Raw genomic sequence first — 57,671 nt, 5'->3', positions numbered from 1 at the left:
AGGTAAACTTGTATTTGGTTGGGGCCAACTCTTGTTACTAATAGGCATGTTAACTTTAGGTTATAACTTTGCTTATCCTAATGACCAAAGGTTAAGAGAGGCGCCACGAGTTGGTGATATATTGGTGGTAAACTTATTTGAAATTACTCGTGAACCAAAAGACCAACCGCACCCATATACATTAGCCAAAATTACCAAGGTCGAAGATGATGAAGTGCAACTTCAAGTTGGTCGGTGGCAGTATTTACGAGAGTTCGCTACGTTTAAGGATATGTTGAGTCGTCAGGACTTAATGTCGAGCTATTTTTCTAATCGCAACATTCAAGTGTCCCAATTACTCCTTGGTGAAACCCAAGCAGTGCGTTCTATTCGTCGTCGTCATTCGTTTTTTGATTTAGACGAAATCCACGAAAGCTTGTTTTTTCAGACCAAAGTACAACAAGCACCTTCAATTGATTAGTGGATAAAGATTGTCAGTTAGCTAACCATAGACATATAAAAGTATCGTATTAAAATACCCGCTCTTTTAACCACCTTCAAAGCAGTTATTAATGAAATTAGAGTCTATAGACAAATCCGTTTACCGCTCCCATTTAAACCGAATTTTGTGGGTCAGTATTGTGGCTTTTGCCAGTATGTCGTTGTTGATCTCACAAGTGACAATCTATTTGTTTACTGACCGCGAAGGAACACACTTTTGGCTGAATGTGATGGGGGTTGTTGTTTCCATGATCATCATTGGTTCTGTGTTTAATCGGATCAAATCTCACCCTTATTTTTATGAAGTGTATTACGTATGGCGACTAAAACAGCAGATTAATTACATTATTCGAAAGAATAAAGCACTAGAACAAGCCGTTGAACAGGACGATGTGCAGGCTATTACAATCATGGCATTTTATTATAAAGCCTGTGAGCAACTGTACACCTTGGACGATAATACAATCACCATGAGTGCTCTGAATAAAAAGTCTAATGCGCTACAAGAAAAGATCGATGCGCTCAACCAGTCTATTGATATATCAGATTACAGTGTTGATATGTTAAAAGCGTACTAGATTAATACGCGAGCGCTTTATGATTAGGGTTTTGAGGTTCGTGACGGCGCAATAATCTCATCGATTTTTTGCTGTGCGTTGATCAATGCTTGCTTCGTTGATATTTCGTTGAGCAAGCTTTTGTGTATTTGAAAGCCTACGTGAAAACCGATGGTTGGAAAATAAATCGTATCTGCGTATTGACGGCCAATCGTTGAATCGAACTCTGGCACTTGATATCCATTTATCAATCGGTACTCAATCAATGACTGACTAAATCCTTGTAGTGCTCCGTTGTTTCTATAATCAGAGTGCCTCACACCTGGTGGGGTTAAATACGCATGTTCTACGCCGGACTTTTGTTTTGCCATAAATTGGATAAAAGACTCGGCCAGTTTGGGGTTAGTACTTGAATTAGGAATAGCAAAATTCCATGACCAAAACCACCTCGCACCATCATACTGGTTGACTATAGGTACATCAGCAATAGCAAATTTATCGGATATAACCGAAACATTTGGGTTCAGAAAGTATGAAGACAGGTTAGAGGCATCAATCAAAAAAGCGAGTTTTCCTTCAGCAAATAGTTTCTGGTTGTCTTGCCAACCGAGATCTTTCAGTTCATTAGGGCCGTACTTTTGTAACAAGCGCTTGTACAAATTAACCGCTTCAAGCCACTCTTGAGTAACGACGTTTATTTTTCCTTCGCTGTTTGTCCAACTTCCACCAAACGTATTAACCAAAATAGAGATCAATGCCATATTTTGACCCCAGCCCGGTCGGGTTCGAAGGCCAATTCCAAACTGACCTTTGTCTGGTTGATGTAGCTTTTCCAATAGAGGAAACATAGATTGATAGGTGAGTTTATCTGGCAGCGTTAGACCGTTTTTTTTCATTAGGTCTTTGCGATAAAATAGCACAGTGGTTTCGCCCGTAAATGGCATGGCATATAAGGTATTTTTGATTTTTATGGTCTTTTTGTGGTTGTCGAATAGGTCATCAAAGGCAGTGCGCATGAGGTTGATATTTATTGGTAAAAACCAGCCTTGTTCTAACCAATTAGAAAGCTCAAACGGTCCGATTAACACAATATCGAATTCTTGTTTATTAAGGGCAAAATTACCTAATAATCGGTCTCTTAAAACATTTTCTTCAAAAACTCGCCAAATTACTTCGATATTAGGGTTGGCTTGTTCAAATAGCCGACTGTATTGCTGACCTGCAGAAATGGCATTGATGTCAGGGGCTGCAATGACAATTTGTTGCTTGTTTGGAGTTGTCGGTCTAGGCGTAAAAATACCATAATTCTCTAATATTTTGGTGAGAGTTCCATCGTTTTTGAGCTCATTTAACGCGGCGTTAAATTCTTTGATCAGAGACTCTGCAGATGGGTAATAGGTAGAGATTGCAAAGTGGTGTGGACTATTAAAACTGAAATTAGGATCAAATATTACTTTGCCCACTAACTCTGGATGTTCTTGAACAATCATATCGATAGCACTAAATCGGTCGATAAACACGGCGTCGATACGACCTTTTGCCAATAACCCCATGAGACTGTTGTAGTTGTTAGCAAAAGTGAACTCAAAGTCTTTTTCAACATTTAGGCTATCTGGTATAGATTCTCCTCTTATTAACCCAATCCGAACGTATCGATTGGACAGAGATGGCGCGTTGACCTTTTTTAATAAACCGACTTCACCACTTGGTATGGGTATAGAATACAACAACGTATCATCTTGAAAGTTAGAGCGGCGTACAGGAAAGGCTCCCATAACCTGTTTCGAACTCATTAAATGTAGTGCTCTGGCACCTGGGTAACTGTTTATGGTTGTTGTCCAGTTTAATCGATGCGCCACAACATCTATGACTTCGCGAAAGTACTCTTGTTGGGTGTTGAGAACTAGGGAATCTGTGGGCTTTATCTCTGCAAGACTAATGTGATGATTTTTTGCCGTTTGGCTTGGGAGCTTTGCAATTGATTGTGGGCTATTGAGAATAGTCGCACTAGCTAACAATAGATAGCTTAATAAAAATCCGCCTTTTATCAGTTTCATTAATCTTTGCTTGCCCCCAACTGAACGATATAAAGTGGCTCATTTGTGCCTTTAATGGGTAATACGTGTGGCCAAAAAAGGTATTTAAAACCAGTTATTTAAAGTTATGGTTTAACCATAGTCCAGGTTTTTCAGTTCGCAACTCTCAAATTGTTAAAGACGCACCGCCTAGCATGTCATTGCGTTCAAGAATCGAGACGACTGCTGGGTGTTTAATCTTACGCTCAGTTGAAATCATATAAAAATATTCTTGTATTTCATCCGTTTGTCCTATTAATACAACATCGTAATTCTCCAAAACATGGCGCTCGATATTAGACGGTGTTGTAAAAACCCCATAGCCGGCTTGACCAAACAGCTTACATAGGGCGCTGTCGTCAAATTCTGCATTGATATTGGCGTTGAGTTTGTTTGATTCAAGCCAGGACAAAAGGCTATGTTTGAGTCTGGATTGGTCACCAGGTAACAGTAACATCAAGTCATTGAGGCATTCGGGAAAAGGGCGTTGGACTTTGTCTATTTCGGAACGTGCGATATAAAATGACATACCACATGATGCTATTTTATGGCTGTAAGCTTTTATATTTACATTGTTGGGAATGGGTTGGTCGGCAATGATCAAATCCAGTTTGTTCATCGCCATGTCGGCCAGTAATTGCTCCAAACGTCCCTCATGGCAATTTAGTTTCATATCCAATTCGAAAGCCATAACGGGTTTTAAAAATTCATACGAAAAGACTTTTGGGATCACATCGGTAATGCCAACATCGAAGGTCATTCGTTTGTGTATCGTATTCGGTTCGATACTTTGAATTAACTCATTGCCTAACTTAAATATATCTTCCGCATAGCTAAATACTTTTTTTCCATTATCGCTAAGAATTAGGCGCTTGCCTTTTCGTTCAAAAAGGGCCAATCCAAGTTGCTCTTCAAGAGTGGTGATTTGACCACTTATGGTCTGAGGAGTGAGATGCAGGTGTTTACAAGCTTCAGTGATCGTCCCTTCGCGTGCAACGACATAAAAATAGTATAAGTGGTTATAATTCAACTGCCTCATTGTGACCTCTTGTTTGTCATAAGCCCTAATTTCATCATAAAGAGTGTAATCTATTTCGGTAATTTCGAAAACAAAACCTGTTTTATTCGAATTTTAACCTGGGCACATCATGCGTATAACTCTCACAACAGTGTTCGAGTGAGAGTGTAAAAATGACAAAACGAATATTTCGCCAAATGGCACAACAAGGAATACTCGGTGGTTTTTTGTTAGTGACTGCGGCGTTACTGGCCATGTTGATTGCAAATTCATTTTTGAAAGATGGCTACAACGGTTTTCTTAATTTACCCGTGGTCGTGCAAATCGGGGCCTTTTCAATAGAAAAGCCACTACTGCTTTGGATTAACGATGGGTTGATGGCAATTTTCTTTTTCTTAGTGGGCCTAGAGGTAAAAAGAGAAATATTGGCGGGGCACCTATCGTCGATAGATAAAATTGCATTGCCCGCCATTGGTGCGTTGGCTGGCATTGCTATTCCCGCTTTATTTTATTTAGGTTTTAACCAAGGGGATCCGGTTGCTATGAGTGGCTGGGCGGTACCGAGTGCAACTGACATTGCTTTTGCGTTGGGCGTGTTTGCCTTATTTGCTTCACGAGTTCCAGTAAGCCTAAAGCTATTTTTATTAGCGGTCGCTATTTTTGACGATATAGGCGCGATATTGATCATTGCTCTGTTTTACTCTCAAGACTTATCAGTACTGTCTTTGATAGTTGCGGGCATGGGTTTGACGATTCTATTTGTTTTAAACCGATTGAAGGTTCCTTACCAAGCTGCCTATATCTTGGTGGGCATTATTGTTTGGGCAGCAGTTCTTAAATCAGGTGTGCATGCAACACTGGCCGGTTTTGCACTGGCGATGTTTATCCCGCTTGAAGTCAAAACGGAAGATGGCAACCCAATGCTAAGCAATATGGAGCACGGTGTAGAGCCATGGGTCGCGTATCTTATTTTGCCCTTATTTGCTTTTGCTAATGCCGGAGTGGACTTATCAAACGTTGGACTAAGCGCCTTATTTGACCCAGTGACACTTGGGATCATTGCTGGATTATTCGTTGGTAAACAGTTGGGGATTTTTGGTTGTTGTTGGCTAGCGATAAAAGCGGGCTGGGCCAAGTTACCAGAAGGAGCTAATTGGGCACAGTTTTATGGCGTGTGTGCCTTGTGTGGTATTGGCTTCACCATGAGTTTATTCATCGGCTCGTTAGCATTTGAAACGGCGGAACCAAGTTATTTTGCCAAAGTGAAATTAGGGGTGTTAGTTGCGTCACTCCTATCTGCAGTCGTTGGCGCGTTATTGATCCACTCGTCATCTAAGGCACGAAGATCAGTAATTCACGCAGCTTCTCAGTCTTAACCACCTTTAATTAGAGGCGACAAACGACATGAACAATCAAAATAAAAGAATATCGACAAAAAGCTTGATGCTATTAACCCCGATTTTTTTAGCTGGAAGTTTATTTTCTCAAGCTATTGCAGCAAAAGGAAAAAACGCTTTGAGCGAACAGTGCATGCAGGATGTTAATTCGGCAGTTTGTGAGGCATACCTTACAGGATTAGTCGAAGGCTACGTCAAAAGTAAAAAGAAATACACTTCGTCAGAACCGGCTCCCAACAATGAGTTTTTGAAGCGCGTTTATGCTAGTCGAGTGAGCAACGAACATCTTGATTCGATCAAACCTGAGCCTGCTTGTTTGCCCGAGGTTGTTAACAAACAAGAACTAGTCACGAGTTTAATGAGCAAGGCTAAATTTGCTGAAAAGCCCATTGACCAAGTGCTATACGACGAATTACAGCGTCGATATGGCTGTTAACTGAAGATCACTTCTCCAACCAAAGCTTGCCCGCCTCTCGTCTAAAAACGATTGGCGGGCTTTTTTGTCTCGGTTTATTTATTTTGCCAGGCGTTCATTCCGCCATTGACAGAGTAGACGTTTTCGAAGCCCATTCGTTGTAAGGATTCAGTAGCAAGTGCTGAGCGACCGCCGGCTTGGCATATAAGGTAAATATCATAGTCAGCCAAAGCTTGTAGCGCTTCTTTAGGAGAGTCGTAGTTTTGTACTGCTGGATGCTGGTGGATTTTCATTTCTAATACACCACGAGGCATAGAAACCGCAGAATCAATGTGGCCTTGGCCAAACTCACCTGGCTCGCGTACGTCAATTAATAGCGCATTATCTTGTTCTAATTTGGCTGGTAACTCATCAATTGAAATGGTCTTGATGTTGGGCATAATTTGCTGAACAAGTTCTGGACAGGTTTTCATAAACACCTCTTATTTATTGTTTTCGATAGATTAATAAGTATGCAATATCGAATATGTTATTTGGCAACATTCTAAATTAGTCATTGCTAATATTCTAGGATGAAAATGACAAAAAAGCTGGCCTTATGATAGACCAGCTTTAATGCAGTTGTTGACGATCAACGACCGAGGTTTCAGTTGCTAAACGTCAAAACGATCGGCGTTCATCACCTTGACCCAAGCGGCAATAAAGTCCGTGACAAACTTTTCTTTCGCGTCATCCTGAGCGTAAACTTCTGCAAGTGCACGTAGCTCTGAATTAGAGCCAAAGATCAGATCAACTCGAGTTGCAGTCCACTTCTGTTCGCCCGTCCTACGATCTAACCCCTCAAACGTTTTACTACTTTGGTCAGTTGGCTGCCACTTGATGTCCATATCCATTAAGTTAACAAAAAAGTCATTGCTCAGTTGCCCAGGGTTATCCGTTAATACCCCGTGACGCTCGCCATTGTGATTGAGATCCATGGCACGCATGCCACCGATTAAAACCGTCATCTCTGGAGCGGTAAGGCCCATAAGTTGGGCTTTGTCCACTAATAGCTCTTCAGCAGAAGGGGTGTAGTCTTTCTTGAGGTAGTTACGGAAGCCGTCGGCGTAAGGCTCTAATACGTCAAAAGAGTCACAATCTGTTTGTTCTTCTAGTGCATCTACCCGACCTGGCGTAAAGGGCACGTCAACATTAAAACCCGCTGACTTGGCGGCTTTTTCTATAGCTACAGAGCCACCGAGTACAATAAGGTCGGCCAACGAAACTTGCTTGTTACCTGCAGCACTGTCATTAAATTGTTGCTGTACTTTCGATAATGCAACAAGTACTTTTTCCAACTGTTCCGGTTGGTTTACCGGCCAACTTTTTTGTGGTTCAAATCGAATTCGCGCACCGTTTGCACCTCCGCGAAAATCCGATGCGCGGAAGGTAGCTGCAGATGACCAGGCAGTATATGCGAGCTCTTGTTGACTCAAACCTGTTTCATTAATTGCTTTTTTCAACGTATCTATGTCTGCCGAGTTGATTAAATCAAAGTCACGGACAGGTAACGGATCCTGCCATAATAAATCTTCAGCGGGTACTTCTGGTCCTAAATAACGTGACTTTGGTCCCATGTCACGATGGGTTAATTTGAACCAAGCGCGCGCGAACGCATCAGCAAATTCGTCTGGGTTTGCTAAAAAGTGTTCACAGATCTTGCGATATTCTGGGTCTTCTTTCATCGCAATATCGGCGGTACTCATCATCAGCCCAACTTTGGTGTTTGGGTCTTCAGCATCAGGTGCCATGTGTTCTTCTTTTAGATCTTTAGGCACCCATTGATGCTTTCCGGCAGGACTTTTTGAAAGTTCCCATTCATAGCCAAGTAGGAGTTCTAGATAGGTCATATCCCACTTCGTCGGCGTGTAAGTCCATGCACCTTCTAAACCGCTGGTAATGGTGTCACGACCTTTACCGCTTTTATAATCGCTGGTCCAGCCAAAACCCATTTCTTCTATCGGAGCTGATTCAGGGTCTGGACCCATATGTGACTCTGGGCCCGCTCCGTGAGTTTTACCGAAGGTGTGGCCACCAGCAGTGAGGGCGACCGTTTCGTAATCGTTCATAGCCATACGGCCGAACGTCTCTCTAATGTCACGAGCGGAACCCAAAGGATCTGGATTGGCGTCAGGGCCTTCCGGGTTAACATAAATTAGGCCGTGTTGAACAGCCGCTAACGGTAGCTCCAGCTCGCGGTCATCAAAGTATCGTTCGTTATCAAGCCAAGTTGTTTCGGCGCCCCAATAAATATCTTCTTCTGGCTCCCATATATCTTCGCGACCACCAGCAAATCCAAAAGTTTTAAGCCCCATTGATTCGAGGGCAACGTTCCCGGTAAGAATAAACAAATCGGCCCAACTTAGCTTGTTGCCGTATTTTTGCTTAATCGGCCAAAGTAAACGTCGGGCTTTGTCTAGGTTTCCATTGTCTGGCCAACTATTAATCGGCGCAAATCGTTGATTGCCAGTGTTTGAACCACCACGCCCATCTCCTTCGCGATAGGTACCTGCCGCGTGCCAAGACATTCGGATCATAAACGGCCCATAATGACCATAGTCAGCGGGCCACCAATCTTTAGAGTCGGTCATTAGGTTTTCTAAATCTTTTTTTACCGCTGCTAAATCAAGTTGATTGAATGCGGCTTTGTAATCAAAATCGTCGCCAAGAGGGTTAGATTTTTTGTCATTGAGACGCAGTATTCTTAAATTGAGTTGATTGGGCCACCAGTCGCTATTAGTTGTACCAGGTCCCTTTTTTAAGGTGTTAGAACCGTGCATGACCGGGCATTGGCTCGGGTTGTGTTGTTTATCAGTAGAATTCGACATGACATCTCCAATATCAGGTTGATTACAAATCCGTGCTAAAAAGCATAGACAGTTATTGAAGATTTCGACAATTTGAAATCAAGAAGATATCCTTCGAAAAAACCGAACATGCTACACTTTTAATGTTCGAGCTCAGTGAGTTAATTTGGTTCTAACACTCGTAATATAAAACAGGAGTCTCATTTTAGTGCTACAAAATATCCCTAATCCTTCCTCGGTTTTGTCTAACGTTTTAAATAAGCACAGAGCAAAGTATTTAGAAGGTAAAACGGCAAATTACATTCCAGCCTTAGCGCAGGTCAACCCGAGTTTGGCAGGTGTTGCGATTGCGACTATTGATGGTGATGTGGTGGGAGCTGGAGATAGTCGAGTACCATTTTCAATTCAAAGTGTGTCAAAGATATTTGGCTTGGTAATGGCAATGAACCGACTCGGTGATGATTTGTGGCAGCGAGTGCATATGGAGCCGTCGGGTCAGGCTTTTAACTCGATTATTCAATTAGAATGGGAAAAAGGTATTCCTCGTAACCCGGTCATTAATGCTGGTGCGTTACTGGTCGCAGATGTATTGGTCAGTCATTATTCTGCAAGTAAACTCGCAGTACTTAACTATGTTCGACGGTTAGCCGACGACGAAAGTGTGTTTATAGACAATGCGGTATTCGAATCTGAGTTGAAACACGGCAGCAGAAACGCGGCTTTGACCTATTTGATGAAGAGCTTTGATAATATCGAAGCGTCAGTTCCTGAAGTGCTAGATCACTATTTCACACAATGTGCTATTACCATGTCATGTGAGCAGTTGGCCAAAAGCATGTTGTTTTTGGCCAATAAAGGCAAAAACCCCTGTACGGGTGAGCGAGTATGCAGTAAAAAAGATGCCCATAGGATCAACGCAATTTTATCTACTAGTGGTATGTACGATCAATCTGGCGAGTTTGCGTTTTCAGTTGGCTTGCCAGCCAAAAGTGGGGTCGGTGGTGCCATTGTTGCTATCGTCCCTAATTATGGTGTTATCTGTGCTTGGTCGCCGCCACTGAATGGCTTTGGTAATTCTGTGGTAGGCAAACATATAATTGCCGATTTGGCAGAAGAGCTTGGCTTGTCTATATACTAAAACATTAGATCAAACATAAGTGGTTATGAGTAAATAAGGAGATGGTATGACTCAAGTATTTGTCGAAGACATAATGTCAAAACCTGTCGTAACGGTAGAAATGGACGACACCTTACAGACGGCAAATGATATTTTTAGTCACACTCATTTTCATCACTTGTTGGTGGTAGATAAAGGCGTGCTGGTGGGGGTAATTTCAGACCGTGATGTTCTAAAAGCCTTGAGCCCTAATATAGATACAGCGGCAGAAAAGCCAACAGATCGGGCGACCCTTAACAAGCGAGCTCATCAAATTATGAGTCGTCATCCCATTACACTCAAAGCAAAAGATCGGATAAAACGGGTAGTAGAAATTTTTGACGATAATCGAATTTCTTGTATCCCAATCGTCGATGAAAATCACAAACCCGTCGGCATTGTATCTTGGCGAGACATTATTAAAACGATTCGCGCTCGTTACCAATGACCTGTTACTTAAACAGGCGTTTGTATAACAAACCGATGAGCAAGCCAATTAAAGTCGCATTTAGTCCGATGAATGTAACTCCCGAGAGAGTGATAACAAAAGTGAATAATGCGGCTTCGCGGTCGGCTTCGGTTTGAAACGCCGTTTGTAAACACATCACTAAAGTACCCAATAGCGCAAAGCCAGCTAAAATCACTCCAACATAACTCGGTAACGCCACAAAGATATCAACGACAAGCGGTGCCCAAAGCCCTGCGATGATGTAAAACACGCCCGCCCAGATTGCCGCTAGGTATCGTTTGTCTTTGTTTTTATCGACGTCCTCATTAAGAACAAGGGCCGCTGAAATCGCCGCTAGATTAACTGCAAACACTCCAAACGGTGCAAAACCAGCAGTAGCAGCGCCGGTTGAAGTTAAAATAGGTTTAACGCTAGGCTGATAACCAAAGCTTTTGATCATTGAAATACCCGGCAGATTTTGCGAAAGCATACTGACTAAGTACAGTGGCAGACTGATATTTAAGATGGCCATCAAATCAAACTCAGGAGTAAGCCATTTAGCTGAGCTTATAGATAGATTCAACGAGGTAGAGTCAAATGCACCGGCGATAATTGCACTGCTAATACCAACTACAACCAATGCGAGCATAGTGTACTTTGGAGCAAGGCGTTTAGTTGCAATATATGCAATTAACATAGCGATAAACACGACAGACTCTGTCGCTAGCATTGCAAAAGCATCAACACAAAACGGTAAAACAATCGCACCTAACATTGCCGCAGCCAAGGCTGGAGGAACACGCTCTAACGCCGAAACAATAGGTTTGATGAATCCGGTGGCCATGATCATTAAGCCCGTTACAACAAACGCGCCTAATGCCGTTGTTACCGTGTAGTCACCCAAAATCAGGATGAGCATAGCAGCACCTGGCGTAGACCAAGCGGTTAATACAGGTTGTTTATAAAACCAAGACAGGGCAATCGAGCTTACCCCCATGACTAATCCTAGAGCAAACATCCAGTGAGTAATGAGTTCGGTTGAAGCACCTGCAGCCGAAGCGGCTTGAATAATGATGATCACTGAGCTGGCATAACCTATTAGCACAGCAGTAAAACCAGCTAACAAGTGATTAATAGAAAACAAAGAACGCAGATTTTGCAAAACAAGTACCTCATATAACAAGGTGTAAGAATATCCTACTGTGCTACTTAACAACACGTTAATTGCGAAAAAGTTCCAGGTATGAACGTAAAGAAATGTAAATAATAATACAAATGAGAGTGATTCTCATTTACATGTTTTGTTTTGTGATCCATAATCGCCGCCATTATTCACCCCCTTGCTTTTAAGTAATTGCATTTAAAAGCGGTAAATCAAATGGAACAACGATGGCACACAAAAAAACAAACAAAACAGAAAGGGCAGAAACCAGCAATAAAAACACACTACCTGGCTTGAGCGCACCTGCGTTAATGACCTCAATTGCGTTGGGCTCGACCGCCTTGTTTACGCAAGGTGTATTCGCAGCGGAAACTAATCAAGTTGATTGTCAAAAGTCAGCAACACAGCAGTCGATAACGCAAGAGTGTGAAACAAAAAAAAGCACAAAAGCGGATGAAGAAATCGAACACATTAAAGTACACGGTGTTCGTCATTCTATTTATCACTTTGATAAGTCTGGTGACAAGCGTCGTGTCAACGACTTAATAGAAACGCCACAAGTCATTAATGTATTGACTCAAGACCAAATCAGCGACTCTGGCCGTTCTGATTTAAGCGAGATCTTATCGGCGCAATCAGGTGTGACTCTTGGTACCGGTGAAAATGGTAATGCATTTGGTGACCGCTATATCATTCGTGGTCACGAAGCTCGTAGCGACGTGTTTGTTGATGGTCTTCGCGACCCAGGTATGACGACTCGTGAGAGTTTTGCCACAGAGCGCGTTGAAATTACCAAAGGTCCTAGCTCAACATTTGCCGGCCGTGGTTCTTCAGGTGGTGCGGTAAACAGCGTTACTAAAAAGGCATCAACTTCCTATGACTTTGGTCGTGTCGATGCATCATTTGGTACCGATGACTACACGCGTTTTACGGCTGACTACAACAAGTCTGTGTCAGATCAAACGGCGGTTCGAGTTAACGCGCTTATTGCTGATGAAACAAAGCCGGGTCGTGATAGCATAGAACGCGAACGCCAAGGCCTACAGTTGTCAGCAACACATTTAGCAACGGACAAGCTTTCACTAACGGCAGATTATTACTTCCTAAACGCTGAAGATCGCCCTGATTTAGGTAGCTACTATGACCGTGATGCCCAGTATCCAATTGAAGGTATTCCGGTTTATGCCCAAGACGAAGATTTCCAAAACTCAGAAGTCTCTACCTTTACATTACGTGCCGACTACCAAATTGACGAAGACACACTGTTCTACAATACGACCCGTTTTGGTAAAACAGAAAATGGCTATATCACCACAGGTGTAAGAGGCACAACTCGTGATGTGAGCGATCCAGTTGCACCAGGTGCAGATACATTGTCAATGAGTACTCATCAAGGCTGGCAAGATGTTGAGTATTTTGCGACTCAATTTAACTTTATCAAGTCGGTTAATTTAGCTGGTCTTAATCATAAGTTTGTTGCTGGTGTCGAATATACAGATGAATCAGTCGACAACGGTGTCTATGATATTGAATACGCAAATCCAACCAATTGTTTGGTGGGTGGTCGTCGTGGCGTGTCAGGTGCTTATTGTATTCTAGATGGAGCGGGTAACCAATTAGACAATATTGGTAGCCTCATGGGACGCACATATGAGCGCGGTATTGCAGATGCACAGTTCAGTATTAATACCTTCTCAGCTTACATCATGGATACCATCAAAATTAATGACAAAACCCAAATTTTCTTAGGTTTGCGTCAAGACAGCTTTGATTACACCAATGATGTTGTCAGCCGTGGTAATGAACTGGCGTTTGATTACTCAGACGACATGTACAACGGTCACGCTGGTATTCTTTACGACATCGCTGAAAACGGTAATGTTTACCTAAACTACAGTACCGCTACTAACATCAATGGCGGTGAGTCTGACTTAGGTGCGAACTGTGGTTATGGTGGTTTGTGTGGTGATCCTGACCAAGTTAAACAGTCTGATCCTGAGTTAGTTGAAAACATAGAATTAGGCACCAAATGGCAATTCTTTGACGAAAAACTAATGGCTACGGCGGCACTTTTCCAAATGACCAAAGACGATGTGATGGAAAGTGTAGGTAATGATTACTCATCACTTGGCACCTTGAACACAGGTAAAAACCGCGTTAAAGGTCTCGAGCTTGGCTTAGCGGGTGACATTAACGACACATTAAGCATGCAAGCATCTGCGACGGTAATGGATTCTGAAGTACTCGAGTCTTTTAATGAAGAAAATGAAGGCTTAGCACTATCAAACTTTGCTGAAAAGAGCTGGTACATTCAATTGCGTTATCAACCAAATGAAACGTGGGCGTTTGGTGGTGACTACTCAGGTCAGTCTGAGATGTACGGTGGTCAGCCGGACACAGCAGCTGGTTACAACGCAGAGACGGGTCAATACAGCATCATCGTACCAAGTTATCAAGTCCTTAACCTATTTGCTAACTACAACGCGACAGAAGATTTAACCTTGCGCGTTAATGTGGGCAATGCGCTAGACAAAGAATATTGGACGGCTGCATACCGCTCAGGTTCGTTCATGTACCTAGGTGATGCACGTACGGTACGCTTTACTGTAAACTACCAATTCTAATTTAGACTAGACATATTAAGGGCAAACTATGGTTGTTGTTGAGCAGTTACTGTCAGAATCTGACGTAGCCATTTATCTTGAAAACCTTGCAAAGGCGAGTTGGGATAATGGTACGCAAACCGCGATGGGAATGGCTGCATCTGTAAAGAACAACCATCAAGCAAACCCAGAAGATGATATCGTTCGCCAATTGGCGAACGATGTTCTAGCCCGAATTGGCTCGACGGCTAAGTTTGTATCGTCCGCTTTGCCTCATAAAATTTTCCCTCCGTGTTTTAATCGCTACACCGAGTCCGAACACTACGGGTTTCACGTCGATGCTGCCATTATGCGAATGCCGTCTATAAATGGTATATCGAATAATGAAGTACTTCGAAGTGATGTGTCGATGACGTTATTTTTGTCGAACCCCGATGAGTATGAAGGGGGCGAACTAATAATTAAAACAGAGTTTGGCGAACAAACTGTCAAATTACCCGCCGGATATGCAGTTATGTATCCGTCTAGTAGCCTGCATCGAGTAACACCAGTGACTAAAGGGACTCGAATTGCCGCAATAACTTGGCTGCAAAGTATGGTTAGTGATGTGACGACAAGGCAGTCGTTGTATAACTTAGACCAAACAATTCAAGCCTTGATAGCAGAAGGTAATACTTCAAGAGAACATCTTGATAACTTACACCATGTTTATCACAATTTAGTCAGGCAACACGCACAGGTAGGATAGTGGTTAGGTTGTATTAAAGTCTATTAACATTAAAAAAGGAGTAACTGTGTTACTCCTTTTTGTTTACTTGTTCGTCGACTCTTGTTGAATTAACTAAACAGATACGGCTTAAGGTCATCAATGTTCTGTACTATGACTTGTTGTGCTTTTGGATCTGCGTGTATTGAATGTCCATCAATCCGCAGTTCTTGCAACAAATATCCAAGTAGACAAGCGCGAACTTCGATCTCTAGCTTACCTTTTTTCATACTGTAGTCGTGCTCAATAACAAACTGCTGTTCAGCGCTCAGACGCTGATCTGGTGTAATAACCGCAGTGACTTTAGTGTTCCAAAGTTTGTCGTGCTCACGCTTAAACTGGGCAGTGCCACGCTCTTTTTCTGGCTTACCAAAAAATCTTGTCAGTACAAAATCCCTGAACTCCTGATTTTTCTCGCAGTAAGCTCGTACGTGCCAACGATTCGCTGCATATACAATAGAATGCGGACAGATCACTCGGCCATCAGGCTGTGGATCGTTCACCGAACGATAGTCAACTTCCAGTCGGTGATTGTGCTCACAGGCTTGAATTAGCGCGCGTAAGACCTCAGGCTCAATATGTCGATTAGGCACAGGAGAGCCATAAGTGTGTGTGTCGGCTGAGTTTAGGCGTGACAAAGACGCTTCTAGCATATAGTTGTGAAGCGGAAGTTGTAGATATTCGTCCGCCTGGCCGTACGTCAACATCGGCTTAAACTTGCGGGTAGGAATATACGCCTTTTGGCGATGACAGTATTCTAAGTTATTAGGTGCAACTTCAGTTCGGTATTTGGAAATATCGCGAGAGGCTTGTTGACGCTGAATTCCAAAAGCGTTCATCAAGTGGTGACTGTTGATTTTTCCTTCCCATAGAGCAACAACTTCGATCAAACGAAGTCGCATCAATAAGTCAAATTTATAAGAGTTTCCAGAATTAGGCATGGTTGTCCCTGTTTTTCTATAATCCATCGGTAACAGTGTAAACCGAAAAGTGTACTTTCTAAGATTACACCAATTATTGTCTTGTGAATACGTATTAAAACACGACATGTGATGAACGGTATGAAACGCAAGACGAAGTATTTCATCTATATTATGGCGCAAAAATAGACTATTGGAGTGTCTTTTTTATACGTGTATTTATATCCAGTTATTGATTGATTTAAAAAGGAAAATATACTGATAAAACAGGAACGACGAGTCACATGGATGTGATGGCCGCTCAAATAGTGAGCGGCCTTTTTTTGTACCAAGTTTAATGTTTTAACAGTAGAGATTTTAGAGCGGGGAAGTCATCTTCGCAGTGCTCAAAATGACTTTCTAGCTCCATCGCTAATCGCAACTTTTCAGGCATCTTAACAGGTGTTTTTAACACAGACTCAACGACCTCTTTAAATTTAGCTGGATGAGCGGTCGCCAAAAAGATCGCGTTTTCACTATCGCCTACCAATTGTCGAATTGCATCAAAAGCAACCGCGGCATGAGGCTCCGCCATATATCCATGTTCTGTTAGTGCCAAAAGAGCGGCTTGAGTTTGAGCTTCATTGATAGAGATACCTTTTAATTGATCAAGGGACCAGCCCATTTTTTCAAATATCGCTTCAACACGAGGCCAGTTACTCGGGTCTGAAACGTCCATGGCATTGGACATAGTTGCTACGGTTGGATTGACCTGCCAGTTTTGGCCATTTAGGTATCGAGGTACTGTATCATTGCTGTTGGTCGCGGCAATAAAGTGCTTAATAGGAAGCCCCATAGCCTTTGCAAACAAGCCTGCGGTTAAATTGCCAAAATTACCACTCGGTACTGAAATCACCGGCGCGGTCTCATTTGATAGAACGAACCCTGGCCCTTGTTGCTGAACAAATTGCGCAACGGCCTCAAAGTAATAACAGATTTGGGCTAGTAAACGAGATATATTAATAGAGTTTGCAGAGTTTAAACCAAGTTCATCATTGATATCTGCATCTTCAAAGGCCAATTTCACTAGGCGCTGACAAGCATCAAAATCAGACTTAATAGCTACCGCCGAAATGTTGTCTCCAAGGGTTGTAAATAGTCGTTTTTGCGCCTCAGATATTTTGCCATCAGGGTATAAGACAACCACGTCTATGTTATCGATTTGGTAAAACGCATCGGCCACTGCAGCTCCGGTATCACCTGAAGTTGCGGTTAGGATGGTCATTTTATTGGTGCTTTTGTTTGGATCGTCAGGCGTTCCATCTGCGATATTTTCAGAAGCAATTCGACTTAATACCTGGGCCATAAAACGGGCGCCAAAGTCTTTGAAAGCCAAGGTTGGACCGTGAAACAATTCTAGACTGTGTAAGCCATCTTTGACCTTGACGAGCGGTGCGTCAAATACAAAGGCGCGCTCGACCATTTGGCGAATTATCACGGGCTCAAATTCATCACCAATCCAAGCTGAAACGACTCGTTCGCATCGAGTTAAAAAGTCCAACTGCAAAAGTTCGTCGATTTGGTCTAATTGCGGTATGTGAGTTGGAAAAAACAGTCCTCGGTCTTTACCCAGACCTTTGATCGACGCTTCTTTAAATGAGACCACCTGGTCTGGGTGTTTCAAGTTATAAAGCTGCATCATTACTCCTTTTGATCTGCAGTATCTATTGATCTGCAGCCTTGATTATCTATTTTACAAATGTGTGAAAAACCACTTAGCTGGCTCTCTACGTAATTTTGCTCTAGGTATGTTTGTGCCTCTTCAGCTAGAGCAAGGTTGTCGGTAACGGCAAAGAGAGTTGGGCCACTACCAGAAATTCCAGAGGCTAGGACGCCGATGTTTTGTAATGCTTGTTTGGCATTAACAAAACCAGGAATTGCTTCGGCACGGGCAGGCTCTGCGATAACGTCCACCAATGCTTTGGCGGCCATTTCCGCATTTCCGCTATGGCTTGCATGGACAAATTGAGCGAGGCGTTGCATCGCTTCTAAACTAGTCTGTAAAGCGCACTGTTTTGGCAGCAACGACCGCATGGTTTTGGTCGACAAAGAATGGCCAGAATAAGCAACAATCCAGTACCAATTAGGGATTGCAGGTATAGAAGAGCTGACTTCTTCAAGATCTGTCAACATCAGCTGCAAACCACCTAAAAAGCTCGGGGCAACATTGTCATAGTGAATTTCTCCACTAATTTTACCTTCAAATTCGCCCATCAGTTTGAGCAAGTCTGAGTTGCAAAGTACATCGTCAAATGCAAGATTAAGTGCCTTTAAGGTCGCTACGACTGAACTTGCGCTAGAGCCTAGGCCACTGCCAACTGGCAGGTTCTTGTCCAAGGCAAGCTCAAGTTGGTATGGCTGTTTGGTGACTTGCTCCAAAAAGTATCGAGCGCACATGACAACAATGTTTTGTTCAGCTTCTACTGGTAATTTGTCCGCAAATGGGCCGTTAATTAACAAACTGACTTGGTGAGTTTGAGTGTTATCAACTTGATGACTCGGTAAAGGGTGACATACCTTAACATGAACGACATCACCCAACAGCTCTCCAGTTATGGGTTGAATTGCCGCACCTAACAAATCAAAACCAACACTGACATTACCAATCGACGCTGGGGCATAAACAGAAACCACCATTAATGTACCTCTTTTTGCCAATTCTGAGTTTTTAAAATGTCAGAAAAAATACCCGCCGCCGTAACTTCATTACCTGCACCATAGCCGCGGATGACATAAGGAATAGGTTGATAATACAGAGTCGTAAAGGCTAATGCGTTTTCTCCACCTTTTACGCTATACAGTGGATCATGCGGTCCCACTGCTTTTAGACACACACGAGCGCGTGGACCATCTTCGCTGTTGGTGATTTCGCCGACATAGCGCAATACTTTGCCTTGGTCTCTTGCTTTAGAGACAACCGTCGAAATTGCGTTATCGACCTGCGGGAGATTATTCATAAATGTTTCGATACTGCCACTTGCGTCAAACTGTTCTGGTAATAATGACTCCAGCTCAATGTCTGACATTTCTAGGTCTAGTCCCATTTCTCGAGCCAAAATCAATACTTTGCGTGCGACATCCATACCACTTAAATCATCACGAGGGTCGGGTTCGGTAAAGCATTTTTCTTTGGCTTCTTTGGTCGCTTCAGAAAACGGTTTTCCTTCGTCCAACAGGCCCAAAATAAACGACAAAGACCCAGACAGAATACCGTTAAATGCAATTACCTCATCACCTGCATGTTGCAGCTTTTTGAGATTATCAATTACGGGTAGTCCAGCACCAACCGTTGTCTCGTATAAATATTGACGGTGGTGACTCAATGCCACGTTCTGAAGTTTGTTATAAAACGACAAAGACTGAGTATTGGCTTTTTTATTAGGTGTAACGACATGGCAACCCAACGACAGCGCTTCTAAATAAAGCTTAGGAACTACATCACTGGCCGTACAGTCAACAAAAACGGGATTAACAAACGGCTGTTTTTTGGCCCATGTCACCAACTCGCTTCCTTGGTAGGGCTGAGCGTTGGATTCAAATAAATGTTGCCATTGAGATAAATCAATTCCATCTTTGTTGAGCAGGGCTTTTTGTGAATTAGCGATACCACAAACTGACAGGTTTACACCTTTTTGTTTAAGGCGTTGTTGCTGTTGTTTTATTTGTTGCAACAGGGCGTTACCAACATTACCAGAGCCAACCAAAATAACTTCAATAGGATGTTGTGAAATAAAGAACGCAGCATGGCTAGCACTTAACCCGACACCGGCTTCGGTGGTTTTAATTACTGCAGAAATTGAGCGTTCAGATGATCCTTGAGCAATGGCGATAATATTCACGTTGGCATGAGTTAAGGCCTCAAAAAACTTAGCTGCAATACCACGATTGGTCTTCATACCGTCACCAATCACTGACAAGATACTCAATGATTTCTGCCAGCGAATAGGGGCTAACAATCGGTTACTTAATTCTAATCTAAACTCTTTATCTAATGCTTTTTTAACTTTGTCGGCAACCGCTTCATCAACACAAAAAGACAAACTAAATTCTGAGGAGCTCTGCGTAATTAGTGACATTGAGCTACCTGTTTGGGCTACCGTCGCCATTATGCGGCTCGCCATACCAACCATACCTTTCATTGCCGGACCAGAAATATCAAACATGCATTGGTGATCTAAGTTTGAGATGGCTTTGACCAATACTGGACGAGTTGCCTTAGAGGATTTTTCAGACTCTAAAGTTTGGGCCTTTTGATTATCTTGGTTCGACACTACGGTGCCACTGGCACTCGGGTTGTTGGTGTTTTTGATGATACAAGGAATGTGAAACTGAGCCACAGGTGCGATGGTCTTAGGGTGTAGTACTTTTGCACCAAAATAAGAGAGTTCCATCGCCTCTTCGTAACTTAAATAGGCAAGGACAGATGCCTGTTTAACTAAGCGAGGGTCAGAGTTGTATATCCCATTTACATCAGTCCATATTTCACAGGACTCAGCGTTTAGGCAAGCTGCGAGAGCTGTTGCTGAATAATCAGAGCCATTGCGACCAAAGGCGACGACTTCACCGTTTTCATTGACGCCAGAGTAACCCGGCATGACCCAGATGGACGGCGCAGATGCATTTGTGCGTGCTTGAGCGAGTTTTGACTGCCACTGTGATTTTGCTAGTTTTTGACTGTGAGGAATATGAATTACGGCATTGAGGTAATCATCGCTCTCTGAAATCAAAAACTGGGCGGGGTTTAATCTCCCCACTTGTTTTTGCAAAAACGCTTGTAAATACAATTGCAGTAACTTAGCCATTAGCTGCTCACCACTTGTGTATATTTGCGCTTTGATTTTGTCAGGACAAGCGCCCAACAGGGCAACACCTTGGCAGCGGTCAGACAACCACTTGTGGTATTTTTCTAACTCTGTATTTATCTCATTTAAACGATCACTGAGTTGTGTTTGTTTTTTTATCTCAAAACGTTGTACACATCCGCTATGTAACTCATTAAAAATAGATAAGATTTGCGAAATAGGAGCGGACCACTGTTTATTAGCTACTGCTGTATCTACTGCTTCTACTAAGCGGTTCGTTACACCTGCAGGTGCAGAGCACACAATTGCACTAGGACCCGATTGCTCTGCGATTATTTTTACTACTTTTTCGACCATGCCGTCATTCGCAAGTGACGAGCCGCCAAATTTCATTACTTTCATATCTTCTCCGGTGTTGCTTACCGATCAAATTGCAAAGTCCTGAAACAAAAAAGCCCGCAATTCGATAAGGAAGCGGGCTTAATTGATTGATCTTAGGTACTAAAAATCCGCCGCCATGACCGTGGTGGTCGTGGTGGTGGTAATTCGGTTGATTGTTGCATTTGCAAATTTCATATTTTTACTTTTGCTTTAATCACTTAGTTTGTCAAGCTTAAATTTGGACAATTACTCTAATTAAATTTTTGTGTCCTTTAGACGGTTTTTTAGTTACCAAATAAGTTGCGAAAATCGAAAAATGGTAAACACTAAATGATTGCGTACATCTGTGTTGTTAACACAGTTCAATCAAATAAAAGACCGGTGAGCATCGTAGTTAGGAAGTGTTGCTTGCTGACTCATATTAAGGAAGGTCATTATGAAAGTCTTTAAATTTTCCAGTGTCTTAGCAGCTCTCATCATAGCGGGCTGTGGAGGCAGCGATGACGATCCAGTGGCGGATACGCCAGATCCTCAACCCGAACCCGTTCAAACCTCAGTTTCAGGCAAAGCCGCTAAAGGTACTATCGCCAACGGTGTACTTAAAATCTATAAATACGTTGATGGGGTAGCGACCGAGGTTAGTTCTGATGAAATTGTCGAGTCTCAAGTCACCTCAGATGCTCAAGGTAATTACACTTTTACCCTTATAGACTACGAAGGTCCGGTAAAAGTCGAAGTGGGAGTCTCATCAGACGCTTCAGCTGCAACGACCATGGTATGTGATGCGCCAAGCGGCTGTGGTGATGTTGCCTTTGGTGGGGTTATCGACCTCACTGCAAGCTCACCTAATTTTAGCTTGGCATCGGTTACAAACATTGAGTCTGGTCAAGCCGCCAAAGTTAATGTTACACCTCTGACACACATTGCAACGGCGTTAGTAGAAGCTTCAGGGACTGTGTCTGCTGATATGATTGCTTCGAAAAAGTCAAAAGTAGCAAACACCTTTGGAATTCAGGGAGATATTTCGGCCCTTGACCCCACTCCATTAGAGAGTAATCAAGATGTCGCGAGCGAAGACAACGGCGAGGAGTTGCGATACGGCCTGATTAATTCTGGTTTAGCCCAAGCGTTGTATTCCGGTGGTGGAGACATCAGTGAAAAGTTAGCCGCGGCGACGGAAGACTTGGTTGAAAACGACGGCAATATGCTTGCTGAAGACGACGGTGATGATCAGTTTGAGTTTAACCTATCGGCAGTTTTAAATGGTGCCGCAGATGCGGCAGTGGTCGTTGCCACCAATTTACAAAACGACTCCACTATTACCAACGGCACTGAAGTGGCCGGTGAATTGGAACAAATGGAAACTGAGCTAGAAAATGAAGCTGAATACAGAGTGGTGCTAGCGGGCGAAGATGGTCGGACAAACTCCGAAGAGGAGGAAACGACAGAGGGTGATGCCGTTGAGCTGGCAAAAGCCATGGTCGATGACGTTCGAGTGTTCAAAAATTTGTTTGACGAAGACCATGCATCTAATGCGGCAATAACGGCCCAGGGTGATGAGTTTGTCGCTTTAATAGAAGATGCCGGAGATATGATTGAGCTTGAGGAAGATAACTTTACCTTACTGGCTCAAGTATCAGATGCCATGACCGAGATCACTATGGCAGACAATGGCACGACTACCCAATTTGATTTGGCTAACTACGTCACCGTAGAGGGCGTGACAGGTACCATCCTGTATGATGAAGAAAATTACCTGTTTAGTGTGCAAGCCACCACAACGTCACAGCAATCACTCAACATAGACGCTGCACTTTCATTGGCAGAAGATGGTGAGTCAGTCACATTTAGTCTCGAAGGTACCATGGAGTCAGCGAATGCCAAATTTGCCATCAAAGAGGGCAGTGGCATCGTTGTTAATCTGTCAGAGTCTGTGACTGAAGAGCAATTAGAGTCAGGAGATACAGACGTTGAAATCACGGCTGGTAGCCTAATGTTAGACGTTGAGTTGAATCAAAAAGCCACATCAACGGTCATTAACCCGGTAACCTTTAACGGTAAGTTGAGTGCAGAGCTGGTAATGGTTGACGTACCTGTCCTAAATTGGACTCACGTTGACTTTGACAGTTGGCTTGACCGTCAATTAGGGTATTTCCCGCTTTACGAGCGTGACGTAGAGCAGATGCCGATCCCTGATAAGATAATGCTTTCGGGGACATTCTCTTCACTAGAGGGGGCGGAGTTGTCAGCGACGCTGACCCTAGATGTCAAAGAGCCTGGTGCTTATGAGCCTGTCGGTTTAGATACAGATACGGGAGCATTACTCGAAGACGCAGTCCGTTTTGTGTCCGTTAGTGATGACGGCAATGTTGCTAGCTACAGAGACAACATCGATTTTGTTGATGACGAAGACTTTGAATCAACTGTGTACACATACACAGATTTAACCGATGGAGCGGAAGAAAAACATCGGGTTCTTAGAAGAGATACTTCCTATAAAGGGGAGTGGTTCTACACTGGCTTCTACGAGTTCAAATATGGCAAAGAGCAACAAACAGACGGCACATCTATTGATGTGGCAGTAAATCGCCAAGTGTTGTTCAGCTCAAATGTAGTTATTGTTAATACCACGACAGTAACAGCAGTAGACAGTAACGGTGATGGAGTAACGGACTTTTATTCCTTCATGGATCAGAACATGGTCAATCAGCTAGAGACGCCTGCTGAATTTTCGTTGGAAAGTGCGTTTGATGAAAACGGTAATATTGCCATTTACACTGAGTTAGTCTCGACTAATGAATTTAATTATGACGTCTCGGCGGATAAGTCATTTAAAGAGTTTTTGGAGTTTTGGTTTAATGGCTATCAAGTCAATATCAGTAGTGCCTTGGATGCTATTGCATACTCAGCTCGAAATGATGAACACTACGCGAATTACTACCTATCAGGTAAAGGTCTGGTACGAGAAAACAGTGACGACTACCTTGCGTTAGTGACTGGTGCTGATGATCAGCCAATCAGAGGTGTGTTAGTTCAGCCTCGAATTGACAATGCCATGACTTTCACAATTGCAGAAGATGACTCGAGCTTCAATATAGACTTATTGCAGCAAGCCAATTTCAATGTAACAACAGCGGTTGAAGATGATTTATCTTTGGATTACGACCTTAACTTTAACAGCAGTTTGTATTCGTTAACTATGACCGTTGATAGTGAAGTTGAGGCTTCGACGACGGAAGGTATGCCAAATACTTTTGAATATAAAGTTACTATGATGCATGAGTTTGAGGGCAACTATGAACCTCAGCATATGGCCTCTATTCTTAGGTTTGAACCAGTTGACTACGACCAAGATGGTGTCTACGAGTGGGAAGCGCATGTTACAAGAGGTGAGCGCTTTAACGAAAATGGCGAAATAGAAGCCCATGACGGCGGCATAGTATATGAAGGCATTGAGGATTATGAATACCTAGTTCATACCTTCAAAATCGAGTATGGCATTCAACTTATTCCAAGCGTAAAGGCCGACAACATGGCTACAGGCGTTGCAAAACGTATGGTTGAGCAGTCTTATTTGTCGTTTAACCGTGGATTGGAAGACAGATATAGCTACACCACATACATGCAAATGTTTGAGTGGGCACAGTATGATGGCTACGGACGAGTGTCTCAGTTTGAGCTAGCCTTAGAGGCAGACAAACATCTTGATTTTGAAGCAGGTTTTAGTGGCTCGTATTATGCGCATCTAGTAGAACCAGAAAACCTCGAAGGCTTGGAAAATGAAGAGACCTATCTTGATGTTTCTGCCAGTTTAGCCGTTGGGTTAACCTTGCAAGACTACGAAGTCGACTTAATGTTATCTGCAAACCGCACCGAGTTAGATGATGGTAAGTTTGAACTTCGTGTTAACTACAAAACACCTGATGCCGAGGCTCAACGGTCATTTAGGGTCTTTGTCAATTCTACAACGAGCGACACATTCTATGCGGCTAATGCTGAAGGGGTTGTATTGAGTGTTACTGAGCCGGAGGAAGAGCCGACCGGTGATGAAGAAGTCATTATTGGCGAGATAAAAGTGGGTGCTAATGCCGTTTTGGCCGCCGAAGTGGTCAAGCGTGGCGATGCTATTTTTATCAAGTACAAAGATGAAGACGGTACGGTGGAAACATTATAATTTGATTTATTAAATATAAATCTCATAGCTATTGGCACTAAAAGGACAGGCGTGGAAGGTATATCATTTGATAGTTAATACTTGTAACACGTTGTTGAGCAAGGAGGCTCCCCAATATATGAATGCCACCAAAATCTTTCCAAACAGGTCAACAGAAAAAGTTCGCAGTCATTTTTTTGTGTTGACCTTTGTTTGCTTGTTTGTTCTTTTTTTCTTCAACTCTGAAGTTAGGGCAGCACCAGATACAAAAAAGGTTTTGAGCTCATTTACCAGTTTTAATGCCAATAACCTCCACCCTGTTAAAGCAATTTTGGATGATGATTGGCGCTATAGGATCAACCAAGATGCGGACTATGGGGTATCACAAACTCAGTTTGAGCTGGGTTACCAGTTTAACCAATGGCAAGTTGGCGTTGGCTCTAGAATTGAACATTATTTGGTAACCAACTCGGATTCCGCTAAGTTATACAAGTACAGCAAAACACAGTTTCCACAGAGCCTAGCAACGCAAGGCACCAGTTTCGACTTGGACATACAATACAAAATGTTAAGAGCGCGAAAACTGTGGTTGGCTCATTTATTCGAATACGGTCACAACTTGAGGATCACCAACAAATTTAACTATTGGGATCCAAGAGCTTTCAGAGAAAGTAAACTTGTTGGTTTGGTCAATTACGATGGTGCTACAACTGGTTTGGCAACAATGGAAGAATCCTACACTCATAAAAACTTACTCAAGCGGCCCGACCAAAAAAATTGGAATAATGGTCAGGGTTTCAGTTGGGACCTGTTTTTACATTGGCAAATTTCAAAAAATACAATGGTATCGATAGACTTGATTAATTTATTTAATCAAGTGGATTTTGATGGCGTTGGTTATAGCAAAGGTGAGCTCAACAGCTCGACAACGTATCGCGATGAACAAGGTATCCTCAGGTTTAACCCAAATTATCGAGGAGTTGAACAAGAGATTACACAACGTCTAAGAATGCCAACCGAGCAAAAAACAACGGTAAGTTATGCATCGGGTTCACTTCAATATTTTTTGGAACATCATAATCACCATCTGACTACAACAACTAAAATGGGGATTAGCAAATATGCACGTTGGGCGGACTCTGAATACAAGTTAGAGCTTGCTTATGAAGCACGTCATAGTGCTCTCCACTTGGGAGTTAGCAACGAGTGGCTTTCTTTGGCAATGATGTCTGATGATATTAACTTGAGCGAGGCTGAAGTCATAGAGCTTACTCTCTATGCGAAGTTTAGGTTTTAAAAAAACTGTCTTGCCGCCGCGTTTTTCCGTCGGGCGACAAGACAGAGGAGTGGCCTGGGAGGCCTAAGAGTCGGTTTGATGTTTCAAATCAATGACGCTATTAAAAAACAAATTCTTTTGCTTGCATAGACGGTAAATACCTGATCCTCCACCTAGGGGAATCTCCTAGTGCTTTTCTGCATGTCCTAATTACTTACTTGTGAACATCCTTACTACACTTAGTGGTGTGAAATATTACCCAATTAAGTATCGTCAGAGGTGTCTATGGAAAACTTGATTCAACTAGTCGTAAGCGGTCAAGTAATCGAAATTAGCGGTCAAGCCTTCATCAGAAATGAAGAAGGCGAGCTGGTTCCACTTGAATTACAACAAGGCTTGGTCGGCGGAACAGATATCATACTTATTGATGATGCTTACATCCGTATCGCTGCAGAAAACGGTGAAGAAATCATTTTCGATGCGGACAATCCAGATGGGTTAGTTTATAACTCTGGTCTTGATGATGACACAGCTCAAGAAATTGCCGATATTCAGTCATTAGTGGAAGGTGATGAAGACGGCGAGCTCGAACTTGAAGCAACGGCAGCAGGTCAAGGCGGTCAAGGCGGTGGCCAAGGTGCCCCAACAATTGATAACAGTAATCAAGAAACGTTGGCTTCAAGCCGTTACGATACTAATTTAGAAGCGAGCCAATCAAGCCAAGGTGCTCCGCAAAACCAAAATGAAGACCCGTTAGACGGAAGTCCTCAAGCCAACTCAGACTCAGCGTCTGTAGCTGAAGATAATTCAATTACGGTAAATGTTTTAGAAAACGACTCTGACCCCAACTCAGATGAAATCACATTAGTTGATGCAGTTGCCGAAAACGGTACAGTTGAGATAAACGAAGACGGTACCATAATTTATAACCCTAATGAAAATTACAACGGCACCGACATTGTTACCTATACAGTAACAGACAGCACTGGAGAAACCTCAACAGGGACTTTAACCGTAATTGTAACACCGGTTGATGACCCAACGATTATTCAGCAAACACCGCCTCCGACCATTCTGGCGACCGATGTTGATGCGCAAGGTCAAGTTATTGCTACCGATGTTGACGATCCAGATTTGACGGTAGTACCAACCACGATCGTTGGCACATATGGTGAGTTTACGATTGATGAAAATGGTAACTGGACATATACCGTTAACGAAGATGCAGCAGCAACGTTAGCGGAAAACGAACTCGTTAATGAATCATTCACGGTTACCTTGTCCAATGGTGTGACTACCGTTGTTCAAATTAACATAAATGGCACAGATGAGCTTCCGGTTGTTAGTTTGGGCAGCGGAACATTAGTAGAAGACGAGGTTTCAGAAGTCAGTGGCCAATTAACAGCGGAAGATCCGGACAATCCAGATTTGGCTTTTGAGGCAGAAACGATTAACGGTGTTTACGGTGACTTGACGGTTGATGCAGACGGTAACTGGACTTTTGTTGCGGGGCCAAGAATACAAACCCTTGCCGACGGTGAACAACAAACTGAAACATTTACTGTGACTTTGACTGATGGCACAACAACAACGGTCACGATCAATTTAACTGGCTCTGACGATCAAGCTGTCATTTCTTCTGGTTCAGGCAGTGTTGTTGAGGATACCCAGCCAACGACGTCTGGCCAGTTGACAGCGTCAGATGCTGACAATCCAAATTTAACCTTTGTTGCAGAGACGATTACAGGTTTTTACGGTGAATTAACGGTTGATGAAACAGGAGCTTGGACTTTTGTTTCTGGCCCAGAAATCCAAGGACTAGCTGAAGGTGAACAACAAACTGAAGTCTTTACTGTCACTTTAAGTGATGGTTCGACAACAACGGTAACGATTAACCTCACTGGTACCGACGATTCACCAGTTGTAACCGTTTCGACGGATACGGGTACAGAGACAGAGGGGACGAGCGGAGATAGCGGAGGCACAAGTGGGTCTGGAGGAAGCTCAGGTGGCACGACTGGTGGCACAGGCACAAGCGGCGGTACCGCGGAAGTAACAGATGAAGAAGACTCAACGGCAAGCGGTACTGTCACCGTTTCAGACCCTGATAATCCTGAGCTGGTGGTTGTTGCCGAAACGATTACCGGTGAATACGGTGAAGTGGTAGTCGATGAAAATGGTAACTGGACTTTTAATACAACAGAAGGCACGCGAGAGTTAGCGGAGGGAGAGCAGGTCTCTGAAGTATATGTAATCACACTTAGTGACGGTTCTACTATCAATATTACCATCAACATCACGGGTACCGATGATGCGCCTGTCATAACGGCAGACACGGGAAGTGTTGTCGAAGATGTACAACCTTCGACAACTGGGCAATTGACGGCTTCGGATGCGGATAATCCTAACTTACAATTTGTCGCTGGATCGCAAACTGGAGCGTACGGAGAGTTAACAGTGAATGCCGATGGCAGTTGGTCTTATGTGCTCAATAACAATGCACAAGCCCTGGCTGATGGCGAAGTTCAAACCGAAACCTTCACGGTGACGTTGACGGATGGAAGCACAACTACGGTGTCGGTCACGGTGACAGGCACGGATGAGGCACCTGTTATCAGCGCCGATGTTGCAAATATTACAGAAGATGTAACCACTACAGCATCTGGTCAACTAACGGCGTCAGACGCGGATAATCCAAATTTGGTCTTCGTAGCAGAAACGATTACAGGTCAATACGGTGAACTTACCGTCGATGCAGACGGCAACTGGAGTTTTGTTCAAGGTCCGGGAGCTCAAGCGCTTGCTGGAGGTGAGCAGCAGTCGGAAGTGTACACAATCACACTCAGCGATGGCAGCACCACCACTGTGACGGTCAATATGACGGGCACCGATGATGCACCAGTGATTTCAACAGCGACTGCTAATGTCACTGAAGATAGTGCACCAACTGCGTCAGGGCAATTAACCGCATCTGATGTCGATAATCCTAACCTTACATTTGTTGCAGGTACAATTACTGGGCAGTATGGTGAAGTCACCATAGATGCCGATGGCAACTGGACCTTTACCGCTGGCCCAGGTGCGCAAGCACTTGCCGGAGGCGAGCAACAAACCGAAACCTACACTATTACGTTAAGTGATGGCAGTACTACAGAGATCACGGTTAACTTTACTGGTACCGACGATGCACCGGTAATTTCAACGGCAACGGGCAGTGTGGTAGAGGACACTCAACCAAGTGCGAGTGGTCAATTAACGGCGACAGATACAGATAATCCTAATTTACAATTTGTTGCTGGTTCCCAAGCAGGTGCATACGGTGACCTCACGATAGATGCCGATGGTAATTGGGTATATATATTAAACAACAATGCACAAACTTTAGTCGAAGGCGAAGTTCAGTCTGAAACCTTTACCGTGACATTAAACGATGGCAGTACCACAACCATTACAATGACAGTAACAGGTTCAGGTTCTGACCAAGCTCCGACAATTTCTACTGGTCAGGCAAATGTTACCGAAGATTTGAGCCCAACGGACAGTGGTCAGCTAACTGCAACTGACCCTGACAACCCCAGTTTGGCATTTGTTCCAGAAACAATTACTGGACAATACGGTGAACTAACTGTCGATGCTGACGGTAATTGGGTATTTACCGCAGGTCCAGGTGCTCAAGCGCTTGCTGGCGGAGAAGTACAAACTGAGGTTTATACAGTTACTTTAACAGATGGTAAAACAACGACAGTTACGGTTAATTTAACCGGTAATGACGATGCGCCAATTATTGGAACAAGTTCTGGCTCCGTAACGGAGGACAGTCAACCGTCAGTATCAGGTACGGTTAGTGCGTCAGATGTGGATAATCCAAACCTTGCTTTTAATGCAGGTCAACAAAACGGCACGTATGGTCAGTTAACTATAGATGCAGAAGGTAACTGGACTTACACCTTAGATGAAACGGCTTCTAACTCACTACAAGGTGGACAGCAAGATACTGAAACATTTACCGTGACCTTAAATGACGGTAACACCACAACGATTCAAGTTTCGGTTACTGGTACTGACGATGCACCAGTGATTTCAGCTGGGGTAGCGACGGCAAATGAAGACGATGCCAATATTTCAGGTCAGCTCACAGCGGAAGATCCAGACAATCCGGCGCTGGCCTTTGTTGCGACAAACCAAGTGGGCGTGTATGGTGAATTATCTGTCGATGCCGCTGGTAACTGGGTTTATACGCCAAACGCCAATGCACAGACGCTGGCCGCAGGTGAACAGCAAGAAGAAATTTTTACCATTACGCTTAATGATGGCAGTACCACAACTGTGACTGTATCTGTTGTTGGCAGTGATGATGCGCCAATCATTAGTACAGCAACTGCAAATATTACAGAAGACACTGCACCAACCGCATCGGGTCAATTAACTGCATCTGATGTTGATAACCCAGACCTCGCTTTTGTTGCAGGCACTATCACTGGTCAATATGGTGAAGTAACCGTTGACGCGGATGGCAATTGGGTCTTCACAGCTGGGCCAGGTGCTCAAACTTTAGGTGGTGGCGAAACAGCAACTGAAACTTATACCATTACTTTGAGCGATGGTAGTACAACGTCAATAACGGTGAACTTTACTGGTAATGATGATGCACCGGTCATTTCAGCTTCGACTGGGAATTTAACCGAAGATGCAGCGCTTAATGTATCTGGACAAATTAGCTTTAGCGACGTCGATAACCCTGATATGGCAGCGGTACCTAATACGTTTGTAGGTGCTTACGGCAGTTTGACGGTTGATGCTGAGGGGCAATGGACGTATACACCCAATGCTAATATTCAAGCACTCGCCGCTGGCGAACAACAAACCGAAACTTTCACTGTTACTTTTAATGACGGTAGTTCGACAACGGTTCAAATAAACCTAACCGGAACTGATGACGCTCCAGTCATCAGTACTGCGACTGCCAACGTGACTGAAGATAGTAGTCCTTCAGCAAGCGGTACATTAACTGCAACCGATGCAGACAACCCTGGTTTGGCCTTCAATCCAGTTTCTTTAGCGGGAAGTTATGGTGATCTAACTATTGATGCCAATGGCAATTGGACCTACACCTTAAATGGTGCCGCACAGACTCTAGCGGGTGGTGAAGTCCAATCAGAAACCTTCACAATCACTTTGAATGACGGCAGCTTAACAACTATTTCTGTGAATGTGACAGGTACAGATGATGCTCCTGTGATTTCAACTGGTACAGCGTCCGTAACAGAAGACACGAACCCAACGGCAAGTGGTCAGTTAACGGCGAGCGATGTTGATAATCCGAGTTTAGCTTTTGTGGCTGAAACAGTCGTTGGGGCATATGGCTCAGTGACCGTTGATGAGACGGGGGCCTGGACATTTACTGCAGGCCCGGGTGCACAGGCGTTAGCAGGTGGCGAAGTACAAACTGAAACATATACAATCACTTTAAGTGACGGTAGTACCACTACTATCGCCATTACTCTTACGGGTACCGATGATGCACCTGTGATCAGCACTGGCTCGGGTTCTGTCATTGAGGATACGGCGCCAACCACCTCTGGTCAGTTAACAGCAACGGACGCAGACAACCCTGGACTGGCCTTTAACGCTGGGACCTTGGTTGGTACCTACGGTAGCTTAACGATTGACGCTGCCGGAGCATGGAGCTTTACCGCCGGAGCGGGAGCAGATCAATTAGCTGAGGGTGAAGTACAAACAGAAACCTATACAGTTACACTGAACGACGGCAGTACTACAACGGTACAAATTACCATTACTGGTACCGATGATGCTCCAGTTATCAGCTCGGCAGTTGCTGCTGTGACAGAAGATTCGGATCCGACTGCATCTGGTACTTTAACTGCAACTGATGCGGATAACCCTAATCTACAATTCTTTGCCGGCACAATTGGCGGTACTTATGGCGACCTAACCATCGACAGTGCAGGTAACTGGAGTTATACCTTAAACAATAACGCTCAGGCTCTAAGTGGTGGTGAGCAAGCCCAGGATGTGATCACTGTTTACTTAAATGACGGTAGTACAACGACAGTAACGGTTAACATTACGGGAACCGAAGATGCACCTGTCGTGTCGGTTGGTGTTGGTGTGGTCACAGAAGATACTACACCTAGCGTCAGCGGTAACTTGTCAGTTACAGATGTAGATAGTCCAGACTTATTGTTTGTCGATACCACAATAAACGGTACTTATGGTGACCTAACCGTTGATGCCAACGGGGCTTGGACCTATGTTCTGAATGCAGCTGCACAAGCACTTGCTGGTGGTGAAGTCCAAACGGAAGTCTTCACAGTATTTCTACAAGATGGTACGTCAACAACCGTAACAATTGATGTCAACGGTACTGACGGTGTGCCTGTGATTTCTACAGGTATCGGCGCCGTAGTTGAAGATATTACGACGTCAGTTGGTGGTACATTAACTGCAACCGACGAAGATAATGCCGGGTTGTTGTTTAATGCGGGTATTCAAAACGGTTTATACGGTGACTTAACAGTAGATTCAAACGGGGTTTGGAGTTACCAGTTAAACGCCAATGCAGAAGCTCTAGCTGGTGGTCAACAAGAAACGGAAATTTTCACCTTAACACTGACTGATGGCAGTACGACCACAATTCAAATTAACATCACAGGTACTGATGATCTTCCAGTGATCTCAGCAGGTGTTGGTGTAGCAGTTGAAGGTGTGTCACCTACGGCCACTGGCACACTAACGGCTACAGATGCCGATAACGGTAGCTTGGCTTTTGTAGATGCGTCAATTGATGGTACGTACGGTACGTTGACTATCGGGACTGACGGTACTTGGAGTTATACACTTAATGCAAACGCTGAAGTATTAGGCGCGGGTGAAACTGATAATGACATTATCACGGTTACGCTAAGCGATGGCAGTACAACCACAGTCAATATTACTGTTACCGGTACTGATGATGCACCTGTCATCTCGACAGGCGTTGGTGCCGTGATTGAAGATGTTTCCCCAACAATCACCGGAAATCTAACGGCTTCGGATGTTGATAATCCTAGTTTGTTATTTGTTGATGCAACGTTAAATGGCACTTATGGCGACTTAACGATAGGCTCAGATGGCGCTTGGAGTTATGCACTTAATGCAAATGCACAAGCATTGGGCAGCGGTGACAATGAGACTGAACTGTTTACCGTGACGTTGAGCGACGGTAGCACCACAACAATTCAGATCAGCGTTCAGGGTACAGATGACTTGCCAACCGTATCTGTTGGCGTAGGTGCCGCAATTGAAAACGTTACGACGAATGTATCAGGTACCTTGACTGCGGTTGATGTGGATAACCCACTTCTTGAGTTTACTGCAGGCGTACAAAATGGTGTTTACGGTGACTTAACGGTTGATGCCAATGGGGTCTGGAATTATCAACTCAATGCCAACGCCGAAGTATTAGCAGGCGGTGAGCAACAGACTGAGGTGTTCACCGTGAGCTTGAGCGACGGCACGACGACTACAGTTTCGATTACCGTCACTGGTACTGATGATTTACCGGTTATCACAACAGGCGTCGGTGCCGTAGTTGAAGATGTGTCTCCAACTATCACTGGCAATTTAACTGCATCCGATGTTGATAACCCAGCCTTACTGTTCTTGGATACAACGGTAAACGGCACTTATGGTGACCTGACCATCGGAACAGACGGCAGTTGGAGTTATGCTCTAAATGCCAATGCTCAAGCTTTACAAGGTGGTGAAACAGGAACTGAGTTACTGACTGTTCAACTAAGTGACGGCAGTACAACGACCATTCAAATTACAGTAACAGGTACTGATGATTTGCCTGTCATCACTGCTGGTGCGGGTGTCGTATTTGAGGATTCTCAACCTTCTATTTCAGGCAATGTCAGTGCGACTGATGCAGATAATCCAGATTTGGCTTTCTTGGAAGCCACCATTGTCGGTTCTGAAGGCACATTAACGATTGATGCAAATGGCGCCTGGACTTACACCTTGAACCCAGGTGCTCAAACATTGTCATTGGGTGAGGTCGTAACCGAAACGTTCAACGTGACACTCAACGATGGTAGTACGACACCTATTGTTATCACCGTAAACGGTGAAAACGACCTTCCTGTGATCAGTAGTGCTACTCGTTCAATTACTGAAGACGTTGACTTGAGCGTAGGCGGGCAATTGACGTATACCGACGTTGATAGTTTGGATGTTCACACTTTTGTAGCCGAAACATTAGTGGGTACCTATGGTTCTTTGACAATTGATACCGCGGGTAACTGGTTATATACACCAGGTCCGGGTATTGATGCTTTGGCAGCTGGTGAACTGCAATCTGATGTCTTTACAGTAACCTTGTCCGATGGCAGTCAGTCGACCATTCAAGTAGATATTACAGGTACTGATGATTTACCGGTTATCAGCACGGGTGTTGGCGCTGTTGTTGAATCTATCACTCCTAGTATATCTGGCACGTTGACCGCAACAGATCCTGATAACAGTGACTTGGCGTTTTTGAATACAACTGTTAATGGTAATTATGGCTTGTTAACTATAAGTTCGAACGGTGTCTGGAACTACGAGTTAGATGCGAGAGCCGATGCACTTGCAGCAGGTGAAACTCAAACCGAAGTGCTAACGGTGCAATTAAACGATGGCTCTACCACTAATATTACCATTACTGTAACGGGTACAGATTCGCTACCAGTTATTTCCACAGGGACTGGCAGCTTGATTGAAGATGTTGCGACGACGGTGACAGGTGTTCTTACCGCTGTTGATGCAGACAACCCACTGTTAGAGTTCGTTGGTGGTGTTTATAACGGCTTGTTTGGTGACGTGACTATTGATGCAAGCGGTGCTTGGTCATATGTCGCTAACGCAGCTGCTCAAACACTCGCGGCTGGTGAAACCGTAACAGATGTGATCACGGTCAACCTCAATGATGGAAGTGTTGCAACAATTGAAGTCAACTTGACGGGTAGCAATGATATTCCAGTTATCACACCTGTTTTGGATAGCATCCTAGAAGGTGGCCTAGCGATCAGTGGCAACATAGATGTTGTTGATGTCGATGTGTTAGATGTTAATGTCTTTGTCCCAACTACATTAAATGGCTCTTACGGCATCCTAACAGTCGATGCATTAGGCAATTATACCTACACACCAACGGCAGCAATCGAAGGGTTAGCGGATGGTGAAACCTTCACCGAAAACTTCATCGTAACGCTCACTGACGGCACTACAGGTAATGTTCAAATAGATGTAACCGGAACCAATGATATTCCGGTAATTACGCCTGTTTTAGCCAGTATTACAGAGGGGGCTCTATCGATATCGGGTAATATCGATGTGGTTGATGCCGACTTGGCTGACGTGAATGTGTTTGTTCCGGATACTCTCAATGGTACTTACGGGGTGCTAACGGTGGATGCGTTAGGCAATTGGGTATACACGCCAAGTGCCGCTATTGAAGGGTTAGCCGATGGTGAAACCTTCACCGAAAACTTTATTGTTGCTCTAACGGACGGTACAACAGGTACGGTTCAGATTGATGTAACAGGCACAAATGACATACCGGTTATCACACCAGTGCTAGCCAGTATCACTGAGGGTGCTATAGCGATATCAGGTAATATCGACGTAGTTGATGCCGACTTGGCTGACGTAAATGTGTTTGTTCCTGATACGCTCAATGGTACCTATGGCATCTTAACGGTGGATGCGTTAGGCAATTGGGTATATACACCAACCGCCGCTATTGAAGGGTTGGCCGATGGTGAAACCTTCACCGAGAGCTTTATTGTTGCTCTTACGGACGGTACTACTGGTACAGTTCAGATAGATGTGACAGGGACTAATGATGTACCAGTAGTGACTCCAGTGTTGAGTTCATTAACGGAAGGTGCACTTTCAGTATCTGGCTCAGTAAATGTTGTGGATGCCGACATTGCGGATGTAAACCTGTTTGTACCAGAGACGCTAAATGGTACTTACGGCAACTTGACTATTGATGCGTTGGGTAATTGGGTATATACACCAACGGCCGCTATAGACCAGCTGGCCGACGGACAAGCTGCGACAGAAGTGATTACCGTAAGTTTACAGTCGGGTGAGACAGGTATTATCACGATCAACCTATTAGGTACTGACGATGCGCCTATTATTTCAACAGGCGCAGGCTCCATTGTCGAAGGTATTGACCTCAATGTTGCAGGTAGTTTGACTGCTACTGATGCTGACAATCCGTTATTGGCATTTGTTCCTGCGACGTTAGTGGGTAGTTATGGTTCGTTAGTCGTCGATGCTCTTGGTAACTGGATTTATACCCCGTCAGCATTGTTAGAAACTTTAGCTGATGGCCAACAAGAAACGGAGTTGTTTACAATTTCTCTTAACGATGGCAGTACGACTACAGTAACAATAGATTTAACTGGCTCTGACACCTTACCTCTGATTTCGTCTGGCACGGGTAGTGTTTTTGAAAACGCATTGCCTGTAGTTGCAGGTAAGTTGACAGCAGATGATCCAGACGGTCCAAATCCAACCTTTGTCCCAGTTACGCTCAACGGTACCTATGGCGATCTTGTATTGTCATCCAATGGTCTATGGACTTACACCCTGAATGCGAACGCAGAAGCATTAGGCGCAGGGCAGTCAGCTAACGACATCTTTAATGTGTTCTTGTCGGATGGATCAAGCACTAACATCACTGTAGCGGTCAACGGTACGGATGACTTACCGGTTATCTCAACCGGTTCGGCGACTATTTCTGAAGATGCGAGTGCAGCAGTGACAGGGCTATTAACCGCCACTGATCCAGACAATCCATCATTGACCTTTGTGCCAGATACTCAAGCAGGTTTGTTTGGTACCTTTAATATAGCGAGCGATGGCACTTGGTCATATGAAGTTGATACCGCTGCTCAGTTCTTAAAAGGCGGTGAAGTTGGTACTGAGGTGTTCCAAGTACAGTTGAGTGACGGTTCTATTACTCAAGTTCAAGTGGATGTCCAAGGCGACAATGATAGCGGCCTTGTCCTAAGCTTATTGGGTCTTGTTACTGGCTTGTTGGGTGTTGTTATTGATGGCCTCGGTAACATTGTAACAGCAGCGGGAACAACGATTACCGATGCGTTATTCAACGTGGCAGGGACATTAACAGAGCCAGATCCAAACGATCCAACTCTGTTGTATGTGGCAACCGAAATAACCGGTGATTACGGCACATTAATTGTCGATGCAAGTGGTGCGTACAACTTTATTGTTCGCTCTGGCGCGTCATTAATAGGTGTTGACGAGACGCAATTACAAGCTTTCCGTTTGCCATTGAGTGACGGTAGTTTTGCGACTTTACAACTTGAGTTGACCGGTACTTCAGATATTCCTGTCGTTTCTCAGGTCACTTCATTTGTTATCGAGGACGTATTACCTGATTTATCTGGACAAATTGCTGTTCAAGAGCCTGGTACCGGTAATAGCGTCTTGTTAGTTGAAACAGTGGTTTCTGGTGCGTACGGAGACCTAACGGTTGCAGCCGACGGAACTTGGGACTTTACCTTAAATGCGGCTGCACAGGCTCTAAGAGAAGGTGAGCAGGTATCAGAGACCTTTGATCTTCCGTTAGTTGGTGGCGGCACCACATCACTGGTTCTTAATATTTTAGGCCAAGATGATGCACCAATTATTGACGTAGGCACAGGCTCTGCGGCTGAAGACACTATTACATCCGTATCAGGTAAACTCGATGCAATAGACGTTGATAACCCTAACTTAGAGATAATTGCAGACGTGATTGTTGGTGCTTATGGTGACTTGACCGTTGATAGTGCAGGTAATTGGGTATACGTCTTAAATGAAGGTGCTCAAGCATTGGCCGAAGGCGAAACTCAGTACGATGTCCTTACTGTTAATTTGTCAGATGGCAGCACCACGACAGTGACCATAGGTGTAACTGGGTCTGCCGACGCTCCATTGGCTATTGAAACATCAGTTTCGACCAATGACTCCACACCATATGTATTTGGTACAGGAGACTTCCCTTATACAGATGCCGAAGGCGATACCCTGTTAGCGGTTAAAATCACTACACTACCAAGTGATGGTGAGTTAAGACTGAACGGTAGTTTAGTGGTAGTAAATCAAGAGATATCATTAGCGGATATTGCAGCTGGAAACCTAGAGTATATTCCTGATTCAGGCATTTCTGTGTCACTGTTAGACTTGATAGAGGTTCAATTGACGGATGACGGAGTTAACTTTGGTAATACCGTACCGTTAAATATTAATGTTGCGCCGACCGTTGTTACCGCAACGCAAAATATCAAATCGACCAAACAAACTGCGGTTTCAATGGATGAACAAGCCGTTGCAGGTGAGGCTATTACCTCTGTCCAAACCAGCTTGACAGAAACGTTAGTTTCTACGGGTTCAACCTCTCAGGGTATCCAAGAGGGCGAGTGGACTGTCAAAGATATGGCTGGCCGAGAAAAAGTGAAAGAAGTGACGAACCTTCCGCTCACAAATGAAACTCAGAACTATGAGATAACTGCTGAGCTCAATCCACTAGGAGATATGGAAGCAATGTCGGCGTTTAAGTATGCCATTTTGTTTGGTGGCTTAGGGCCGAATGATTATTACACCGCCGAAGTAAGTCCAGTAGAGGGAACCGAGCATTCATTGAACCTGAGTCTTATCCATACTTCAGGAGGTATTGATAAGTTGCTTGTAGAGCTTGAACCATTTGAGTTTATTCGCTCTCCGGCTGAAACACTTAGTGTTAAAGTGAATGGAGATACAGGCTCGATAACAGCAACTGCTGGGTTGTCTCAGGTGGTTGCAAAGTTAGATAGTGTTCCACTTCTGAAAAATATTGCACTGTACTCAGAGCTCGAAGTTAATGATGTGTTCAAAACTATTTCGATCGAAGAGTTCGGAGCTTATGAGTACAACTTAAACGTTACTCCAGAGCTAACGGAACAATCACTGGCAGACGACGTCGAAATTTTAGTGACTGGTTTACCTGCTGACGCAAGGTTTAATGTTGGTGAGCCGCAACTGAATGGAGCTTGGAAGTTCAGCGCGCAAGAAGCAAATGCACTGAGCTTTGAGAGTTCGTCTCGGGTCGATACCTTAGAAGTTCAGGCAGGTCTAACTTCTCATGCAGAATCCAATTCTTCTACTAAAATTATAAGCTTAGTGAATACTGATAAGCCAGTGACGGCCGTAGATGAAGTCGAAGTATTTAAACTTTTGGCTCACTCTGACACGGAACTCAACAGTTTTACACTGGAAAATTTTGATAGTGAAAGTGGTCTTGACGGCGCTTTAGAGCACCTTGACCTTAGTGACTTACTGCCAGATGCAGTGGTCAATGAGCAAGATCCGTTGAGTAACTACTTATCTGTCTCTGTTGAAGGCAATGACACCAAGATAGTCGTTGATGCAAACCAAGATGGCAAAGTGGAATCAGAAATCACCTTATCAGGTGTTGATTTACTTAGCATGTACGGTGGCAATGACGACGTCGTTAAAACCTTATTAGACGACAGCATTACCAAAAACGATTAGCGTTATAACTGAGTGGTTAAGCCTGCAATGAGGAAGTATGTAGGCTTAACCCTCCATGGGCTTATTGAATGACAGTGAAGAAGAGTTTTAAGGAAGAGTTAGACTTTCAGGCACAGCGAGAAGATCCGCTTCTCAATTGTTTGATATTTATGGCAAAATATTTTGCCAAGCCGTTTTCTGCCCAAGCTTTAACGGCAGGGCTACCCCTTGATAACGGGCGATTGACGCCTAAATTGGTGTCTCGTGCAGCATCGAGAGCGGGGATGGATGCACACCTTTCAAAAAAATCCCTCGACCAAATTTCAGACTTATTATTACCTTGCATTTTGTTACTAGAAGATGGTCGAGCCATTGTTTTACTTGAGATAAACAAGGATCAAGCCAAAATCGTTTGGCCTGAGACACATGGTGGTGAGGATACCATCAGCATTGAAAAACTTGAGTCGCTTTATGTTGGTTTTTGTTTTTTTGTCCGCAAAATGCACCGCTTCGACAAGCGCAGCGAACAAACTCTTACCAACGCAGAAGGGCACTGGTTTTGGTCTGTGATGAAAAAATCGTTTCCGATTTATCGCGATGTGTTGGTGGCGTCCTTCTTTATCAATTTATTTGCAATTGCTTCACCACTCTTCGTCATGAACGTTTATGACAGAGTAGTACCCAACCTAGCGTTTGATACTTTGTGGGTACTTGCCGCAGGCATGTTGTTGGTATTGATACTCGATTTTGCGTTAAAAGAAACTCGTTCCTACTTATTAGAGCTGGCGGCTAAAAAAGCAGATATCCTTTTATCTTCAGAGGTATTTTCAAAAGTCATCAACCTCGAAATGGCCAGTCGGCCTCAATCTGTTGGTGCCTTTGCCCGAAACGTTCAGGAGTTTGACTCGATTCGCGAGTTTATAACGTCTGCGACCGTTGCTGCCTTCGTTGATGTTCCTTTTGCCGCGTTAATCATTACTATCATTTTTATTGTGACTGGCCCCATGGCCTTTATTCCTGTTGTAGTGATCTTGTTAATGGTGGCGTATTCACTCTACATGAAACACAAGATCAGAATTGAAGTAGAGAAAGGCGCGCGTTTTTCAATGCAAAAAAATGCGCATCTTATCGAAACCCTCGCTGGCACAGAGAGCATTAAGATCAATAGTGCAGAGAGTCAATTTCAAAGCCGTTACGAAGAGTTAGTTGGGGCAATTTCTGAATGGAACTTAGGGATAAAACGCTATAGCTCCCGAGTATCAAGCATGACGGCCTTTTATACTCAGCTTACTTCCGTGATCATCATAGTCGTTGGCGTTTATCAAATCATGGAAGGCAACATCAGTATGGGTGCCCTTATCGCATGCGTGATGCTGACCAGTCGTGCTCTAGGGCCGTTTAGTAGCATCGCTTTACTGGCAACCAGATATAACCAAGCTGAATCTGCATTTAACACTTTAGATGAGCTCATGAGTATGCCATCTGAGCGATATGATAAGTTTTTACATCGTCCGTACATAGATGGTGCGGTTAAATTTAAGAACGTGGCGTTTACCTATCCAGGTAGTGAAACCAGTGTACTCGACAATGTTAATTTTGTCGTAAAACCAAAAGAGCGGGTCGGCATTATAGGTCGAATTGGCGCCGGAAAATCTTCTATCGAAAAGCTGTTATTAGGGCTTTATCAGCCCACTGAGGGAGCCATTTACCTCGATGAAATCGACATAAAGCAGATCAACCCTGCTGACTTAAGACAAAAGGTCGGTTGCTTGCCGCAAGACATAAACTTGTTTTATGGAACCATCAGAGAAAACATCACTCTAGGCGTTCCTCACGTAGAAGATGAGCTGGTTTTAAGAGCGGCGCGCAATGCCGGAGTTACCTCATTCACGGATAATCACCCAGAAGGGTTAGATCGCCAAGTCGGTGAACGTGGTGCGTTTTTATCAGGTGGGCAGCGGCAATCTGTCGCCCTTGCTAGAGCTTTGTTGTTCAACCCTCCAGTACTGGTGTTAGACGAACCTTCGAGCAACATGGATAGTTACTCAGAGCAAAACCTCAAAAAAAATTTAAACAGTTTGGTACAGGATAAAACGTTTATTTTGATCACACACAAATTCAGTATGCTTGATTTAGTGGACCGCATCATTGTGATTGAACAAGGGCGCGTTGTCGCCGATGGGCCAAAACAAGCCGTTTTACAAAAACTTCAAAATACTGGCCAAAGCAAAGGTCAAAGTTCTGGCAAGGGGGCGAGTTAATGTCAAACAACGAAATTAACCAAAAGCACCTCAAGTATATGAAGGACATCAATGCGGCACTGCTACTAACCAGTCCTCGTAAGTCCAGGCAAGTGTTGTACTTAGTATTACTAGTGATCACCATCAGTATCATTTGGGCAGGTTTTGCAGAGATAGATGAAGTAACAGTAGGGACCGGAAAAGTGATCCCATCGCAGCAAGTTCAGGTCATCCAAAACTTAGAAGGCGGCATCTTAAAGGAAATCGCCGTGTCTGAAGGGCAGTTGGTTGAAACTGGCCAAAAACTCTTAAGTATTGACAGTACACAGTTTTTGTCTGAATACCGTGAGCAAGCAACACAAGGTGATAGCTTAAAAGCGCGTATTCACAGATTAGAAACACAAATAAAACAAGTAAAGGTGATGCCTCAAGAGCAACTTAAAGAGCTGATTGAGGGTGATGACTCATTACCGTTTCAAAGCTTTCCATCCAATTTAGATCCCGGAGTGGTCAACCAACAACGCGGTCTATACCAAGAGGAAATTCAAGGCCTCATTGACCGTACTAGTATTCTTGAGCAGCAAATCAACCAAAAACAAGCAGAGATGGATGAACTAAATTCTAAGGTTAAGTTTTTGGAGCGTAGCTATGAGTTGGTTAAAAAAGAAATCGAAATAACCGTGCCTCTGGCTCGTAACGGCGTCGTCTCTGAAGTTGAAGTGATAAAACTTGAGCGTGCTGGCAACGAAGTAAAAGGTGAGCTAGAGGGCGCCAAGTTACTCATCCCTAAATTAAAGTCTGAAATCGAAGAAGCCAAACGAAAACGCAATGAGCAATTTTCTAAATTTCGTACAGAGGCACAAAAAGAGTTAGCAGAAGCACAAGATAAGCTAAATAGCCTAGATGAAGTGTTGGTGTCACTGCAAGACCGCTTAGAGCGAACAACGGTTACATCACCTGTCAATGGCACCATTAAAACCATAAAAATCAATACAGTGGGCGGCGTTATTCAACCTGGCATGGATTTAATTGAGATAGTACCGGTTGAAGATAGTTTATTGGTAGAAGCCAAAATTGACCCGAAAGACATTGCATTTTTACGTCCCGGCCTGGATGCCATCATCAAATTAAGTGCCTATGATTTTGCGATTTATGGCGGTTTAAAAGGAAAAGTAGAACATATCAGTGCCGACACCATAAAAGATGAAAAAGATGAAAGTTACTACTACATTAAAGTAAGAACAGAAGAGAGTTATTTAGATAGTAATAACAAACCGTTACCTATAATCCCTGGGATGACAGCTAATGTTGATGTAATCACGGGAAAGAAGACGGTTTTAGACTATCTACTCAAACCAATTGTACGTGCAAAGCACAATGCAATGCGTGAAAAGTAAGGAGTGAGCCATCGATGATATCAAAACCGTCGTTAAGTACCGTATTTGTATTTTGTGCAGCCACTGTGGCATGCAGCGCTCAAGCTAAGTCTCTGGAAGAGGCGGTTGCTCAAGCACTCGAAATACACCCAGAATTGAGAGCTTTGTTTTATCAGTACAAAAGCTTGGAAAAAGATGTCGAAATTGCCAAATCCGGCTGGTATCCAAAAGCAGATGCCTATTTAGAGTTGGGGATTGGTAAGCGAGACAATGCTCAAAGTCGTCTCGGCCGTGAAGATGAAGAAATTAAGCCGGTTGAGTATGGAGTGACGATAGAGCAGTTACTGTTTGATGGATTTTTCACGGAAGAAAACATCAGTCGGACAAAAGCGGAAGCTCGAGCAGAGTTTTTTACCCTATTGTCTGACGCTGAAAACAGAGCACTAGAGGTGACCCGGGCCTATACTGGCTATATAGCCGCTCAGCAGCTGTTAGAATTGGCAGAGCGTAACTTAGCCTCTCACAAAGACATCTATGCCCAAATAGAAGAGCGTACAAACAGTGGTTTGGGATCTCAGTCCGATTTATCTCAAGTTGGAGGCCGACTTGCCAGAGCGAATGCAAATTTATTAGCCGCCAAAAACCAATTACAAGATGCTAGAGCATCCTATTTTAGGTTAGTCGGTGAGGCGCCTCAAGACTTAGTCATGCCTAAGCCAGACCTAGACGGTTTACCTCAAGACAAAGAGTCTTTCCTAGAAATCGCGAAGGTCGAGCACCCAACAATTATAGCGGCAATGTCAGATGTAAAAGCCGCGCATCATCAAATTGACGGTAATCGAGCAAACTATTACCCAAGGGTGACATTAAACCTTGAGCACTCTTCAACCGAGTACAATAATGATGGTGACAATTATGTTGATGAGTCTCGAATCTCGTTAAATGTCACATACAATTTATTTAATGGTTTTGCCGATCAAGAACTTGAGAAAAAAAGCGTTTATCAAAAAGAGCAGGCACTCAACTTGCGTACTTCCGCTGAATTTCAGGTGATAGAGGGCGCTGAGTTTGCTTGGAGCAGTTACCAATACGTTCAAGAACAACTCGAATACCTACGCCAGCATGTCGAATTTAGTTACACCACGTTGCAAGCCCACAAACAACAGTTCACCTTAGGGCGTCGTACGCTTTTGGATTTACTCGATACCGAAAATGAGTTATTTGAAGCTAGAAAAAGCTACGTAAATGCTGAACAAACAGCACTAGTTGCGCATTATCGAATATTTAATGCCATGGGCACCTTACTGGATAACTTAAAAATTGATGCGCGTGACTACCAAGTATTAGGAGAGCAGTAATGAGAACGTTTAAGACAAAACCGCTCTTAATTTCTCTTTTGACCACGATAGCTTTAGCTGGCTGTAATACGACCATCAAAGATTTGGATCAGTGGCGACAGCTGCCAATAGAGAAAAAGCAACGTCTTGTAGATGCAGATAAAGATGGCGTGATTGTAGCAAGAGAGAAGTGTGAAGAAACAGGAACTGACCTACTTGTAGATAATTACGGTTGCACAGTGGAACATCTAAACGAAACCGATTTAGATCACGACGTTGAATTTGATCAAGGCTCATTAGAATTAGGTCCGAGTCAGCAACTGGAATTGACTGAATACTTGAATGGTTTGGCTATCAACAAGCAATGGGAATTTACGGTTCAAGGTTATACAACGAGCGCCGGAGATTTGTTACTAAATGAATATTTAGCCAAACAACGAATTTCTGCGGTTGCAGACTACTTGCGCTCACAAACCGGAGTACCACTAACCAATATACGCTCTCAGTTACTCGATGGCGACAAGGTCGCTGAGTACGATAACGCCCAAAACTTCTCGACAGAAAACCCAGATGATAAAGACCAAGACGGGGTATTAGACGAGTTTGACCAATGTGGCAACTCTGGATTTACCGTCGAAGTTGATGAAAACGGTTGTCCAGTTATGGAGATACAACAAATCACCAAAAATGTGACGGTCCGGTTTGAGGTTGATTCGAGCGACATTCAATCAATTTACTTACCAAACGTAAGAGAGGTTGCACAATTTATCAACACCTATAACGCAAAACAGGTTAAAGTGGTGGGTCACGCTTCTTTAACAGGTGATGCAAACTACAACTTGGGTTTGAGCGCCCGACGTGCAGAAGCCGTTGCTGAACTTTTAGTTAATGCATACGGCATCAATCCTGATTATATTGAAGCTTACGGTAGAGGTGAGACTCAACCGGTAATGGATGAGATCAGTGATCAGGCAAATGAGCTTAATCGTCGAGTCGAAATCGTTCTTTCCGAGAGTCTCGAAGTCGAAAAACAAAAAGATATTAACCTGCTCGATGCAAACGCACTTAATCGTCGTGTCACTGTTATTGCTCAAACCAAAGAAATGGCTAATAAACTCAAATGGAACATTTTCTTGATGGAAGAGTTACAACAAGCCAAAGAAAAAGAGCAAAACAGTCAAGATGCGATTGAAGAAGCCAAAGATGCAGGTTGGTAAGACAATTAAGCACTTAATTAATGACAAAAATTATTGGTTTACTAACCACAGTAATTTTATTGAGCTACTCTTTAATAGGTCTCTCCAGGGAGGAGTTAGACCTTAACAAGCTCATTGCGTTTACGCGTGATAAATATGACGAAGACGCGGTAAAACGAATGGTTGCGTGGCGAAAAATCATAGCTGAGAAAAAAGGGTTACCAGAGAAAGAAAAGTTACAAGTTGTGAACCGTTTCTTTAACTATTTCGAGTTTGTCGATGACATAAAGTTATGGGGACAAGAGAATTATTGGGCGACGCCGATTGAGTTTATAGGCTTGCGCGGTGGTGATTGCGAAGATTTTTCGGTTGCTAAGTATTTTACTCTGCTGGAGCTCGGGGTTCCAATCGATAAGCTTCGCCTTATCTACGTCAAGTCAATTACTCTCAATCAATTTCATATGGTTTTGGCTTATTACCCAACCAAAACCGCCGTTCCACTGATCCTCGATAACATTGATGGAGAAATCAAGCCGGCGTTTAAGCGCAAAGACTTGGTTCCGATTATATCTTTTAATGGTAAACAACTTTGGATCAACAAGCAGAAAGGCCAGGGTAAAACGGCCACGTCGGGTAAGAGTTTAAAAGATTGGGACAACTTGTCGAACCGTTACAGTTTAGAAGCGTTCAAGAGTTAATCTCAAAGAAGGCGAAAGAGGTCTGAATGACATTATTTAAAGAGTTGCTAGTCGTCATACTAATCACGTTTTGCGTAAACTTGATGGGTGTGCTGTGGCTGCAATTTGATTCGACACGTGAATACTTGGTCAATCAACTAGAGTCTGACCTCAATAATGTTTCGACGTCGCTAACTATGGCTATTTCACCGCATCTGGCAACGGCCGATGAGGTAATGATTGACTCGACATTAAATGCTTACTTTGATGGTGGCTATTATCAGAAAATCGAAGTCACTATATACGAAAGCGGTGAAACAATTGTCAAAGAGCACCCAATAACAGTAGATGGTGTACCTCAGTGGTTTATTGATTTGGACTTTTTGCGCATTCCGTACATTGAAAACGAAGTAACCAATGGTTGGAGCCAAGTCGGTAAAATTTTTGTTAGCGGTCACCCTGGGCTAGCTTATCGACAGCTTTGGGATTCATTTGTCAGCACTTGTATGTGGCTAGGTGGCTTAGGGGTACTCGTGGCCTTTATTTGCGCTTACGGCATCAATGTCGTATTAAAGCCGCTAACTCGAATTCAACAAAAAGCTCGCGAAATTCAAGATCATTACTTTGGCGAGCCACTTCCCTTGCCAAGTACTCGAGAGCTTCGTGAAGTGACAGAGGCTGTCAATCAAATGAGCGCTCGACTAAAAGAGCAATTTGAAGAGAAAGCGCGACTTCACGAAAAATTAAAACAAGCCGCTTATATCGACTCTGTAACGGGATTTGGTAACCGAAGTTATTTTGACCGGCGGCTCAATGCCTGGCTGGTGGACTCTAGTAACGGGGCGCTGATCTTTATCGATATTGCAGGGCTTGATGACTTGACCAGAGAATATGGCTGGCAACGCCGCGATGAGATAATTGTGGTTATTGGTCACTTTATTGATACGGTTTTTGACGACAAAGAAAACACAGTTTTGTGTCGCGTATCCGAACACGAATTTGCCGTTATCATTGAGCAAATTGACGCTAGAAAAGTTGAACAAAAGTTAAAGCAATTGAGCACTTATTTTAATTCACCAGAGATCCGTGAAATGTTCTCAGTGAATCAAATCTTTAATGCTGGTGCCGTTAAAGTGTCACACAAGGCAGACAAGGATGACATTTTAGCTTATGCAGACAAAGCGTTACACGACGCGCGGGAAAACTTTGGTGGTATTAAAGTTATAGAAATTACGCCAGAATCAGGTCACATTCATACCCGTGTGGAAATCAAAGACGGTATAGAGCGCGCTTTGGCCAAAGACGCATTTGTGTTTTTGAACCAGCCGGTTTTTACCTACAAGAGCAAAGAACCTGATCACTACGAGATTTTTACCAACCTTATCTTAGAGGATTTAACCAATGTTACTGCAGGCACTTTTGTTTCTGTGCTCAACGAATATCGTTTAGGTAGTCGATTTGATAAGCGTGTTATTCAATACATGATTGATGTTGCCAAAAAGAGTGATAAGGGACCCTTTGCGATTAACATTAGTATGTCGGCACTGCAGGACCATCAATTTATTGTATGGCTGTACAACAAACTAAAACACGAGCCAGAGGTAAAAACGAAAATAGCCTTTGAGTTTAATGAAGATTCGATTATTAATGACCGAGAGAACACAGAACAAATGTGTCGCCATTTTAATGAGTTAGGTATTCGTTTTGGGATTGACAGAGTAGGTCGTCATTTTGAGTCTTTAGCGTATCTACAACGAATTCACCCCGATTATGTGAAAGTAGACCACAGTTACACAGAGATTGCAGTGAACGACCAATCAGACGCTTATTTTGTGGGTTCTTTATGTACAACAATTCACAACCTAGATATTAAAGTTATAGCGACACACGTCGAAAACGAAAAACAATTAGAGTTATTAAAAGATTACCACTTTGATGGTTTCCAAGGGTATATCGTTAAGCCTTCCAAGCTAGAAGAGTAGGGTTACTCAGGTAAAAGATTACAACCGACAAACTAGCACTCACAAAAAAGCCAGACTATTCACAGTCTGGCTTTTCGCTTTATCGTTAACGGCTAACTAATTAGAAGGTAGCAACAACTTTTACGTTACCGCCGGCATCGCCAGAGATATAGCCAATTGCACCTGGAGTGCTAGCGACTTTCTCAATAACTGCAGCGTCACCGTCCAGTTTTTCTGGAGGCGTACCTTTACCAGTGAACACTAACTTTGACCAGTATGCTTTAAGTTGGCTGCCTGAACGGTTCAACACTTTTTCATTGAACTCCTCAGTTGCGCCAGCCCCTTCAGCTTGATCAAAAGGAACAACTGATGTGCCGTTAGGAAAAGCTTTTGCTTTTCCTAAAAAGATACGTGAGATTGTTGATTGATCTAAGTTCGAATCATTAGATGGGTGAACAATAACGTTCACCGCAAATACGCTTGAGCTAAATAGTGCAGACGCTAGAGCCAAACTCAGTCCTAAGGTTACTTTTTTCATCCGTAGTACTCCTTAAAATACAATGTCTACACCAGCTGAGATAAGTTCTGCATCATAAAAGTCATTGATGTCGTTATCTACTGAGCTGTACTGAACTTTGAATGCTGCCGCAGGGTGGAAGTCATAACGGAAACCAAATGACGTAACTGTATACTCATCCTGTTGGATACCATTTACGATGGCGCTAGTCGCTGCCTGTAAAGGGAAACCGTCAAATTGTGTTCCTAATGCTGGGATCACAACATTTGGCATACCCGCAGCAATAGACGTGTTTGCTTCTACTTCATATGTTTCAAACGATACATAAGGCATAAACGAGAAGTTAACACGGTATCCAAAGCTTAAGTAACCAGCCTTAATGTCTTCTTGGCGGAACGAGTCGTCAGTGTTGTTAACTGAGTACTCACCAATGATAGATACTTTGTCGTAATCAATGTTAAAGCCTGCACCGATAAAGGTACCTGTATCGCCATTCATTAATAACTCATCAGTTGCCGATTGGCTTGCACCAAGTGCCGTTGCAAGGTTCGCGAAAGCTTGGACCTCTGCCACTGGAATATCTACTTCACCAGAGATGTAAGTAAAATAACCACTAAACCACTCACGGCTGAATGATGTTGAAAGACCAAACATGTTATTTAAAGATCCGCGCGTTGGAGACGTATCTTTAAAGAAGGTATCTTCTAACTCGCCAGCGATAAAGTTGAATGTGACGTCCCACTCACCAATTAGTTTGTTGTGTAGTAAGCTAACGCCGTCGTAGTTACTAAACGGTAAGTTATACATAGCCGTTGAAGGACGAACCCACGGGTACGCATAGCCCACATCTAAGAAGTCTGAATACAGGTAGAATGGCAAACGCAAACGACCTGCACGGAACGTGGTGTAATCCGAAAGTTCATAAGACAAATATGCCCAAGCAAACTTTGTGTCAAAGTCATCTGAGCCTCGAGAAACAATTTGAGCTGTCGCTGATAATCCATCACCTAAATCTGCAATAGCTTGCAGCGCAAACAAAGACTCGTTACGGAAAGATAAATCATCGCCATAACCTACGTAGTCTGCTACGTCATCCTCAAGGTTTTGACCGACGACAAATGAAGCAAATCCGTTAAAGCGGATATCTGCATAAGTCGAAAAGCTTGCCATAGATAGTGCTGCTACACCTAATGGTAAGCCAAGTTTTAATACTTTTTTCATAGTATCCCGTCTCTTTGTTGTTGAGTTCAACTTTAGTGTAGCCGAGTATTTTAATTTTGCTTTTAAAAACAAGCAAATCAAAAAAAAACCCGCATAAAGCGGGTTGGAGTAGTGGAGTGCACCAAAACTATACTCTAATTTGGCCTTCACCAGTCACCACAAACTTCTCAGCGGTGAGAGATTCAAGACCCATTGGACCATAAGCGTGAAGCTTGGTTGTCGCGATTCCAATCTCTGCGCCCAGGCCTAATTGAGAGCCATCAGAAAACCTCGAACTTGCGTTAACCATAACCACAGAGGCGTCTACAGCGCGTTGGAACAGTTCTGCTGAGTCCTTGTTTTCAGTAACAATTACCTCTGTGTGGTGACTACCAAACTGGTCTATATGCTCAAGTGCATGTTCTAAAGAGTTAACCGTTCTTACTGCTATTTCAAGACCCAAGTACTCTTCACCAAACTCTGTGTCTGGAAGTAGAATTGGGCTTAGAAAAAATCCATGTGAGCGTTGACAAGCGTTTATTTTTACAGCTTTTTCTTGCAACATTTTTGCAGCCAATGGTAAAAAATCACCCGCTATTTGCTCATGAACTAATAATCCTTCAAGCGCGTTACATACACCAGTTCGTTGAGTTTTTCCGTTTTCTAAGATTTTTAATGCTTTTTCAAAGTCGGCATCTTTATCGACATACAAGTGACACACACCTTTAAAGTGTTGGATCACTGGGATTTTACTGTTATCGCTGACAAACTTAATTAGCCCTTCGCCACCACGAGGAATGACAAGGTCGATATAGTCCGTTTGTGAGATTAACTCGGTTACCAACTCACGAGCTGGATTGTCGACGACTGAGACTAACTCTTTAGGTAAGTCGTTTTCTTGTAATGCTTTGTGCATCGCGTCGGCAATCGCCAAGCTCGAATTTAGGGCTTCTTTACCGCCACGTAAGATAACGCCATTACCAGATTTAAAACACAAGGCGCCAGCATCTGCGGTAACGTTAGGACGTGACTCATAGATCATACAGATTACGCCAAGTGGGATCCGCATTTTTTCTATTTCTAAGCCATTAGGGCGAGTCGTGACAGAGCGACGGTTACCGACCGGATCTTCCAGCGATACAATCTCTTTGATACCGTTGACCATATCATCAATGCGCTGTTCGTTTAGTGTTAAGCGATCAACAAAGGCATCGTCTAAATCCATTTCTTTGGCTTGCGCTAGGTCTTTTTCGTTGGCTTTTAAAATGCCTTCTTGCGCAGCTTTAATATGCTCTGCCATGCGTAGCAGAACCTTATTTTTTTGTTGTTCTGACATAATTGCCAAACGCTTTGATGCAGATTTGGCAGCTTTTGAAATCGTTTCAATATAGCTCATTAGGCCTCCTTTAATACGGCAATATTATCTTCTTCTATCAGTGACTCAATCGTTGGAAACGAATGGTCGTTGGGCGATTGCTGGTCGGAAATAAATGACATTAGACAGCTACTGTAATTAGCGACTGCTTTTGCTAGTCGGGTTCCATCTTTTGTCTTCACCAGTACCGTATCGCCGATATTAAAGTTTCCTTTGACTTCGACTAAATGGTCACTTGATAGATTTTGTTCTTCATCCAAGACTTGGCCAGCTCCCGATTGATCAACAATGATCTCACCTTGGGCGCGGGTTGTGTGTGTTAACCAATGCAAATCATCTTGCATAGGGTTTTTGTATGGCGTAAACATGGTGCCTGGATTATCACCACGTACTAACCTTGAGAACGTTTCAGCTTCAAAGCCATTCACTATATAGGTCGTAATTCCGTGCGCTGTGGCTTTTTCTGCGGCTTGTAACTTGGTTAACATACCGCCCGTTCCGGTTGAGCTTATTGCACCACCGGCCATTGCTTTGATCCCGTCGTTAATCTCATCAACAACGCTTAACAGCTCTGCATCTTCGTGTAACTTAGGGTTTTTGTTGTACAACCCATTGATATCTGAACACATTATTAGTGCATCAGCATCAGCCGCCGCCGCTACCATTGCCGATAAGTTATCGTTATCACCGACTTTTAGTAAATCAGTGGTCACCGTATCGTTCTCGTTTACGATTGGAAGAATTCCTGCTTCTAACGATGTTTCTAGTGTATCGCGAATACTTTGATAACGTTCTTGATCACGCAGATCTCCATGTGTAAGTAAGATTTGCGAGGTCGGAAAATCAAATAATCTATCCCAAGTACCTACCATCTCAGCCTGACCTGCGGCAGCCATGGCTTTCTTTATTGCAAGAGAAGGGCGTTCTGGGCTGTCAAATAAGTGACGACCTGCCGCCACTGAGCCTGAAGAAACTAACACCACTTCTTTTCCCTGCTTTCGACACTCAATAATAAATTGAGCGATTGGAAATAATTGGTGTGCACTACAGCCGTTGCCACTCGGTGCGATCAATGCACTACCGACCTTCAACACAATGCGTTTCCAGTTTTTCCAAGAGTTTGTATTCATTAATAAATCCCGTTGCTCAAATTAGGTTGTAAATTATACATAATAATACTTTGATGTCTAATCATTATTGTACTAAATGGTATTGTTCTTGTTAATACGTGTTATTCGCGAATTTTATAGTTGTTTATTATTTTAACTCTTGTTTTATAGTGTCTACTTGTTTGGTTACCTGTTTTTTGATTAGTGTATTAAATATTACAGTACGTTCCATGTGTGTTTTTTTGTTTTTGCTTTTTTATGTTTTGTCTAATGTTTTGCTTAGTTTTCTAACTATGCGAAACATGTACAGAAGCTATTATGAGCTTAGAAAAGGATTAGAGTACTTGCACAAAAAAAGCACCAGAAGGTGCTTTTTATTTTTTTATAAGGAAAGGTGTGTTTATATCTTAGGGTCAATTTCACCAATATTAAGAATTGGAGCAGCGTCAAGTTCGTTAGCGTCCATCATATTGGCGACTCGCTGAACACTTGAAAGCAGAAGAGATTGCTCCCAATCTTCGAGTTTGTTAAATCGCTCAATAAAGCTGTCTTCCATTGATCTTGGCGCGTCATTTAAGGTTTTCTCACCTGTTTCTGTAAGGTATAAAGCAATGCGGCGTCGATCTGACTCGCTTCGAACACGACTAATAAGCTGTTTGTTTTCCAATCGATCTAGGATACTTGTCACCGTAGCCTGACTAAGATTGACCAAGTCTGAAACGCGTTTAGCGGTGATACCTGGATCTGCTTTGAGTTCTTGCAGCACCAATAACTGAGGCCCTGTAATTCCAACATCTTTGCTGAGTTTTTTTGATCGCAAGTCAATAGCTCGAATGACACGTCGAATTGCGACCAATAGTTCTTCGTATTTTTCCAAAGTGATACCTTTTACTTTTTTAACCCGGGCACTTTAACGTGAAAGGCACAGAGATCAAGTCAAAAACCCTGTGCCTGTTGTAACCCATAGGTAAATGTTAGGAGCTTATCCGTCTAGAGTCGTTTGTGTTTTATTGAAAACGGCTTCTGTTTCGTCGCTAGGTGGTGTTGTTAGCGTACTAACTACATAAATAGCGATACTAGAAATAATGAATCCTGGCAGAAGTTCATAAAACACACTTCCTAACGCCTTATCATCGGCTAATACAGGAGCGTACTTCCAAAAAATGACAGTTACAGCCCCTGACAATACACCAGCAATTGCGCCTTCGTTCGTCATCCGCTTCCACAACAATGCGAATAAAACAACCGGTCCAAAGGCCGCACCAAATCCAGCCCAGGCACTAGATACAATATCTAATACACCGCTGGTAGAATCCATTGAGATAGCCGTTGCGACTGCGGCAACGATGACTACACAAAGACGGCTTGTGAATAACAATTCTTTCTCTGAAGCTTCTTTATTAATAAAGACTCGATAAATGTCTTCGACTAATGAGCTACTCGAAACCAATAATTGTGAAGACACTGTACTCATAATAGCAGCAAGAATAGCTGCCAACAGCCAGCCTGCAATCAGCGGGTGAAATAAAATTTGTGATAACAGCACAAAGATGGTCTCAGGATCATCGACTTGCATGCCTGTCTGGCTCGCATAATAAAAACCAACAATACCTGTTAGAACTGCGCCAATTATAGTCACAGTCATCCAAGACATACCGATGCGTTTAGCAATTTTTACTTCTTTGTGTGAACGGATCGCCATAAAGCGAACAATAATATGAGGTTGACCAAAATAACCTAAACCCCAAGTCATTAAACTTAATACACCAAGCCAGCCCAAGGCATCTTTGGCCGCAACTTGATTACCAAAGTCGGACGTAATAGTTTCAGTAATTTGACCTAATCCATCTAATTCGCCCATTGCAAACAGTGGAACCATAATCAATGCAATAAACATGATACAGCCTTGTACAAAGTCAGTCATACTTACCGCTAAAAACCCACCTAGTACCGTATACAAAATAACGACAGATACAGTGACCAAAACACCGGTTTGGTAGGCCATATCAAATCCACTTTCAAACAACTTACCGCCAGCGACTAGCCCTGAAGATGTGTATAAAGTGAAAAAGAAAATGATCACAGCAGACGCGACAATTCGAACCGAACTGTTGTTTAATGAAAAGCGCTTAGAGAAGAATTCTGGAATAGTCAACGAGTCGTCTGCCAACTCAGTATAAACTCTCAGTCTAGGAGCGACTAAAATGTAGTTAACATAAGCGCCGATCAACAAACCCACAGCGAGCCACGCACTGTCTAACCCGCTAACAAAGGCTGCACCGGGAAGACCCATTAGCATCCAGCCACTCATATCTGATGCGCCAGCTGACAATGCGGTCACTTTAGGGCTTACATTTCTTCCACCCAACAAATATTCATTATTGTCGGCCGTCGAGTGACGCATGGCATAAAAACCAATGCCGAGCATCAACGCAAAATACAGCAGAATTGAAATAAAAGTATAATCAATCAAGGGACACCTATCCTTTGTCTAGTTTTTTGGATTGAATGCTTTGTATTTAATTTGTATACAAAACGTTTTTAAAATAGGGTAACACGACCTTTTTTAAAAATCGAATTTGCTCTTTAATGTCTATACTTTATGGAGTGTGGCTAGGTGTTTAAGTTGGCAGTGATTGGCAAGTAAAGCGTACACTTTTATGGGAATATCGCGCCTAATAGTTTCAATACAAACCATTAGGCGTGATACAGGGAGAACTAAAACTGAGAGAATTAAAATAGAGTGGCTTTTTTGACGTCTTTGGTCACTTCCTTACTACCTTCTAACAATGCTTCCGCTTCTTTGGCGAAGGCAGGTGGGGTTGGAATAAACTCAATAAGCTCTTCAAATCGGTCTTTAATTAAACGAGCAATGATATCACCACCAACAAGGACTTCACCGCCTTTAATGTGGCCTAGTTTGTCATAGAGACTAAGTACCGCTTGTTTTACTAGCCATATTTCTTTTTCAGTAACTAAGTTAACCTTGTGCAGTGTGACTAATGCTTCAATGTGTTCAGCGATACTTTTAACGTAAGGCGAAATATAGGACCAACCACGGTTTTTGGCTAAGGTTTGGCAAATATAAATTTCGTGGTGAATGTTGTGTAAGTATTTAGAAATGACTTTGGCATCTCGGCTATGGCGTACCTTCATGTCAAAGATCTTGCCGTGTTCCAAATCTAAGTTCCAAGAGTCAATAACATTTAACAGTCGTGTTTCGTGAGGAAGCTTATTATCAAAGTTAATAATATCGACGTATACATTGACTTTAGTTCGCAAAATTTCGTCGCTTTGCTCAACAAGGCTTATTAGTCCTTTTGCGCCCGATTCAATTTCAAAATTAGTGTGAGTTCGGGACAGTAATTGTTCTTGGCTTTCTGCAACTCGACTTTGGACCGAGGCGGACTCAATGATGCTTGCCCGTGCTAATCGCAACTCATGAATTTGAAATCGAAGAGAGAAGATCAATAAAACAACCATAAAGGCCAATAACAAAGGCGTTAACCAGCCGCCAAAGTACTCGCCAATTTGGCCAATTTCACTCGGGCTCACTTGACCATATGCAAAAAACAAATAGGCGGTTAATATGCTCAATGAGACGACAAGCATCAAGCCAATGATTAAGGCACTATTAAACTGCTTTTCTTCAGGTGTTTTTAAAAGACTCTCAGGAACCTTCATTTACAATTTCCATATTTTTATTGTTATTATTTTGCCTAAAATAACGTCAACGCCATTTGACTGCAACGGTTTTGGCGAGATTTAGGGAACTTAAGTTACTGCTAAGTACCTGATTGACTGTCCGATAAACTGTGCTCTTTAGATTGATGTTCAAGTTGTTCAACCCACATAATTGTTGCACCACAAATAGCCGCAGGCATTACCAATAAGTTTAACAGCGGAATTGATGTAGCGATCGACACCGTAGCGCCAAAGCCAAAACACGCGCTTTTGTTGTCGCTCAAAATATAACGCATGTAATCAAAACTATATCGATTGTTATCAAACGCATAATCGCAGTATTGGATGGCTAAAACCCAAGCGATAAATGCAAACCAAATTGCCTGACCAATAATCGGAAAGAACCAACCGATTAAGAAAAAGCCAATCATTCGAGGAATAAAATATACCAGCTTACGCCATTCTCGTTTTAAGGTGTGCGGAATGGCTTTAACTAAAGCGGTCATCGAGTCTTGCTTGGGTTGCTCACCTTTGAGGTGCATTTCGACTCGCTCAGCAAGTACACCGTTAAACGGCGCGGCAAGCCAATTGGCAACTGTTGTAAAAAACAATCCAAACAAAAGCACGATAATGAGTAACGCTAACGGTAATAAAATAAATTCGAGCCAACTCAACCAGTCAGGAATGTTGTCGTGAACCCAACCAATATGTACCGAAATTTGTTGGTACAAATAGACAAAGGCACTGACAAAGAGCACAAAGTTAACCGCGAGCGGGATCAAAATGAATCGCTTGAGTCCTTTGGTTTTAAGTAAACCAAATCCACGAAAAAAATAACTGATACCATCTCCCATGGTCATATCGCGTTCTCCAATTTTATTATTAGCCTGATTGTTACAAACTTACCTTTAAATAGGGACAAGCTGCAATCGT

34 protein-coding genes (1 of these 34 only partly in view) are annotated in these 57,671 nt (G+C 43.3%); 17 read left to right on the top strand and 17 right to left on the bottom strand.

The features are described from left to right. Both J1N51_RS04265 and J1N51_RS04260 read left to right on the top strand, forming a co-directional pair. Nucleotides 1–460, top strand: partial view of a hypothetical protein gene (locus J1N51_RS04265; RefSeq protein ID WP_208832743.1) — the 3' portion only. 218 nt of this gene lie to the left of the window's left edge; 460 of the gene's 678 nt are visible here — the last part of the coding sequence; its start codon lies beyond the left edge, outside the window; its stop codon occupies nt 458–460. Nucleotides 461–551: 91 nt separating this feature from the next. After that, nucleotides 552–1,058, top strand: coding sequence for a DUF3087 family protein (locus J1N51_RS04260; protein ID WP_208832742.1), 507 nt, complete (start codon nt 552–554; stop codon nt 1,056–1,058). 23 nt (nt 1,059–1,081) lie between these two features. On the opposite strand, the gene J1N51_RS04255 is transcribed toward J1N51_RS04260, so the two are convergent. Then, a complete protein-coding gene (locus tag J1N51_RS04255) occupies nt 1,082–3,094 on the bottom strand; it encodes an extracellular solute-binding protein (RefSeq protein ID WP_208832741.1) in 2,013 nt (670 codons plus the stop codon). A gap of 145 nt (nt 3,095–3,239) precedes the next feature. Then, complete coding sequence (gene nhaR, locus J1N51_RS04250) at nt 3,240–4,151, bottom strand: transcriptional activator NhaR (protein ID WP_208832740.1); 912 nt, start codon at nt 4,149–4,151, stop codon at nt 3,240–3,242. Nucleotides 4,152–4,303: 152 nt separating this feature from the next. Between nhaR and nhaA the strand changes: the two genes are divergently transcribed. Then, nucleotides 4,304–5,506, top strand: coding sequence for a Na+/H+ antiporter NhaA (nhaA, locus tag J1N51_RS04245; RefSeq protein WP_208832739.1), 1,203 nt, complete (start codon nt 4,304–4,306; stop codon nt 5,504–5,506). Nucleotides 5,507–5,534: 28 nt separating this feature from the next. Beyond that, nucleotides 5,535–5,963: a hypothetical protein gene (locus J1N51_RS04240; protein ID WP_208832738.1), complete on the top strand. Its 429-nt coding sequence runs from the start codon at nt 5,535–5,537 to the stop codon at nt 5,961–5,963. Nucleotides 5,964–6,037: 74 nt separating this feature from the next. Here J1N51_RS04240 and J1N51_RS04235 read toward each other — a convergent pair whose 3' ends face one another. Together J1N51_RS04235 and katG are read right to left on the bottom strand one after the other, a co-directional pair. Further along, nucleotides 6,038–6,415, bottom strand: coding sequence for a rhodanese-like domain-containing protein (locus J1N51_RS04235; protein WP_208832737.1), 378 nt, complete (start codon nt 6,413–6,415; stop codon nt 6,038–6,040). Between the two features lie 180 nt (nt 6,416–6,595). Next, the gene (katG, locus tag J1N51_RS04230) at nt 6,596–8,809 is read right to left on the bottom strand and encodes a catalase/peroxidase HPI (RefSeq protein WP_208832736.1); all 2,214 of its coding nucleotides are present in this window, start codon (nt 8,807–8,809) and stop codon (nt 6,596–6,598) included. Nucleotides 8,810–8,996: 187 nt separating this feature from the next. Here katG and J1N51_RS04225 point away from each other — a divergent pair, with 187 nt between their 5' ends. Together J1N51_RS04225 and J1N51_RS04220 are read left to right on the top strand one after the other, a co-directional pair. Further along, nucleotides 8,997–9,926: a glutaminase gene (locus J1N51_RS04225; protein WP_408635884.1), complete on the top strand. Its 930-nt coding sequence runs from the start codon at nt 8,997–8,999 to the stop codon at nt 9,924–9,926. Between the two features lie 46 nt (nt 9,927–9,972). After that, a complete protein-coding gene (locus tag J1N51_RS04220; protein ID WP_232842856.1) occupies nt 9,973–10,392 on the top strand; it encodes a CBS domain-containing protein in 420 nt (139 codons plus the stop codon). A 4-nt stretch (nt 10,393–10,396) separates the two neighbouring features. Here the strand turns inward: J1N51_RS04220 and J1N51_RS04215 are convergent, their stop codons facing one another. Further along, on the bottom strand, nt 10,397–11,554 hold the full coding sequence (locus J1N51_RS04215; protein ID WP_208832735.1) for a benzoate/H(+) symporter BenE family transporter: 1,158 nt from the start codon (nt 11,552–11,554) through the stop codon (nt 10,397–10,399). Between the two features lie 227 nt (nt 11,555–11,781). On the opposite strand from J1N51_RS04215, the gene J1N51_RS04210 reads away from it, so the two are divergent. Continuing rightward, a complete protein-coding gene (locus J1N51_RS04210; RefSeq protein ID WP_232842855.1) occupies nt 11,782–14,178 on the top strand; it encodes a TonB-dependent receptor in 2,397 nt (798 codons plus the stop codon). Nucleotides 14,179–14,206: 28 nt separating this feature from the next. Further along, nucleotides 14,207–14,905 carry a Fe2+-dependent dioxygenase gene (locus J1N51_RS04205; protein ID WP_208832734.1) on the top strand — a complete coding sequence of 233 codons (699 nt, stop codon included), beginning with the start codon at nt 14,207–14,209 and terminating at the stop codon, nt 14,903–14,905. An 89-nt stretch (nt 14,906–14,994) separates the two neighbouring features. Here J1N51_RS04205 and J1N51_RS04200 read toward each other — a convergent pair whose 3' ends face one another. The 4 genes from J1N51_RS04200 to thrA all read right to left on the bottom strand — a co-directional run bounded on the left by J1N51_RS04200 (nt 14,995) and on the right by thrA (nt 21,086). Further along, entirely contained in the window at nt 14,995–15,864 is an 870-nt protein-coding gene (locus J1N51_RS04200; RefSeq protein WP_208832733.1) for a helix-turn-helix transcriptional regulator, read from the bottom strand. 313 nt (nt 15,865–16,177) lie between these two features. Continuing rightward, nucleotides 16,178–17,521, bottom strand: coding sequence for a threonine synthase (gene thrC / locus J1N51_RS04195; protein ID WP_208832732.1), 1,344 nt, complete (start codon nt 17,519–17,521; stop codon nt 16,178–16,180). Between the two features lie 2 nt (nt 17,522–17,523). Then, nucleotides 17,524–18,519 (bottom strand): homoserine kinase, encoded by a 996-nt coding sequence (gene thrB, locus J1N51_RS04190; protein ID WP_208832731.1) that lies wholly within the window; start codon nt 18,517–18,519, stop codon nt 17,524–17,526. After that, nucleotides 18,519–21,086: a bifunctional aspartate kinase/homoserine dehydrogenase I gene (thrA, locus tag J1N51_RS04185; RefSeq protein WP_208832730.1), complete on the bottom strand. Its 2,568-nt coding sequence runs from the start codon at nt 21,084–21,086 to the stop codon at nt 18,519–18,521. The genes thrB and thrA overlap by 1 nt, the downstream gene beginning before the upstream one ends. Nucleotides 21,087–21,501: 415 nt before the next feature. Between thrA and J1N51_RS04180 the strand changes: the two genes are divergently transcribed. From J1N51_RS04180 to J1N51_RS04140, 9 genes are all read left to right on the top strand, one after another. Beyond that, on the top strand, nt 21,502–25,239 hold the full coding sequence (locus J1N51_RS04180; protein ID WP_208832729.1) for a hypothetical protein: 3,738 nt from the start codon (nt 21,502–21,504) through the stop codon (nt 25,237–25,239). A gap of 118 nt (nt 25,240–25,357) precedes the next feature. Beyond that, nucleotides 25,358–26,515, top strand: a complete 1,158-nt coding sequence (locus tag J1N51_RS04175; protein ID WP_208832728.1) for a hypothetical protein — start codon at nt 25,358–25,360, stop codon at nt 26,513–26,515. A 264-nt stretch (nt 26,516–26,779) separates the two neighbouring features. Beyond that, nucleotides 26,780–40,087 carry a VCBS domain-containing protein gene (locus J1N51_RS04170; protein WP_208832727.1) on the top strand — a complete coding sequence of 4,436 codons (13,308 nt, stop codon included), beginning with the start codon at nt 26,780–26,782 and terminating at the stop codon, nt 40,085–40,087. Between the two features lie 68 nt (nt 40,088–40,155). Next, on the top strand, nt 40,156–42,327 hold the full coding sequence (locus J1N51_RS04165; RefSeq protein WP_208832726.1) for a type I secretion system permease/ATPase: 2,172 nt from the start codon (nt 40,156–40,158) through the stop codon (nt 42,325–42,327). Next, on the top strand, nt 42,327–43,703 hold the full coding sequence (locus tag J1N51_RS04160; protein ID WP_208832725.1) for an HlyD family type I secretion periplasmic adaptor subunit: 1,377 nt from the start codon (nt 42,327–42,329) through the stop codon (nt 43,701–43,703). Before J1N51_RS04165 ends, J1N51_RS04160 begins: the two co-directional genes overlap by 1 nt. A 14-nt stretch (nt 43,704–43,717) precedes the next feature. After that, nucleotides 43,718–45,040 carry a TolC family outer membrane protein gene (locus J1N51_RS04155; RefSeq protein WP_208832724.1) on the top strand — a complete coding sequence of 441 codons (1,323 nt, stop codon included), beginning with the start codon at nt 43,718–43,720 and terminating at the stop codon, nt 45,038–45,040. Beyond that, nucleotides 45,040–46,236, top strand: coding sequence for an OmpA family protein (locus tag J1N51_RS04150; protein WP_208832723.1), 1,197 nt, complete (start codon nt 45,040–45,042; stop codon nt 46,234–46,236). Before J1N51_RS04155 ends, J1N51_RS04150 begins: the two co-directional genes overlap by 1 nt. 20 nt (nt 46,237–46,256) lie before the next feature. After that, nucleotides 46,257–46,913 carry a transglutaminase-like cysteine peptidase gene (locus tag J1N51_RS04145; RefSeq protein WP_208832722.1) on the top strand — a complete coding sequence of 219 codons (657 nt, stop codon included), beginning with the start codon at nt 46,257–46,259 and terminating at the stop codon, nt 46,911–46,913. A gap of 26 nt (nt 46,914–46,939) precedes the next feature. Next, nucleotides 46,940–48,874: a bifunctional diguanylate cyclase/phosphodiesterase gene (locus tag J1N51_RS04140; protein WP_208832721.1), complete on the top strand. Its 1,935-nt coding sequence runs from the start codon at nt 46,940–46,942 to the stop codon at nt 48,872–48,874. Nucleotides 48,875–48,974: 100 nt separating this feature from the next. On the opposite strand, the gene J1N51_RS04135 is transcribed toward J1N51_RS04140, so the two are convergent. The 8 genes from J1N51_RS04135 to cysZ form a co-directional block, all read right to left on the bottom strand. Beyond that, nucleotides 48,975–49,391: a type 2 periplasmic-binding domain-containing protein gene (locus tag J1N51_RS04135; protein ID WP_208832720.1), complete on the bottom strand. Its 417-nt coding sequence runs from the start codon at nt 49,389–49,391 to the stop codon at nt 48,975–48,977. 12 nt (nt 49,392–49,403) lie between these two features. Further along, on the bottom strand, nt 49,404–50,591 hold the full coding sequence (locus J1N51_RS04130; RefSeq protein ID WP_208832719.1) for a hypothetical protein: 1,188 nt from the start codon (nt 50,589–50,591) through the stop codon (nt 49,404–49,406). A 127-nt stretch (nt 50,592–50,718) separates the two neighbouring features. Then, nucleotides 50,719–51,966, bottom strand: a complete 1,248-nt coding sequence (locus J1N51_RS04125; protein WP_208832718.1) for a glutamate-5-semialdehyde dehydrogenase — start codon at nt 51,964–51,966, stop codon at nt 50,719–50,721. Continuing rightward, nucleotides 51,966–53,075 (bottom strand): glutamate 5-kinase, encoded by a 1,110-nt coding sequence (gene proB, locus J1N51_RS04120; protein WP_208832717.1) that lies wholly within the window; start codon nt 53,073–53,075, stop codon nt 51,966–51,968. Before proB ends, J1N51_RS04125 begins: the two co-directional genes overlap by 1 nt. Nucleotides 53,076–53,454: 379 nt before the next feature. Then, nucleotides 53,455–53,931: a MarR family winged helix-turn-helix transcriptional regulator gene (locus tag J1N51_RS04115; protein WP_208832716.1), complete on the bottom strand. Its 477-nt coding sequence runs from the start codon at nt 53,929–53,931 to the stop codon at nt 53,455–53,457. A 105-nt stretch (nt 53,932–54,036) separates the two neighbouring features. Next, nucleotides 54,037–55,482 (bottom strand): sodium/proline symporter PutP, encoded by a 1,446-nt coding sequence (gene putP / locus J1N51_RS04110; RefSeq protein WP_232842887.1) that lies wholly within the window; start codon nt 55,480–55,482, stop codon nt 54,037–54,039. A 305-nt stretch (nt 55,483–55,787) separates the two neighbouring features. Further along, on the bottom strand, nt 55,788–56,738 hold the full coding sequence (locus tag J1N51_RS04105) for a hypothetical protein (protein ID WP_208832714.1): 951 nt from the start codon (nt 56,736–56,738) through the stop codon (nt 55,788–55,790). Nucleotides 56,739–56,839: 101 nt separating this feature from the next. Beyond that, complete coding sequence (cysZ, locus tag J1N51_RS04100) at nt 56,840–57,598, bottom strand: sulfate transporter CysZ (RefSeq protein ID WP_208832713.1); 759 nt, start codon at nt 57,596–57,598, stop codon at nt 56,840–56,842. Nucleotides 57,599–57,671: the final 73 nt, after the last annotated feature.

Source organism: Psychrosphaera ytuae, from assembly GCF_017638545.1.
Taxonomy (GTDB): domain Bacteria; phylum Pseudomonadota; class Gammaproteobacteria; order Enterobacterales; family Alteromonadaceae; genus Psychrosphaera; species Psychrosphaera ytuae.
This window is presented reverse-complemented; position numbering and strand designations above follow the sequence as displayed.

Coding starts and splice junctions, on each gene's coding strand:
- J1N51_RS04260 (WP_208832742.1), top strand. CDS start 552: ATGAAATTAGAGTCTATAGACAAATCCGTTTACCGCTCCCATTTAAAC.
- J1N51_RS04255 (WP_208832741.1), bottom strand. CDS start 3,094: ATGAAACTGATAAAAGGCGGATTTTTATTAAGCTATCTATTGTTAGCT.
- nhaR (WP_208832740.1), bottom strand. CDS start 4,151: ATGAGGCAGTTGAATTATAACCACTTATACTATTTTTATGTCGTTGCA.
- nhaA (WP_208832739.1), top strand. CDS start 4,304: ATGACAAAACGAATATTTCGCCAAATGGCACAACAAGGAATACTCGGT.
- J1N51_RS04240 (WP_208832738.1), top strand. CDS start 5,535: ATGAACAATCAAAATAAAAGAATATCGACAAAAAGCTTGATGCTATTA.
- J1N51_RS04235 (WP_208832737.1), bottom strand. CDS start 6,415: ATGAAAACCTGTCCAGAACTTGTTCAGCAAATTATGCCCAACATCAAG.
- katG (WP_208832736.1), bottom strand. CDS start 8,809: ATGTCGAATTCTACTGATAAACAACACAACCCGAGCCAATGCCCGGTC.
- J1N51_RS04220 (WP_232842856.1), top strand. CDS start 9,973: ATGACTCAAGTATTTGTCGAAGACATAATGTCAAAACCTGTCGTAACG.
- J1N51_RS04210 (WP_232842855.1), top strand. CDS start 11,782: ATGGCACACAAAAAAACAAACAAAACAGAAAGGGCAGAAACCAGCAAT.
- J1N51_RS04205 (WP_208832734.1), top strand. CDS start 14,207: ATGGTTGTTGTTGAGCAGTTACTGTCAGAATCTGACGTAGCCATTTAT.
- J1N51_RS04200 (WP_208832733.1), bottom strand. CDS start 15,864: ATGCCTAATTCTGGAAACTCTTATAAATTTGACTTATTGATGCGACTT.
- thrC (WP_208832732.1), bottom strand. CDS start 17,521: ATGCAGCTTTATAACTTGAAACACCCAGACCAGGTGGTCTCATTTAAA.
- thrB (WP_208832731.1), bottom strand. CDS start 18,519: ATGGTGGTTTCTGTTTATGCCCCAGCGTCGATTGGTAATGTCAGTGTT.
- thrA (WP_208832730.1), bottom strand. CDS start 21,086: ATGAAAGTAATGAAATTTGGCGGCTCGTCACTTGCGAATGACGGCATG.
- J1N51_RS04180 (WP_208832729.1), top strand. CDS start 21,502: ATGAAAGTCTTTAAATTTTCCAGTGTCTTAGCAGCTCTCATCATAGCG.
- J1N51_RS04175 (WP_208832728.1), top strand. CDS start 25,358: ATGAATGCCACCAAAATCTTTCCAAACAGGTCAACAGAAAAAGTTCGC.
- J1N51_RS04170 (WP_208832727.1), top strand. CDS start 26,780: ATGGAAAACTTGATTCAACTAGTCGTAAGCGGTCAAGTAATCGAAATT.
- J1N51_RS04165 (WP_208832726.1), top strand. CDS start 40,156: ATGACAGTGAAGAAGAGTTTTAAGGAAGAGTTAGACTTTCAGGCACAG.
- J1N51_RS04160 (WP_208832725.1), top strand. CDS start 42,327: ATGTCAAACAACGAAATTAACCAAAAGCACCTCAAGTATATGAAGGAC.
- J1N51_RS04155 (WP_208832724.1), top strand. CDS start 43,718: ATGATATCAAAACCGTCGTTAAGTACCGTATTTGTATTTTGTGCAGCC.
- J1N51_RS04150 (WP_208832723.1), top strand. CDS start 45,040: ATGAGAACGTTTAAGACAAAACCGCTCTTAATTTCTCTTTTGACCACG.
- J1N51_RS04145 (WP_208832722.1), top strand. CDS start 46,257: ATGACAAAAATTATTGGTTTACTAACCACAGTAATTTTATTGAGCTAC.
- J1N51_RS04140 (WP_208832721.1), top strand. CDS start 46,940: ATGACATTATTTAAAGAGTTGCTAGTCGTCATACTAATCACGTTTTGC.
- J1N51_RS04135 (WP_208832720.1), bottom strand. CDS start 49,391: ATGAAAAAAGTAACCTTAGGACTGAGTTTGGCTCTAGCGTCTGCACTA.
- J1N51_RS04130 (WP_208832719.1), bottom strand. CDS start 50,591: ATGAAAAAAGTATTAAAACTTGGCTTACCATTAGGTGTAGCAGCACTA.
- J1N51_RS04125 (WP_208832718.1), bottom strand. CDS start 51,966: ATGAGCTATATTGAAACGATTTCAAAAGCTGCCAAATCTGCATCAAAG.
- proB (WP_208832717.1), bottom strand. CDS start 53,075: ATGAATACAAACTCTTGGAAAAACTGGAAACGCATTGTGTTGAAGGTC.
- putP (WP_232842887.1), bottom strand. CDS start 55,482: ATGCTCGGCATTGGTTTTTATGCCATGCGTCACTCGACGGCCGACAAT.
- J1N51_RS04105 (WP_208832714.1), bottom strand. CDS start 56,738: ATGAAGGTTCCTGAGAGTCTTTTAAAAACACCTGAAGAAAAGCAGTTT.
- cysZ (WP_208832713.1), bottom strand. CDS start 57,598: ATGACCATGGGAGATGGTATCAGTTATTTTTTTCGTGGATTTGGTTTA.